Source organism: Agromyces mediolanus (assembly GCF_023715325.1).
Classification (GTDB): domain Bacteria; phylum Actinomycetota; class Actinomycetes; order Actinomycetales; family Microbacteriaceae; genus Agromyces; species Agromyces mediolanus_A.
This window is the reverse complement of record NZ_JAMBNX010000007.1, coordinates 171,704-228,711: the sequence shown is the minus strand read 5'-3', so window position 1 is coordinate 228,711 and position 57,008 is coordinate 171,704. Positions and strand designations below refer to the sequence as shown.

50 protein-coding genes (2 of these 50 running past the window's edge) are annotated in these 57,008 nt (G+C 71.4%); 23 read left to right on the top strand and 27 right to left on the bottom strand.

Annotated elements, in window-relative coordinates; all coding sequences use genetic code 11:
- From efeU to M3147_RS13840, 5 genes are all read right to left on the bottom strand, one after another.
- A protein-coding gene (gene efeU / locus M3147_RS13860) for an iron uptake transporter permease EfeU (RefSeq protein ID WP_251204053.1) crosses the window boundary here: on the bottom strand, positions 1-131 show its 5' portion. 721 nt of this gene lie to the left of the window's left edge; 131 of the gene's 852 nt are visible here — the first part of the coding sequence; its start codon is at positions 129-131; its stop codon lies off the left edge, out of view.
- A gap of 443 nt (positions 132-574) precedes the next feature.
- Positions 575-1,513 (bottom strand): phosphotriesterase family protein, encoded by a 939-nt coding sequence (locus M3147_RS13855; RefSeq protein WP_251204052.1) that lies wholly within the window; start codon positions 1,511-1,513, stop codon positions 575-577.
- Between the two features lie 27 nt (positions 1,514-1,540).
- The gene (locus tag M3147_RS13850; RefSeq protein WP_251204091.1) at positions 1,541-2,998 is read right to left on the bottom strand and encodes a short-chain fatty acid transporter; all 1,458 of its coding nucleotides are present in this window, start codon (positions 2,996-2,998) and stop codon (positions 1,541-1,543) included.
- Between the two features lie 2 nt (positions 2,999-3,000).
- The gene (locus M3147_RS13845) at positions 3,001-5,046 is read right to left on the bottom strand and encodes a metallophosphoesterase family protein (RefSeq protein WP_251204051.1); all 2,046 of its coding nucleotides are present in this window, start codon (positions 5,044-5,046) and stop codon (positions 3,001-3,003) included.
- Between the two features lie 108 nt (positions 5,047-5,154).
- Positions 5,155-6,081 carry a LysR family transcriptional regulator gene (locus M3147_RS13840; RefSeq protein ID WP_251204050.1) on the bottom strand — a complete coding sequence of 309 codons (927 nt, stop codon included), beginning with the start codon at positions 6,079-6,081 and terminating at the stop codon, positions 5,155-5,157.
- Between the two features lie 465 nt (positions 6,082-6,546).
- On the opposite strand from M3147_RS13840, the gene M3147_RS13835 reads away from it, so the two are divergent.
- Positions 6,547-8,700, top strand: a complete 2,154-nt coding sequence (locus tag M3147_RS13835) for a S9 family peptidase (RefSeq protein ID WP_251204049.1) — start codon at positions 6,547-6,549, stop codon at positions 8,698-8,700.
- 185 nt (positions 8,701-8,885) lie between these two features.
- Positions 8,886-10,199 (top strand): FAD-binding oxidoreductase, encoded by a 1,314-nt coding sequence (locus M3147_RS13830; RefSeq protein WP_251204048.1) that lies wholly within the window; start codon positions 8,886-8,888, stop codon positions 10,197-10,199.
- A 132-nt stretch (positions 10,200-10,331) separates the two neighbouring features.
- Here M3147_RS13830 and M3147_RS13825 read toward each other — a convergent pair whose 3' ends face one another.
- From M3147_RS13825 to M3147_RS13815, 3 genes are all read right to left on the bottom strand, one after another.
- Positions 10,332-10,934, bottom strand: a complete 603-nt coding sequence (locus M3147_RS13825) for a DUF1349 domain-containing protein (protein WP_251204047.1) — start codon at positions 10,932-10,934, stop codon at positions 10,332-10,334.
- Positions 10,935-10,938: 4 nt separating this feature from the next.
- Positions 10,939-11,583: a hypothetical protein gene (locus M3147_RS13820; RefSeq protein WP_251204046.1), complete on the bottom strand. Its 645-nt coding sequence runs from the start codon at positions 11,581-11,583 to the stop codon at positions 10,939-10,941.
- Positions 11,584-11,735: 152 nt separating this feature from the next.
- Complete coding sequence (locus M3147_RS13815; RefSeq protein ID WP_251204045.1) at positions 11,736-11,966, bottom strand: hypothetical protein; 231 nt, start codon at positions 11,964-11,966, stop codon at positions 11,736-11,738.
- 51 nt (positions 11,967-12,017) lie between these two features.
- Here M3147_RS13815 and M3147_RS13810 point away from each other — a divergent pair, with 51 nt between their 5' ends.
- Positions 12,018-12,518, top strand: a complete 501-nt coding sequence (locus tag M3147_RS13810) for a MarR family winged helix-turn-helix transcriptional regulator (protein ID WP_251204090.1) — start codon at positions 12,018-12,020, stop codon at positions 12,516-12,518.
- A gap of 20 nt (positions 12,519-12,538) precedes the next feature.
- Here the strand turns inward: M3147_RS13810 and M3147_RS13805 are convergent, their stop codons facing one another.
- Together M3147_RS13805 and M3147_RS13800 are read right to left on the bottom strand one after the other, a co-directional pair.
- Positions 12,539-13,456, bottom strand: coding sequence for an NAD(P)-dependent oxidoreductase (locus M3147_RS13805; protein WP_251204044.1), 918 nt, complete (start codon positions 13,454-13,456; stop codon positions 12,539-12,541).
- Between the two features lie 63 nt (positions 13,457-13,519).
- The gene (locus tag M3147_RS13800) at positions 13,520-14,431 is read right to left on the bottom strand and encodes a DNA/RNA non-specific endonuclease (RefSeq protein WP_251204043.1); all 912 of its coding nucleotides are present in this window, start codon (positions 14,429-14,431) and stop codon (positions 13,520-13,522) included.
- A 67-nt stretch (positions 14,432-14,498) separates the two neighbouring features.
- Here M3147_RS13800 and M3147_RS13795 point away from each other — a divergent pair, with 67 nt between their 5' ends.
- The 6 genes from M3147_RS13795 to M3147_RS13770 all read left to right on the top strand — a co-directional run bounded on the left by M3147_RS13795 (position 14,499) and on the right by M3147_RS13770 (position 23,691).
- Entirely contained in the window at positions 14,499-16,298 is a 1,800-nt protein-coding gene (locus tag M3147_RS13795; protein WP_251204042.1) for a cation:proton antiporter, read from the top strand.
- Positions 16,299-16,376: 78 nt separating this feature from the next.
- A complete protein-coding gene (locus M3147_RS13790) occupies positions 16,377-16,601 on the top strand; it encodes a hypothetical protein (protein ID WP_251204041.1) in 225 nt (74 codons plus the stop codon).
- 156 nt (positions 16,602-16,757) lie between these two features.
- The gene (locus M3147_RS13785) at positions 16,758-17,336 is read left to right on the top strand and encodes a helix-turn-helix domain-containing protein (protein ID WP_251204040.1); all 579 of its coding nucleotides are present in this window, start codon (positions 16,758-16,760) and stop codon (positions 17,334-17,336) included.
- Positions 17,337-17,597: 261 nt separating this feature from the next.
- Positions 17,598-19,004, top strand: coding sequence for a purine-cytosine permease family protein (locus M3147_RS13780; protein WP_251204039.1), 1,407 nt, complete (start codon positions 17,598-17,600; stop codon positions 19,002-19,004).
- A complete protein-coding gene (locus tag M3147_RS13775; RefSeq protein ID WP_251204038.1) occupies positions 19,001-19,654 on the top strand; it encodes a cyclase family protein in 654 nt (217 codons plus the stop codon). Before M3147_RS13780 ends, M3147_RS13775 begins: the two co-directional genes overlap by 4 nt.
- 311 nt (positions 19,655-19,965) lie before the next feature.
- Positions 19,966-23,691, top strand: coding sequence for an efflux RND transporter permease subunit (locus tag M3147_RS13770; protein ID WP_251204037.1), 3,726 nt, complete (start codon positions 19,966-19,968; stop codon positions 23,689-23,691).
- 103 nt (positions 23,692-23,794) lie between these two features.
- On the opposite strand, the gene M3147_RS13765 is transcribed toward M3147_RS13770, so the two are convergent.
- Positions 23,795-25,054 (bottom strand): LCP family protein, encoded by a 1,260-nt coding sequence (locus tag M3147_RS13765; RefSeq protein ID WP_251204036.1) that lies wholly within the window; start codon positions 25,052-25,054, stop codon positions 23,795-23,797.
- A 114-nt stretch (positions 25,055-25,168) separates the two neighbouring features.
- On the bottom strand, positions 25,169-26,230 hold the full coding sequence (locus M3147_RS13760; protein WP_251204035.1) for a YeiH family protein: 1,062 nt from the start codon (positions 26,228-26,230) through the stop codon (positions 25,169-25,171).
- A gap of 70 nt (positions 26,231-26,300) precedes the next feature.
- Here M3147_RS13760 and M3147_RS13755 point away from each other — a divergent pair, with 70 nt between their 5' ends.
- Positions 26,301-27,230 (top strand): LysR family transcriptional regulator, encoded by a 930-nt coding sequence (locus M3147_RS13755; RefSeq protein WP_251204034.1) that lies wholly within the window; start codon positions 26,301-26,303, stop codon positions 27,228-27,230.
- A 69-nt stretch (positions 27,231-27,299) separates the two neighbouring features.
- On the opposite strand, the gene M3147_RS13750 is transcribed toward M3147_RS13755, so the two are convergent.
- The 5 genes from M3147_RS13750 to M3147_RS13730 form a co-directional block, all read right to left on the bottom strand.
- Positions 27,300-27,884 (bottom strand): TetR/AcrR family transcriptional regulator, encoded by a 585-nt coding sequence (locus tag M3147_RS13750; protein ID WP_251204033.1) that lies wholly within the window; start codon positions 27,882-27,884, stop codon positions 27,300-27,302.
- Between the two features lie 47 nt (positions 27,885-27,931).
- Positions 27,932-30,019, bottom strand: a complete 2,088-nt coding sequence (locus tag M3147_RS13745; protein WP_251204032.1) for a YhgE/Pip domain-containing protein — start codon at positions 30,017-30,019, stop codon at positions 27,932-27,934.
- Complete coding sequence (locus M3147_RS13740) at positions 30,019-30,732, bottom strand: ATP-binding cassette domain-containing protein (protein ID WP_251204031.1); 714 nt, start codon at positions 30,730-30,732, stop codon at positions 30,019-30,021. The genes M3147_RS13745 and M3147_RS13740 overlap by 1 nt, the downstream gene beginning before the upstream one ends.
- Before the next feature lie 158 nt (positions 30,733-30,890).
- On the bottom strand, positions 30,891-31,226 hold the full coding sequence (locus M3147_RS13735; protein ID WP_251204030.1) for a DMT family transporter: 336 nt from the start codon (positions 31,224-31,226) through the stop codon (positions 30,891-30,893).
- A 24-nt stretch (positions 31,227-31,250) separates the two neighbouring features.
- Entirely contained in the window at positions 31,251-33,539 is a 2,289-nt protein-coding gene (locus tag M3147_RS13730; protein ID WP_251204029.1) for an LLM class flavin-dependent oxidoreductase, read from the bottom strand.
- A gap of 120 nt (positions 33,540-33,659) precedes the next feature.
- On the opposite strand from M3147_RS13730, the gene M3147_RS13725 reads away from it, so the two are divergent.
- Positions 33,660-34,061: a winged helix-turn-helix transcriptional regulator gene (locus M3147_RS13725; RefSeq protein WP_251204028.1), complete on the top strand. Its 402-nt coding sequence runs from the start codon at positions 33,660-33,662 to the stop codon at positions 34,059-34,061.
- Positions 34,062-34,102: 41 nt separating this feature from the next.
- Here M3147_RS13725 and M3147_RS13720 read toward each other — a convergent pair whose 3' ends face one another.
- Positions 34,103-35,020 carry a DNA-3-methyladenine glycosylase family protein gene (locus M3147_RS13720; protein WP_251204027.1) on the bottom strand — a complete coding sequence of 306 codons (918 nt, stop codon included), beginning with the start codon at positions 35,018-35,020 and terminating at the stop codon, positions 34,103-34,105.
- A gap of 147 nt (positions 35,021-35,167) precedes the next feature.
- Here M3147_RS13720 and M3147_RS13715 point away from each other — a divergent pair, with 147 nt between their 5' ends.
- From M3147_RS13715 to M3147_RS13695, 5 genes are all read left to right on the top strand, one after another.
- Positions 35,168-35,743 (top strand): hypothetical protein, encoded by a 576-nt coding sequence (locus tag M3147_RS13715; RefSeq protein ID WP_251204026.1) that lies wholly within the window; start codon positions 35,168-35,170, stop codon positions 35,741-35,743.
- Entirely contained in the window at positions 35,740-36,783 is a 1,044-nt protein-coding gene (locus tag M3147_RS13710; RefSeq protein WP_251204025.1) for a peptidoglycan-binding domain-containing protein, read from the top strand. The genes M3147_RS13715 and M3147_RS13710 overlap by 4 nt, the downstream gene beginning before the upstream one ends.
- Positions 36,777-37,388: an ABC transporter ATP-binding protein gene (locus tag M3147_RS13705; RefSeq protein ID WP_251204024.1), complete on the top strand. Its 612-nt coding sequence runs from the start codon at positions 36,777-36,779 to the stop codon at positions 37,386-37,388. The genes M3147_RS13710 and M3147_RS13705 overlap by 7 nt, the downstream gene beginning before the upstream one ends.
- A gap of 14 nt (positions 37,389-37,402) precedes the next feature.
- Positions 37,403-38,470 (top strand): hypothetical protein, encoded by a 1,068-nt coding sequence (locus M3147_RS13700; protein ID WP_251204023.1) that lies wholly within the window; start codon positions 37,403-37,405, stop codon positions 38,468-38,470.
- 255 nt (positions 38,471-38,725) lie between these two features.
- Positions 38,726-40,084: a pyridoxal phosphate-dependent decarboxylase family protein gene (locus tag M3147_RS13695; protein ID WP_251204089.1), complete on the top strand. Its 1,359-nt coding sequence runs from the start codon at positions 38,726-38,728 to the stop codon at positions 40,082-40,084.
- Between the two features lie 292 nt (positions 40,085-40,376).
- On the opposite strand, the gene M3147_RS13690 is transcribed toward M3147_RS13695, so the two are convergent.
- Positions 40,377-40,919 (bottom strand): GNAT family N-acetyltransferase, encoded by a 543-nt coding sequence (locus M3147_RS13690; RefSeq protein ID WP_251204022.1) that lies wholly within the window; start codon positions 40,917-40,919, stop codon positions 40,377-40,379.
- A gap of 148 nt (positions 40,920-41,067) precedes the next feature.
- Between M3147_RS13690 and M3147_RS13685 the strand changes: the two genes are divergently transcribed.
- Genes M3147_RS13685 through M3147_RS13675 form a run of 3 tightly spaced genes read left to right on the top strand, consistent with a single transcriptional unit; the run spans position 41,068 to position 44,510 of the window.
- A complete protein-coding gene (locus M3147_RS13685; protein WP_251204021.1) occupies positions 41,068-42,081 on the top strand; it encodes an NAD(P)H-dependent flavin oxidoreductase in 1,014 nt (337 codons plus the stop codon).
- A 59-nt stretch (positions 42,082-42,140) separates the two neighbouring features.
- Entirely contained in the window at positions 42,141-43,235 is a 1,095-nt protein-coding gene (gene mraY / locus M3147_RS13680) for a phospho-N-acetylmuramoyl-pentapeptide-transferase (protein WP_251204088.1), read from the top strand.
- Positions 43,236-43,280: 45 nt separating this feature from the next.
- Positions 43,281-44,510, top strand: a complete 1,230-nt coding sequence (locus M3147_RS13675) for a DNA polymerase domain-containing protein (protein ID WP_251204020.1) — start codon at positions 43,281-43,283, stop codon at positions 44,508-44,510.
- Here M3147_RS13675 and M3147_RS13670 read toward each other — a convergent pair.
- On the bottom strand, positions 44,467-45,702 hold the full coding sequence (locus tag M3147_RS13670) for a tetratricopeptide repeat protein (protein ID WP_251204019.1): 1,236 nt from the start codon (positions 45,700-45,702) through the stop codon (positions 44,467-44,469). The two genes, M3147_RS13675 and M3147_RS13670, sit on opposite strands and share 44 nt — an antisense overlap.
- Positions 45,703-45,899: 197 nt before the next feature.
- On the bottom strand, positions 45,900-47,288 hold the full coding sequence (locus tag M3147_RS13665; protein WP_251204018.1) for an NB-ARC domain-containing protein: 1,389 nt from the start codon (positions 47,286-47,288) through the stop codon (positions 45,900-45,902).
- 121 nt (positions 47,289-47,409) lie between these two features.
- Here M3147_RS13665 and M3147_RS13660 point away from each other — a divergent pair, with 121 nt between their 5' ends.
- The 3 genes from M3147_RS13660 (at position 47,410) to M3147_RS13650 (ending at position 49,049) form a co-directional block, all read left to right on the top strand.
- Positions 47,410-48,123, top strand: a complete 714-nt coding sequence (locus tag M3147_RS13660) for an SOS response-associated peptidase (RefSeq protein ID WP_251204017.1) — start codon at positions 47,410-47,412, stop codon at positions 48,121-48,123.
- Positions 48,124-48,279: 156 nt separating this feature from the next.
- A complete protein-coding gene (locus M3147_RS13655) occupies positions 48,280-48,903 on the top strand; it encodes a M15 family metallopeptidase (protein WP_251204016.1) in 624 nt (207 codons plus the stop codon).
- Positions 48,900-49,049, top strand: coding sequence for a hypothetical protein (locus tag M3147_RS13650; protein ID WP_251204015.1), 150 nt, complete (start codon positions 48,900-48,902; stop codon positions 49,047-49,049). The genes M3147_RS13655 and M3147_RS13650 overlap by 4 nt, the downstream gene beginning before the upstream one ends.
- A 42-nt stretch (positions 49,050-49,091) precedes the next feature.
- Here M3147_RS13650 and M3147_RS13645 read toward each other — a convergent pair whose 3' ends face one another.
- The 4 genes from M3147_RS13645 to M3147_RS13630 are packed head-to-tail and all read right to left on the bottom strand — an operon-like array spanning position 49,092 to position 53,690.
- Entirely contained in the window at positions 49,092-50,483 is a 1,392-nt protein-coding gene (locus M3147_RS13645) for an MFS transporter (RefSeq protein WP_251204014.1), read from the bottom strand.
- A complete protein-coding gene (locus M3147_RS13640; protein WP_251204013.1) occupies positions 50,480-51,298 on the bottom strand; it encodes an anti-sigma factor in 819 nt (272 codons plus the stop codon). Before M3147_RS13640 ends, M3147_RS13645 begins: the two co-directional genes overlap by 4 nt.
- Positions 51,295-51,879: an ECF RNA polymerase sigma factor SigK gene (sigK, locus tag M3147_RS13635; protein WP_251204012.1), complete on the bottom strand. Its 585-nt coding sequence runs from the start codon at positions 51,877-51,879 to the stop codon at positions 51,295-51,297. The genes M3147_RS13640 and sigK overlap by 4 nt, the downstream gene beginning before the upstream one ends.
- 56 nt (positions 51,880-51,935) lie before the next feature.
- Positions 51,936-53,690, bottom strand: coding sequence for a cytochrome c biogenesis protein CcdA (locus tag M3147_RS13630; RefSeq protein WP_251204011.1), 1,755 nt, complete (start codon positions 53,688-53,690; stop codon positions 51,936-51,938).
- Positions 53,691-53,891: 201 nt separating this feature from the next.
- Between M3147_RS13630 and M3147_RS13625 the strand changes: the two genes are divergently transcribed.
- Complete coding sequence (locus M3147_RS13625; RefSeq protein ID WP_251204010.1) at positions 53,892-54,551, top strand: fasciclin domain-containing protein; 660 nt, start codon at positions 53,892-53,894, stop codon at positions 54,549-54,551.
- A 98-nt stretch (positions 54,552-54,649) separates the two neighbouring features.
- Here the strand turns inward: M3147_RS13625 and M3147_RS13620 are convergent, their stop codons facing one another.
- Together M3147_RS13620 and M3147_RS13615 are read right to left on the bottom strand one after the other, a co-directional pair.
- Positions 54,650-56,470 carry an oleate hydratase gene (locus M3147_RS13620; RefSeq protein WP_251204009.1) on the bottom strand — a complete coding sequence of 607 codons (1,821 nt, stop codon included), beginning with the start codon at positions 56,468-56,470 and terminating at the stop codon, positions 54,650-54,652.
- A 343-nt stretch (positions 56,471-56,813) separates the two neighbouring features.
- On the bottom strand, positions 56,814-57,008 hold the 3' portion of the coding sequence (locus tag M3147_RS13615; protein ID WP_251204008.1) for a LacI family DNA-binding transcriptional regulator. The gene runs 867 nt beyond the window's last position; the window shows 195 of its 1,062 coding nt (coding positions 868-1,062); its start codon lies off the right edge, out of view — the gene reads right to left on this strand; it ends in the stop codon at positions 56,814-56,816.

Here is a 57,008-nt window from a genome sequence, read left to right as displayed (position 1 = left end):
ATGCCGATGCCGATCCACAGCCGGCCGAGCAGGTCGCGTCGGCCGGTCTTGCCGAGGTACGCCACCAGGATGCCGACGATGAGACCGGCCTCGAGGCCTTCGCGGAGGCCGATCAGGTAGTTGGCGAGCACGGGCGTCTCCCGGGTCTGGATGGAAGGGCGCTCTGGTGAGAGCAGCTAAGGCTAACCTAAGCCTGCCCGCGCGTCGAAACGGATTCGTGATCGTTGCTCGTGCGCGCGCTGATGGGAGGATGCCGCGGTATCCGACGGCCAGGTGAATCACAGGCGCGCCATCGCCTCACAGGCCACTGCGATCGGCCGGTCAGTTCGGTGAAGAATCCCCGAGCGACTCGTTGAGGAGCCATATCAGGGCGATGGAGAACAGCATCAGGTTGATGAGGATCAGCGCGAACCGTATCTGCGCGGGCCCCTAGTGCTGATGCTGAAGAATTGCGCGCCGATGAGCCGCCCACCAACCCAGAGCCCACTGAGGGGCCCCGCAGACGACAATTGGCCCGGCCCCTCCGAAGAGGCCGAGCCAATTGTGGTTTGTCTTGGTCGAGGTTCTGGCCGCGCTATTCCATACCGGTCAGTGCTCTTCGGGGGTTCTCGACGAGGATCGTGTCGATATCGGCGTCGCTGAGTCCTCGTTCGATCAGGCGGGGCACGAGCCCTGTGAAGATCAGCGTCAGGCCGTCTCCGCCGTTGCTTGTAAGGTCTGGTCGGAACGCAGCGTCGTGGGAGAGCAGGATCTGGTGGATTCGGCCGCTGTCGACCATGGCCATGATGTATTCGACTCGGCGCTGGAGGTCGGCGCCCCGGCGGATGTGGTCGAAGGCTACGTATGCGCCGCGCGCCGCGATCGCAGCGTGGTAATCGGTGATGTCCGCGACGCGTGTCCATTCCGGGGACCCGACGCTGTCGCAGTGGCCGATGATGACGCTCCGGGGGGCCACTCCGCAGGATTCAAGGAGATCGAGCTGGTCCAGCCCGACAGGCCAGTGTGCCGCGTGCGTGCTGATGGTGGTCCCGGTTTCCAGGTGCGCGAGAGCCGCGGCTCGAAAGACCCGCTCTTCTTGCGCTGTCATTTGTACCTCGGTGCCAATCTCGCCGATGATGCCGGCACGGACGCCGGTCTCGTCGATGCCGTCGGTGAGATCTCGCACGAAGAGGTCCGCCAGAGCCCTGGTGCTGGTGCGGTCGAGCTGATCGCGGTCGAAGTAGGCCTGCCGGTATAGGCCCGTGCCGAGGATGATGTTCACCCCGGACTGTTCGCTGAAGCGACGAAGCGCGAGAGGGTGCTGTCCGAGGCTGCGGTTCGTCAGGTCTACGACGGTCCGGCCGCCGTGCTCTCGGAAGCGCTTGAGCTCTGCGAGAGCCTGCACTCCGTCGTTGAGCAGTCCGGGTGCGCGGAGCTCGCGCATCATGTTGACAGCGAGGTGTTCATGGACGAGGGTCCGGCCGAGTTCGTCCGCGTTCAACGGACCACGCACTGTGGTGGCTTCAGCGGTCACTTTGACGCTCCTGTTCAGCGGGTCGGTTCACGGGATCACCGGCGGGATGTACTCGAGTGTGCCGGACAGCAACCACACCATGATCAGCACCACCGGCAGATGAACCAGGAATTGGAGGAAGGTGAAGCCGACGACGTGTCGCGCGCGCAGGCCGAGGAGGCCCAGGACGGGGAGCATCCAGAACGGGTTGATGAGGTTCGGGAGTGCTTCGGCGGCGTTGTAGACCTGGACCGCCCAGCCGAGGTGGAGGTGCGCGTCGTTGGCCGCTTGCATCACGTAGGGCGCCTCGATGATCCACTTGCCCCCGCCGGAGGGAAGGAAGATCCCGAGCACGACGGAGTAGATCGCCAGGACAGGGGCGAGAAGGCTGCCTGACGCGACCTGTGAGAACGCATGTCCGAGCGTTGACGAGAGGGTGGTCCCGTCGGGTGCGGCGGCCTGGGTGAGGATGGCGGCGACGCCTGCGTAGAAGGGGAACTGGATCAGCACTCCACCGACCGATGGGATCGCCGAGGCTGCAGCCTTCAAGAACTTCCGCGGAGTGCCATGAAGGGCGAGTCCGAGCATGATGAACAGGAAGTTGTACGTGTTGAGGTCGGACAGCGCGAGCCACCAGCCACGGTCGATGACGACCATGACGAGGTAGGCGGCACCTGCGGTGACGACGATCGCGGGGAGGATCCACGATGTGTCGAACCACTCACCGGGCCGACGCGGGGTTCGCGGCTCCTCCTTGCGGATTTCGTACTCGAGGTCGATGTGCATTGCCTGCGCCGTCAGAGCGCGGTTGGCGTTCGGGGCCGACATGTACGCGATCAGAACGGTGAGAACGATCAGCACACCGGTCAGCAGCAGCGACTGCGGGAGGAACACCGTCTGGGAGAACGGAAGGACCCCCGAGATCGGCAGCAGAGAGGGCGGCATGCTCGCTTCGTTCGCCATCATCTGCGCTGGGGCGGAGCTGAGTCCCATCGCCCAGACGCCGCCGAGCCCGAGGAAGGATGCGGCACCAGCGGCACGATAGTCCATGTCGGGGCGCCTGCGCGCAAGCTCCTTGGTGAGCAGGGCGCTGAAGATCAATGAGATGGCCCAGTTGATGAGGGAGAGGGATGTGGCGAGGAGAGCGACGAACGCGACCGCTTGACGCCCGTTCTTTGGGATGCGCGCGAGCCAGGTGATTGCTCGCTGTGCAGGCGGCGAGGTTGCGACGATATGACCACTGATCGCAACGACGGACACCTGGAGGGTGAAGGTGATGAGATCCCAGAAGCCGCCACCGAATGCGGTGACGATGGCCTTTGGGGAGGCGCCGATCGCGGCAGCACCAATGCCTGTGATGACGACGGCGATCAGGGCGAAGACGAAGGTGTCGGGGAACCATCGTTCCATCCAGGCGGCAAGACGAAGCGCGATCCGTTGGACGAACCCGTCCGACGGATCCTTGGTCTGCGCTGGTGTCGCCGTGCGTGCTCTTCTGCCGATCACGGTCAAGCTCCGTTCTGAAGCGGGCGGCCGACGAGCAGCGGGCTGCTGGGCGGGGCGTCATTGCTGGCCCACCCGGGGATGCCGTCGTCGAGGTTGAGGATGGTCGTGGTCGGGTCGGTGAGCATCTCAGCGACCCGGGAATCCGCACCGACGGGAGACGGGCTCGGGACGATGGCGACGTTGTCACCCGCCCGCGTCCAAGGTCGCCCATCGATTTCGCCGGTCGTCAGTGCGGCACCGGTCGGCACGATCGCCGGCAGCGCTGCCGCGAGGCGCTTCAGGGCTCGGCCCGCCGGTCGGAGGTTGTACCGTCGGTCGGTGAGCCCATGGCGAGGGAAATAGCCTCGATCGACGTCGGCGAAGGTGTCCAAGGTGACGCTGATGCGAGGCAGGCAGTGCGCGGCAAGCGCGGTGTGGGCGACTCGGTCAGCGATGCGCAAATCGTCCTCGATGCTATCCCCCGGGTGATCTGCTGCGAGCCGGACCAGAGCGAGCGCGTTCAAGCCGAGTTGGCTGGAGATCGCGTCGATGCGCTGCAGCGCCGCGGCGGGGTGCTCGGTCCAATCGACGGTGAACGCGAAGCCACTGATGACGTTCCGGAGGTCGCTCGAATTGAGTTCCGACAATGCGGAGACGTCACGCGAGTTGAAACCGTGGCGGATGTAGTGCGCGTACCCGTCCCCACCATGGGAGCCTTCCGCGGAGGTGTGGACGACAGAGAGATAAACGTCGATGCCGGTCGCGTGACGCAAGGCTTCGAGGTCGCCGTGCTGTCCGACGTCGGCCAGCAACCGTGGGGGCTGGATGATCTCGAGCGCAGAGACGAGGTGTGCGTGTGCGCGCAGCGCGGCAGCACCGGCCGTGTCCGGAAGCCCATAGTTGAAGAGCTGGAATCGGTGTCCGGACGTGTGGAGCTCCGTCATGCGGGAACGCATGTCGGGATCGAGCAGGTCGTTCAGCGGAACACGAAGTCGTGAGACGTTGATGTCCCAGAGCGCCATGAGCGGGTAGTCCGACCGGATCGGTTTGCGGTTGAACTCGTCCACGACACCGCCATACGGGATCGCTGTTCGTTCGGTCCAGATCTGCCGAGCATCCAGACCGACCACGGACGCACGCGCCATTGGCTCCTCATGCAACGCCGGTGTCGTCGGCTCGCCGCGGTCGAGATAGTCACGGATGATTCGAGTGACGTGCCGATCCGGGTACACCTCGACGAGGAAGAAGCCGAGCTTTCCGACATCGTTTCGGCCGAATTCGTGTTCCTCTTCGGGGGCGATGCGGAACAGCTCACTGTAGTCCTGTCGGACGAACGCCACCGATGGCGCGACGTAGTGATGCCCGTCGTGGTGGCGGTTGTAGAAGAAGTTGTGCACGTGGCCGGCGAAGAGCCCCTCGACCCCGTGTTCGGAGAGCAAGCCGAGCAGCCACGACCGCGCGGGCTCGTCGATGTTGTCGTAGTGCCCGATCTCGGTGCGGTCGGCGATGAACGGCGGGTAATGCGTGAACACGAACTGACGCTTTCCGGCACTTGCACGGAGATCCTCGATGAGCCAGGCGCGCTGCTCCCCCTCGGCCGAAAGCCCGGAGTTCAGGAGCTGTGCATTGATGACGACGAAGTGACAGTCACGATGATCGAACGAGAAGTAATCGGGGCCGAAGGTCGCCCGGTAGCTTTCCAAGTACGAGGCGGTGATGCTCTGAGCAGGGAGCCACTCGCCGGGCTTATCCCCGACATCGTGGTTTCCCGGAACGAGGTGCAGCGGAGCGTCGAGGTCGGCGTAGATCTCCTGGAAGCGCTGTGCAGCGGCCATGAACGTGTCGAGCGCGGGGACTGGGTGAACGAGGTCACCCAGGTGAATCACGAATGCGGGCGCAAGCCGGTTGAGCTCCGCTACTGCGCGCCCGGAGCGTTCGTTCGCGAGCCGGTTGCTGTGCCAGGGCGAACTGGACTGATCGTCGCTCGGGTTGATGTGGGAATCAGCGATAACCGCGAAGGAGAAGAGCATCTCGTTCGGGTTGCGATCGCGAGGGTTGGGGCTGTGCATGTCCGTTGAACACCTTTGAACCGGAGTGGGAAATCTCTGGTGTCCAGCAGATCGCTACCGCCGTTGGCTGACAAGACGGATCATTCGATGGGGACCCATTGGCGGCTCTTATGCCCCTGAGTGCGCCTGATCAGATTGGGTTTCTGGGTGCTCGGCGAGCTGCCACATGGCGGCCGCAGCGGGCGAAAGCGGGTCGTCGGTCCGAATCATGACCACGGATCGCCACAAGGCTGGGGTGAGTTCTGCCACCCTCGCTCCCGCAGCTCCTGCGAGGTGGGCTGAGTATCGCGGCAGGATCGCCGCGCCCGCGCCGGAAACCACGAGAGGCAGGTACGCGTCTCTGTGGTCGATCCGCACGGCGACGTGCTTCCGCCACGCCCGCCGACCGAGAGTCCGGTCGAGGTAGGCTGCGGGGCGCGAAGACTCCCACCAAGGCCCGACGATCAAGCCGCACGCGAGCACCTCCTCCCAGCTGGCCTCCCCTTCCGTGTTCAGCTGTGCCGCTGCAGGTAGGGCGGCCACGTAGTCCTGCCGTCCGAGGGAAAGGGTGGTGAAGCCTTTCATCTCGGGCAGATCAGGCTCGCCCTCAGTCACTCCAAGCTCGCACAAGCCGGTTCGAACCATCTCGGCGACCTCGGACACTCGGGTCTGCGCAGGCGACTGGATGCTGACCGTGACCTTCGGATGGAGCCGCCTGAACCGAGCAACCAGCTCGCTCACGGGCGACTGCGCCATCGTCGGAAGCGATGCGATGTCGAGCGTCCCACCTGCCAAACCCGTGACCGCCAGAGCGGCAGACTGCACCGCGCTCAGACCCCGCAGCGCCTGGCGCGCCGGCTCCACAGCCGCCTTCCCCGCAGGAGTCAATACCGCACCGCGCGGGGTCCGCTTGAACAACGGGACACCGAGTTCCCGCTCAAGCTGAGCAATGCCCTGCGACAACGCCGGCTGGGTCACATGCATCTCAACCGCGGCACGACTGAACCCACCGTGATCCACTACAGCGAGGAAGTACTCGATCTGCCGACGTTCCATGCTTCGTCATTATGCGACAGCGACGCCAGCTCATGGTCCGACTGTTGACGGATCGGTATCACGAGCGAGCCTCCCGAGCTCTCTGCGTCCGCTGGGAGAGCGTGCAGAGCACGAGCGCTGCGAGCCAGATCGCGAAGCCAGAGCGAACGGTTCGAAGGCGCGGTCGGGTTGGGTGACGAGGGTGAAGGGCCGGGTGGCGTCTTGGTCCGTTCTCGGCATCAACAGGGGCGGGATGATGACCCAGGCGACTGATGGCACCCATCCGGCCTGCGAGCAAGCAGCGGGAGGGCTGGAGCAGATCGATCCTGAAGGTCATGAGGCAGCTTCTGGGTGATCGTGCGTTCGTGGTTGCATGAGTGCAGCGAAGATCGCGGACCCTGCCTCCGCAGCTAACGACTCCCCTGCTGGGGCATCCAGCTGATTCCGCCTGCTCGGGGTTGCGCAGCTCGGGGGTAGCGTGGGGACGTGCTCACTCCGCCCGTGACCCCCAAGCGACCGACCCAGCGAGAGCACCACGGCGACGTGGTGGTCGACGACTACGAGTGGCTGCGCGAGAAGGACGACCCCGCCGTCATCGCGCACCTCCACGCCGAGAACGCGTACACCAAGGCGAAGACGGATCACCTCTCGCTCCTCACCGAGCAGGTCTTCGAAGAGATCCGCGCGCGCACGAAGGAGACCGACCTCTCGGTGCCGACGCGCGAGGGCGACTGGTGGTACTTCACCCGCACCCGCGAGGGCGCCGAGTACGGCATCCACTGCCGGATGCCCGCGGCCGGTCCCGACGACTGGGAGCCGCCCGTGCTGCCCGAGTCCGGCGGCGAGGCGCTGCCCGGCGAGCAGCTGCTGTTCGACGAGAACGCCGAGGCCGAGGGGCACGAGTTCTTCGCCCTCGGCAGCTTCGACGTCTCCGCCGACGGCACGCTGCTGCTCAGCGGCGTCGACGTCGAGGGCGACGAGCGCTACGAGCTGCGCATCCGCGCGATCGACGGCTCCGGCCGCACCTTCGACGACGTCATCCCCGGCACCTCCGGCGGCGCCCTGTTCGACCCCAGCGGGCGCTACGTCTTCTACGCGACCGTCGACGAGTCCTGGCGGCCCGACACGATCTGGCGGCACGAGGTCGGCACCGAGGCATCCGTCGACGTGCAGGTCTTCACCGAACCGGACGAGCGCTACTGGCTCGGCGTCGGGATGACCCGGAGCCGCCGCTTCCTCGTCATCGAGGCGGGCTCGAACATCACGAGCGAGACGCGCCTGCTCGACGCCGACGACCCGACCGGGGAGTTCCGCGTGGTGTGGCCGCGTCGCGAGGGCGTCGAGTACGACGTGGAGCACCTCGTCGCGGGCGGCCGCGACCGGCTGCTCATCACGCACAACGACGGGGCGCCGAACTTCGAGCTCGTCTCAGTCGCCGCCGACGACCCGGAGGGGCCGCGGCGCATGCTGCTGCCGCACGACCCGGCGGTGCGCCTCGAGGGCGTGGATGCCTTCCGCGACTTCGTCGCCGTCGAGTACCGCCGTGGCGGGCTGCCCCGGGTGGCGATCGCGAAGGTTCCCGCTGCCGGCATCCCCGAGGGGGCCACCGCCGACGACACCCTGCACGAGCTCGCCTTCGACGAGGAGCTCTTCGCCGTCGGCGTGCGCGGCAACCCCGACTGGGCGCAGCCGCAGCTGCGCATCGGCTACACCAGCTTCGTCACCCCCTCCACCGTGTTCGACGTCGTGGTCGCGACCGGCGAGCGGCGCCTCCGCAAGCGCCAGCCCGTGCTCGGCGACTACGACCCGAGCCGCTACGTGCAGCGCCGCGAGTGGGCGACCGCCGAGGACGGCACGCGGGTGCCGATCTCGCTCGTCTACCGGCACGACCTCGTGACGCCCGGCACGCCCGCGCCGACCCTGCTCTACGGCTACGGCTCGTACGAGCACTCGATCGACCCGGGCTTCGGCATCGCCCGGCTGTCGCTCCTCGACCGCGGCATGATCTTCGCCGTCGCGCACGTGCGCGGCGGCGGCGAGCTCGGCCGGCACTGGTACGAGGACGGCAAGAAGCTCCGCAAGAAGCACACCTTCAGCGACTTCGTCGCGGTCGCGCAGCACCTGAGCGACGAGGGCTGGACGGCGCCCGACCGACTCGTGGCCCAGGGCGGCTCCGCGGGCGGCCTGCTGATGGGGGCCGTCGCGAACCTCGCGCCCGGCGCGTTCAGCGGCATCCTCGCCGAAGTGCCCTTCGTCGACCCGCTGACCTCGATCCTCGACCCCTCGCTGCCGCTCACCGTCATCGAGTGGGACGAGTGGGGCGACCCGCTGCACGACCCCGAGGTGTACGCGTACATGAAGTCGTACGCGCCCTACGAGAACGTGCGCGACGGCGAGCACGGCGGGCGGCACTACCCGCCGATCCTCGCCGTGACCTCGCTGAACGACACCCGGGTGCTCTACGTCGAGCCCGCGAAGTGGGTGGCCCGGCTGCGCGAGGCCGGCGCCGAGCCGCTGCTGCGGATCGAGATGGCGGCCGGGCACGGCGGCGTCTCCGGGCGCTACGCGTCCTGGCGGGAGCGCGCGTTCGCCTACGCCTGGGTGATCGACCGGGCGAAGGCGCACCCGAGCGGCGAGTAGCCCTGGTTCGCTGAGCTCGTCGAAGCGCCTGGCCCGCTGGGCGCTGGTTCGCTGAGCTCGTCGAAGCGTTTGGTCCGCTGAGCTCGTCGAAGCGCTTCGACAGGCTCAGCGAACCACCCGACGCTTCGACGAGCTCAGCGAACCACCACGTGCGGACGTCGGCGGCCGGTGGCACACTGGCGCCCATGGCGATCCTCGCAGCGTTGCAGCAGGTCCTTCCCGGCCGCGCCTTCGGGCCCGGCGACCCCGAGTACGACGCAGGCCGTGCGGTCTTCGCCGGCGTCGGCTCCCCCGAGGCGGTCGTGCGCCCGGCGAGCGCCGACGACGTCGCGGCGGCGGTGCGCGTCGCCGCCGAAGCCGGGGCCCCGATCGCCGTGCGCTCCGGCGGCCACGGCTCCGAGCCGATCGACGGCGGGCTCGTCGTCGACCTCGCCGACCTCACCGACGTCGCCCTCGGCGAGCACCGCCTCGTCACGGTCGGCGGCGGCGCGCGCTGGGGCGACGTGGCCGCCGCGCTCGAACCCGCCGGGCTCGGCGTGAGCTCGGGCGACACCCGCGACGTCGGCGTCGGCGGGCTCACGCTCGGCGGCGGCATCGGCTGGCTCGTACGACAGCAGGGCCTCACCGTCGACGCCTTGCGTTCGGCGGAGCTCGTCACGGCGGCCGGTGAGGTGCTGCGGGTCGACGCCGGGCACCACCCCGAGCTGTTCTGGGCGATCCGCGGCGGCGGTGGAAACTTCGGCGTGGTCACGTCGTTCACGTTCGAGGCGGTGCCGGCCGACGGGCTCGCGGGCGGGCACCTGCGGTTCGAGCAGGCGGATGCCCCGGCCGTGCTCCGTGCCTGGCGCGAGGTCGTTCGCGCCGACGAGGCGCTGAACTCGACGCTGCTGATCTTCCCGCCCTTCGCCCCCGAGGTGCCGGCCGGCCCGATGGTCGCGGTCGCCCGGCGCGGCAGCGAGGACGAGCTTCGCGCCGCACTCGCCCCGCTGCTCGCGCTCGACTCCCTGGAAGAGACGGTGCTCGGGCCGGTGGCCTACTCCGAGCTGCTCGAAGACGCACCCCCGGGCAAGCCGCCGTTCCGCTTCGTCGGCGGCAATGGCTTCACCCCCGAACTCGACGACGCGCTGCTCGAGTCGTGCCTCGCCGCCCTCGCCGGCCCTGCACCCACCATGCTGTTGCTGCGCACGCTGGGCGGCGCATTCGGGCGGGTGCCAGCCGACGCGACTCCGATCGCCTTCCGCGACGCCGAAGCCTTCGTCGTCGTGAACGCCGTGCTCCCGCACGACGCGCCCGAGCAGCAGGTGGCGGAGCTCCGCACGCTGCACGAGGGCGTGCTCGGCCGGCTCAGCGGCGTCTACGGCAACTTCTCCGAGGATCGGGGCGAGCACGTCCTCCGAGCCATGTACCCGCCCGAGACCCTCGCCCGGTTGCGCCGGATCAAGGCGGAGGTCGATCCGCAGCACCTCTTCCGGCACGGGCACGCGATCGCTCCGGCGTAGCCGGGTGTTCTGGTTCGCTGAGCTCGTCGAAGCGCTTCGACGGGCTCAGCGAACCACCCGACGCTTCGACGGGCTCAGCGAACCACCCGGCGCTTCGACAGGGTCAGCGAACCATCCGGCGCTTCGACGGGCTCAGCGAACCGCGTGAGGTGTCGGCGGCTCGGCGTGCAGCTCCGTGTCGGCGGCGAGCAGACGCCAGGCGGTGAACGTCACCTCGAGGCCACCGCGCGAGGGCGCGCAGACCATCGGGCCGGCGGTGGCTTCGGCCGGGAACGGCGTCACCCGGAACGTCCGCCAGGGCCCCTCGTCGGCGCGGGCGCGCAGCACCACCGCGTCCCCGATGCGGCTCGCCCGGATGGTGACGACTCGGCCCGCCCACTCCGGCACCGGTGCCATCGACCAGTCCGAGGCGCCGTCGGTGACGACCGCGCCGAGCTGGGGCACCCCGTCGCTCAACTCCACCCCGGCCTTCACCCAGCGCCGAGGCCCGGCGACGAGCATGAGCCCGGCCTGGTCATAGAGCTCGGTGAGCGCGCCGCTGTCGAAGGACACCTCGATCGCGGCATCCGCCGGCCACTCCCCGAGCAGCGCGTGACCGTCGTCGTGGACGAAGCCGTACAGGGTCTCGCGCCAGTAGTCGCTGCCCTCCGCGGCGCGCACCGCGAGCGCGTCGCCGTGCGCCTCGGTCGATTCGGGTTCGCGCGTCCACCGGCCGGCACTCCACGGGATACGCACAGGCTCAGCCGACGTATCCGTGGAACGGGTCTTCACGCTCGGCCCGCTTCAGCTCGGCGGTCTCGACGGCGCGCTCGAGATCTTCGAAGAGCTCGCGCATGCGCTGCGGGCGGGCGAGCTCGTACTCGGCATCCACCTCGATCTGCGGCCACTCGCGGTCGAGCCGCGCCTCGATCGCACCGGCCACGTCGTTCCAGGCCTCGTCCCGCGCGCGGGTCGCGAACTCGCGCAGGTACTCCGGGTCTTCGCGAAGCTCCCAGAGGCGCTTCGCGACCGAGGTGTAGACCTTCTCCCGGCGGCGGAGGTTGCCCGTGTCGGCGCGCCGGTAGTCGTGCTGGTGCTTCGCCTTGCCCTCGCGCTTGGCCGCGGTCTCGCGGTCCTCGGCCGAGAGCTCGGCGGTCGCGTCGGCCTGCTGCACCAGCTCGTAGAGCACCTCGCGCGCGGCGGCCGCAGCACGGTCGTCGTCGTAGCGCTCCTCGCCGCGGAGTGCCTCGACGACGAATCGGTTGCGGAGCGTCATGCGCCCGGCCGACTCGGCGAGCATCACCCCTTCGTCGATCATCTCCTCGACGCTGGGCGGCTGGACCTCGGGCAGCGCGGCGCGGTCGAACGGCTTGAACCTCTGTCGCCTCCGACGGAACCAGCGCATCCCCGCTCCCTTCCGCCTCCGATGCCCGCCTTTGAGCCTAGCGGCGCGAGGCTGGGCGATGGGAGGGGAGGTGGGCGATGGGAGGGTCAGGACGGGCAGTGCAGCTGGGTGCGCTCGCCCGAGCGGTCAGCGCCGACGAACTCCGCGTGTGGTCAGGACGGGCAGTGCAGCTGGGTGCGCTCGCCCGAGCGGTCGATGTCGTGTTCCGACATCGGCTTGCCGCAGAGGGGGCAGGCCGGCGGCCGCTCGGCGACCGGCTCCTCGTCGTACGGGCCGAGGGGCGGGGGCCCGATGTACGGCAGGAGCTTCGCGTTGAGCTTGTCGATGAGGCCCGCGTACCCCCGTCGGGGCGATTCGCCTGCGGGGTGTTCTCTTCGTGTCACAATCATTAGTGTACTAATTATTAGCTCATGCGCAATACTGGAGGGGTGACCATGCAGGAACAGCGCGTGAGCGACGACCGCACGGATGCCTCGGTCGTCGAGGTCGACGGCGAGCCGATCGACCTCTTGGCCCTCGAGAACCAGGTGTGCTTCGCCCTCGCCGTCGCCGCCCGGGGCGTCATCGGCGTCTACCGACCGATCCTCGAGCCGCTCGGCCTCACCCACCCCCAGTACCTCGTCATGCTCGCGCTCTGGCAGCGCAGCCCGCGCACCGTCCGCGACCTCGGCGCCGCCCTCCAGCTCGAGCCGGCCACGCTCTCACCGCTCCTGAAGCGCCTCGAGGCGCAGGGCTACCTGACCCGGCAGCGCAGCACGAAGGACGAACGAGCCCTCGACGTCGAGCTCACGCCCACCGGTCGGGCACTGCGCGATCAGGCGCTCGACATCCCGCCGCAGGTCGTCGACCGGCTCGGCATGACGCTCGAAGAGCTCGGCTCCCTGCGCGACCGGCTCGGGGAGGTCATCGACGCGGTGCAGCACGGCGAACGGTGAACCGCACCGGTCGCGCCGCGTCACCCCTGCGGGTCGAATCCCGCGATCCGTCCGTCGGGTGAGGCGAACTTCGCGATGAGGCTGCAGTCCTTCGCGCCGTAGCCCTCCCCGATCAGCCGTTCGAACTGGTCGAGCGCGATCCGCGCCGCCGGCGTGCGCACTCCCGCGGCCCCCGCCGCCTCGACGGCGAACAAGAGGTCCTTCTCGGCGAGCGCCGCCGTGAACGTGGCGTCGAAGTTGCGGTTCGCCGGACTCGTCGGCACCACGCCGGGCGCCGGGTACCAGGTGCGCAACGGCCACGACTCCCCCGACGAGACGGCCGCCACCTCGAAGAAGCGCTCCGGGTCGAGCCCGAGCGACGCGGCGAGCGCGGCCCCCTCGGCGACCCCGAGCAGGGAGACGAAGAGCATGAGGTTGTTCGCGAGCTTGGCGGCGATGCCGCTCGTGGGGCCGCCGAGTTCGAAGACGTGGCCCGCGAACGGCTCGACGAAAGGTCGGGCGGCGGCCGTGGCGGCGGCGTCGCCGCCGAGCATGACGGTGAGCGTGCCGGCGGCGGCCCCGGCGATGCCGCCGGACACGGGCGCGTCGACGAAGCGGATGCCTCGGCCCGCCGAGCGGTCGTGGCACCAGCGCGAGGTCTCGACGTCGACCGTCGAGGTGTCGAGCAGCAGGGCCGGCGACGGCGCGGTCTCCCACACGCCGCCCGGCCCCTCGTAGACGTCGCGGACGTGCTCGCTGCGCGGCAGCGAGGTGAAGACCGCCTCCGCTCCGCCGACGGCCTCGGCGATGGACGCCGTGACGCGCACGCCCCTGGCCGAGGCATCCGCCGCCGCCTCAGTGGAGACATCGAAGCCGCGCACCTCATGGCCCGCCGCGACAAGGTTCCCCGCCATCGGCGCACCCATGTGCCCCAGCCCGATCCAGGCGATGACCGACATGACGACCTCCCGACCCCGGTGTCGATGTGCTCACCTCCACGGTACGCCCGACCGCCCCGAGGACTACAGCAGCAGCCCGCCCGGGTCGACCAGCTCGCGCCACCCCGACGCCGCGATCGCCCGAGGCATCCGGTCGGCGACGACGAGTTGCGGCATCGCGAGCCGGGTGAGCTCGGCGATCTCGGCGATCGGCACCTGGAAGGTGCGGAAGCCGCCGAGCTCGGGCAGCCCACCCCCGACGGCGCCGGGCGGCGCCGACTCCGGCTCGACGAGCGCCTCGATGAGCGTCGACTGGTCGAGCACGAAGCCCGCGGCGGCGAGCCGGTCGCTGCGCAGCCACGCGACGACCTTGAAGAAGCGGCGCGGCAGCCGGATGCCCCGGTACGGCGGGTCGTCCAGAGCGAGCACCGGGCCGGTGAAGACGCTGAGCCGCAGCCCTTCGGTCTCGCCGAAGGCGAGCACATGGTCTTCGAGGCCGAGCCAGAGCTCCTTCGACTGGTTGAACCCCGCGACCTGCGGGGCGGCGTTCGGGTAGTGGAACGTGTCGGACTCCGCTCGGGCGGCCATCGCGGGATCTCCCCAGACCGGATCCCGTCGACGCACGAGATGGCCCCGGTCGAGCGGGTTGTCGGCGTAGACCTCGGGGCCGGCCTGCCAGTCTGCGGGGACGCGCGGGTCGAGCCGCCAGCGATCGCCCGTGCGTTCGACCTCGACGAGGTTCGCCCCGTCGAGGTTGACGCCCGTGACCCGGGCCAGCCGCCGCCGCTGATCGAGCCGCACCGAGAAGTGCACGTAGTCCAGAAGCGCCGTGTCAAGAAGCGCCGTGTCGAGCTGCGCCGTGTCAAGAAGCGCCGTGTCGAGCTGCGCCGTGTCCAGAAGCGCCGTGTCGAGCTGCGCCGACGGGTCGGCACCGCCCCGCTCGCGCGGCGCAGGCATGGGCAACTCGCCGCCGAGGAAATCCGTCTCGTACCCCATGCCCCCAGCCCAGCACATCCCGCCGACGCCCGCGCGCCCGGCGCGTGCGGCGCGGCAGAATGTCCCCATGGATCTGCTGCTGGCCGCCGTGCTCGCGCTGCTCGCCATCGCCGCGGCGACGGCGTTCGCGCCGAAGCTCGGCGTCGCCGCACCGCTGCTGCTCGTGCTCGCGGGGCTCGCCGTCGGCCTGCTGCCGGTCGTGCCCGCGTTCGAGGTCGATCCCGAGTGGATCCTCGCGGGCGTGCTGCCGCCGCTGCTCTACTCGGCGGCGGTGTCGATGCCGGCGATGGAGTTCCGGCGGGACTTCGGCGCGATCAGCGGACTCTCGGTCGTGCTCGTCGTCGTCACCTCGGTGCTGCTCGGCCTGCTCTTCGCCTGGCTGATCCCCGATCTCGGCATCCCGGCCGGTATCGCGCTCGGCGCGATCGTGAGTCCGACCGACGCGGTCGCGACGTCGATCGTGAAGCGACTCGGCGTCTCGCCGCGGGTCGTCGCGATGCTCGACGGCGAGAGCCTGCTGAACGACGCGAGCGCGCTCGTGCTGCTGCGCTCCGCGATCGCGGGCATGGCGGCGACGGTGTCGCTCTGGAGCGTCGCGGGGTCGTTCGTGTACTCCGTGGTGCTCGCCGCCGTGATCGGTATCGTCATCGGCTGGGTGAACCTGCGGGTGCGCGCCCGCGTGATGAATCCGACCGTGAACACCGTCATCTCGTTCACGATGCCGTTCCTCGCCTCGATCCCCGCCGAGCACTTCGGCGCTTCGGGACTCGTCGCCGCGGTGGTCGCCGGCCTCGTCACGGGGCGCGGGGCGGCGAAGTTCCTGAGTCCGCAGCATCGTCTGTCGGACGCGCAGAACTGGCGCACCGTCGAGCTCGTGCTCGAGGGCGCGGTCTTCCTCGTGATGGGTCTCGAGCTCACCGCGATCGTCGACGACGTCGAGACGGCCCACTCGGGCGCCTGGCACGCGGCCGGGCTCGCGGCGATCGCCCTGGCCGCGACGATCCTGATCCGGGCCGCGTACGTCGCGCCGCTGTTCGCCGGACTCGCGCGACGAGCCAGGCGTGCCGAAACCATCCGCGACTTCATCCGCACGAAGCAGGAGTCCCACCCGGGCGCCGGGATCCCGGTGCCCCCGAAGGCCTCCCCCGCGCAGGCCGACCGCATGCGCTCAATGTTCCGCCGTCGGGTCGCGGACATCGACTACTACCTCGACGAACGCCTCGGCTGGCGCGAGGGCACCATCGTCGTCTGGGCAGGCATGCGGGGTGTGGTCACGCTCGCGGCGGCGCAGACCCTCCCCTCGGACACGCCGAGCCGTTCGCTGCTCGTCTTCATCGCCTTCCTCGTCGCGATCGGCTCGCTGCTGATCCAGGGCGGCACGCTGCCGTGGCTGGTGCGCTGGGTGATGCCCGCGCGCGACCCGGAGGACGGCGCTGCCGAGCGCCGCGAACTCCGCCGCGTCCTGCAGGGGGCGGCGATGGCTGAGCTCTCCGGTTCGGAGGACCCGGCGATCCGCGCCATGGCCGAGCGCATGCGGGCCGCCTGGCAGCTCTCCAATCAGGAGGGCGTCGGCGACGACGCGGACGACGAGCTCGCCGAGGTCGAGGGCGCGGATGCCACGGCGGAGCACGGCGCGGCCTCCGCGGCCGGGGCGGCGGCGCCGGGCGCCGACTCCGCCGATGCCGCGCAGCGCCGACTCGTCGATCCCGAGCGGGTGCGCCGGCTGCGGCTGCGGATGATCCGCGCCCAGCGCGACGCACTGCTCGACGCCCGCGACGAGGGCCGGTTCAGTGCGGCGGCGTTGAGCGCCGCCCTCGAAGACCTCGACGCCGAGCAGATCAGCATCGAGCTCAAGGCTTTCGAATAGTCCGTGGCGCGATCCGCGTCATGATCGCGCCGGATCCGCATCCCTCCAGTAGGCGCATCGCGAACGGAGGGAGACCGGATGGCCCGCCACCTCGAGTTCGTCTTCGGCCCCCTCGGCGAGGAGACCCGGCTGCCCTGCGCCTGCGCGCGCGAGGGGAACCACCTGCGGCCCACCTCGGTCGACCGCGCCGGCGCCCTCGACCCCGAGGCGCTCGCCCGCGCCGAACGGCTCCGCGCCCGTCGCCGAAGCCACCGTCGCCGCTTCGGCTTCCAGCCCGCCGAACAGCCGCGGCACGCCGCCTGATCCGCCCGCGGCGCTGCTGCAGGCCGTCGCTCTGCCGGGCCGCTGCACTGTGGGGCGCTGCGCTGTGGGGCGCCGGATTCGTCGCATTCGTCGCTCGCGCGCACGTCCGCTCGCCGGACGACGGCCACGGCCGGCGCGGCAAGGTACCGTGGCGATATGCGTCCAATGCCGCTCGAACCGTCGGGTCGATCGCTGTCCATCGGGCCGCGCGTGCGCGAGGCGAGGATCGAACGAGGGCTGACGATCGAGGAGGTCGCCCGCGTCGCCGGGCTCACCAAGGGGTTCCTCTCGCGAATCGAGCGCGACATCGTCTCACCGAGCGTGAGCACCCTCGTCACACTGTGCGAAGTGCTCTCGATCTCGGTCGGCTCGCTGTTCACCGAACCGGAGGTCAAGTTCGTGGCGGCGGGCACCGGGCCGCGCGTCAATCTCGGCGGCATCGAGACCGAGGAGCGTCTGGTGACCCCTCGTGAAGAGGCGCGCGTGCAGGTGCTGCGGTCCGTCATCTCGACGGAGGGCCGGGGCGCGACGGATTTGTATGCGGTGGCTGCCGACGTCGATGTGCTGCACGTGCTCCGGGGTCGGGTGCGGGTGGAGTTCACCTCCGAGCAGGCCTGGGAGCTCGGTCCGGGCGACACCCTGACCTTCAACGGGCACGAGCCGCACAACTGGAGCGTCATCGGCGACGAGGCCGAAGTCATCTGGGTGCTCGTGCCCGCCATCTGGAGCAGCTGACCCGCGAACGGCCGCCCCGTGGCCACGCCGCGCCCGGTGGAGCGGCGCGCCTTGCGTGACTCCGCGTGACTCGACGTGACTCGACGTGACTCGGCGCGCCGAGATTCGATCTTGACAGCCGGGAACGCGAGGGATTACCGTCATCGCAAGTTGCAGTATGAAAAACATCTGTTGCCCTCCAAGCACCTGATACGAGGTGTGCCCACCCAGCGCTGCACTCCAGCCCGCTCCCATCAGCCACACCTCACCCCCGGAGGAGCAATGTCGCTCTTTACCCGTCTCAACTCGAAGTTGGAGACGCAATCAGACCAGGCCGGCCCGGTGCGCGGCACCCTGTCGCTCGCGCGGATCGGACTCATCTGGCTCGCCGCGAACTTCGTCGTGACGACCCTGCTCACCGGCACGTCCTTCATCCCCGCCATCGACTTCGCCTCGGCGACGACGCTCATCGTCGTCGGCACGATCGTCGGCGCCGTGGTCCTCGTGCTCGTGGGATACATCGGCACGCGGACCGGTCTTCCGACGATGGCACTCACTCGTGGTGCGTTCGGGATCCGCGGAAGCCTGCTCCCCTCGATCGCGAACGTCTTCTCCCTGATGGGCTGGGTCTGGGTGCAGGCGATGCTCGCCGGCATCACGGTCGACTACATCGTGGCGACCTACACGGGGTACTCGAACCCGGTGCTCTTCTCCGCGCTCAGCCAGACGCTCGTCGTGATCCTCGCGATCTTCGGGCACGAGGGCATCGCCCGGATCGAACCGTGGCTCGCCGCCGTCATGCTCGGGTTCGCGGCATGGATCTTCACCACCGCGTTCACCGAGTTCGCTCCTGCGGACTACCAGGCGATCCCCGTCGACCTCGACCTCGGCTTCACCCCGGCGATCGTCCTCGACATCGTCATCGCCACGGCGATCGCGTGGACCGTGCTCGCGGCCGACATCAACCGGCACGCACGGAACGGCCGTGCGAGCGTCATCGGCTCCGGTGTCGGGTACACCATCTCCACCATCATCGCGATGATGCTCGGCACGACGGCGACCGGGTACCTGCTGCTCACCGGCGCGGACGCCATCCCGTTCGACCCCGCGCCGATCGTGGCCGCGTTCGGCATCCCGCTCGCCGTGGTCATCTTCGTCTCGGTCATGGCGACCAATGTGGTCGCGCTCTACGGGATCACGACCTCGGCGATCAATGCCGGCCCCCGTGGACGGATCCGGTTCCTGCCCGCCGTCCTCGTGCTCGGCGCGGTCTCCATCGCCGGCTCGACCTGGCTCGGGCTGCTGGGGCAGTTCACCACGTTCCTGACCATGATCGGCGCCTTCTTCGTGCCGGTCTTCGCGATCATGATCGTCGACTACTTCATCATCAAGCGACGCAACTACACGACGGACATGCTCCGAGCCGAAGGCGGCCGCTACTGGTACACCGGGGGCGTCAACTGGATCGCCATCGTGATCTGGGCGATCGGCGCGGCGGCGTCGTACCTGCTCGCGTACGTCTGGCACAGCCCCACCGGCGCCACGATCCCGGCGTTCGTGCTCACCTTCTTCCTGTACCTCGTCGCGATGCTGCCCGAACGTCGACGCACGGCGACCGAACCGTACGAGCACCTCGCCGACGCGACGCCCGAGCGCGACGCGACCCCGGTGGCGGAGGTGGGACGATGACCGGCATGCGAGAGCTCAGCCACGTCATCCGACCGGGGATGCCGGTCTACCCCGGCGACCCCTCGGTCGAATTCGCCACGACGGCGCGCATCGAGACCGAGGGGGTCGAGGTGACCTCGCTCCTGCTCAGCACCCACTCGGGTACCCACCTCGACGCCCCCTCGCACAGCATCCGCGGCGGACGGACCGTCGCACAGATCCCACTCGACGAGCTGCGCGGCCCGGCGCTGCTCGTCCGCATGCCCGGGCTCGCACCGCGTGCCGAGATCACGGTCGCCGTCATCGAGCAGGCCCTCGGAACCGCACTGCCCGCCGAGCTCCCGGCCATCGTCGTCATCGACACCGGCTGGGCTCAGCACTACGGCACCGACGCGGCATTCGAGCACCCGGGCCTCACCCCCGACGCTGCGAGCGCACTCCTCGCGCGGGGCATGCGGGCGCTCTGCGTCGACACCTTCAGCCCGGACCTGACGGAGGACGGCGGAACGCACTTCCCCGTCCACGACCTCGTCCTCGGCGCCGACGGCATGATCGTCGAGAACCTCTGCAACCTCGAAGGCCTCCCACGACACCTCGAGGTCGAGATCGTTCCACTCCCGATCGACGCCGACGGAGCACCCGCCCGCATCATCGCCCGCGAAGCCGGCTGACGAAGGCTCGGGCCGTCGTGCGCGGCCGGGGTTTCCCGCAGCGCGGTACCGGTGCCGAACTCTCACGCCGGAGCGCCGCAAGCCGCGCCGCCTGCTTCTCGACGATGAAGCCACGCGGTCGGCCTCGACCCCGGTCGACCGCGTCATCCTGCCAGTGTGGTCCCGCGGTACCACGCATCTCCCTCGGCCGGCTGATGCCCGGCACCCGCCTCGCCGAGTGAACTGGACGTATCGCCCGGCGCGGCCTCTGCCCGGAGCGCTCGTGCACCGATGCTCGCTCCATCCGGCCGTGCCCCCGACCGGAGATCGCCATGACCTTCCTGACCCGAGCCAGCCTCGCCAACCGCGCCATCGTCGGCCTCATCACCATCGCCATCGCCCTGCTCGGGCTCGTGGCGATGGGCTCGCTCCGCCAGGAGCTGATGCCGCCGGTGAAGTACCCAGGCGCCTTCATCTCCGTGCAGGCCGCCGGTCTCGCGCCCGAGCAGATGGCCGAGGTCGCGACCGAGCCCGTCGAACAGTCGCTGCGGTCCGTCGCCGGCATCACCGAGGTGAGCTCGGTCTCCAGCACGGGCTCCGCCCAGATCACGGTGACGTGGCCGTTCGAGCTCGACGCCGAAGAGACCGAGCGGGCCATCCGTTCGGCCGTCGACGGCGCGAAGGCCGCACTGCCGCAGGGCGCGCGGGTCGACGTGATGTCGGGCTCGAGCAGCGACATGCCGGCGATGATGTTCACCGCCGGTTCCTCGGGCGACCCGGTCGCCTTCGCCGACTCGCTCGAGCAGACGGTGCTGCCCGCCCTGCGCTCGGTCGACGGGGTGCGGGAGGCGACCCTGTCCGGGCGCGAGGAGCAGCGCGTCGAAGTCGCGATCCGCCCCGCCGACCTCGACCGGCTCAAGGTCGAGGCGGCCTCGGTGCTGCAGGCGCTCCAGGCGAACGCCGCGGTGCAGCCGGCCGGCCAGGTCGAGGGCGCCGAGGGCGCCGTGTCGGTGACCGTGGGCCCCGGACTCGAGAGCATCGAGGCGATCCAGGCGCTGCCCGTGCAGGTGCAGGAAGGCTCCGTGCGCGTCGGCGACGTCGCCGACGTCTCGCTGCAGTCCGTCGCCGCGACGAGCATCTCCCGCGTGAACGGCAAGCCCGCCCTCACGATCCAGATCACCCCGGGCTCTGGAGCGAACGTCGTCGACATCTCGCACGGTGTGCAAGCGCAGCTCGACGGCTTCACCGAGTCGCTCGGCGCCGAGTTCGTCACCCTCTTCGACCAGGCGCCGTACATCGAGCAGTCCATCCACGATCTCTCGGTCGAGGGCGCGCTCGGTCTGCTCTTCGCGGTCATCGTGATCTTCGCGTTCCTGCGCTCGTGGCGTTCGACCGTGATCGCGGCGGTGTCGATCCCGCTATCGCTGCTGATCACGATGATCGGCCTCTGGTGGAGCGACAACACGCTGAACATCCTCACGCTCGGCGCCCTGACGATCGCGATCGGCCGCGTCGTCGACGACTCGATCGTCGTCATCGAGAACATCTCGAGACACGCGGAACGTCGCGCCCCGACCCCGGCCGACATCGTCGCCTCGGTGAAGCAGGTCGCGGGCGCCATCACCGCCTCGACCCTGACGACGGTCGCGGTGTTCCTGCCGATCGCCTTCGTCTCGGGCCTCACCGGCCAGCTGTTCCGGCCGTTCGCCATCACGGTGACGATCGCGCTGCTCGCCTCGCTCGTCGTGGCGCTCACGATCGTGCCGGTGCTCGCGTACTGGTTCCTGAAGAACCGTGCGGCGAAGCGGGACGCGGTAGCGGATGCCTCGGCGGAGTCCGTAGCTGCCGGCACGGCCACGACCGGGGCCGCGGCCGGGGCCGGGGCCGGGCACGACGCGCCCCTCGACGCGGCGGCGGTAACCCAGGCCGAGATGCGGAGCCCGGAGGACCGCCTCCAGCGCAGCATCATGCCCGCGCTCGGCGCGACCCGCCGGCATCCCTTCATCACGCTCGGCGCCTCGCTCGTCGTCCTCGTCGCGACGCTCGCCCTGAGCGTCGTCATCCCGACCGACTTCCTCGGCGAGTCCGGACAGCAGAGCCTCTCGCTCCAGCAGACCCCGAAGGACGCCGTCGACCTCGAGTCCCGGGCGAAGGCCGCGGAGCCCGTCGAGCGAGCGCTCGCCAAGGTCGCCGGCGTGCGCGACGTCGTGGCCGCGATCCCGGCCCAGTCGAGCACGGCGGGCGAGCCGGCCAAGATCACCTACGACATCCTCCTCGAGGAGGGGGCGAAAGCCGACGTCGTCCGCGGCGAGGTCGAGCGCGCGCTCGAGCCCGTCGGCGACCCGGAGCAGTTCGAGCTCACCGCGGTGGACACCAGCGGATTCGGCGGCGGCGGCATCGAGCTGCGCGTCCTCGGCAACGACCCCGTCGCACTCCGCGAGGCGAGCGACGCGCTCGTGAAGGCGCTCGAGGGCGAGCCCGGCGTCGAGAAGGCGGCGAGCAGCCTGTCCGGTGAGCAGCCGGTCGTGCGCGTCGTCGTCGACCCCACCAAGGCCGCCGCGCTCGGTTTCGACCAGCAGCAGGTCGCCCAGGCGATCGACGCCGCGCTGAGCGGCACCCCGGCGGGCACCCTCATGCTCGAGGGACGCGAGCGCGACATCGTCGTTCGCACGAGCACCGTCACCGGTGGTGCCGCAGGCGTCGCCGAGCTGCTGCTTCCCGTGACGCCGAAGCAGACCGCCGCGGCGCAGAAGGCCGCGTTCGACAAGCTGAAGGCCGAGCAGGAACAGCAGGCGGAGAGCGCCCAAGCGGATGCCGCGAACGCGCTCGACCGGCAGATCGCCGACGCCCAGTCCGCCCGGAGCGAGCTGCGCGGTCAGCTCGGCTCACTGCGCGAGCAGCTCGCCGCGCTGCAGGGTGCGCCCATCGAGCCCGCCGTGCCCGGTTCGCCCGAGGAGCAGGCGATCGCCGCCGCCATCCGCGATCGCCAGGAGCAGCTCGCCACGCTCGAGTCCGCGATCGCCCAGACCGAGCAGGGCATCACGGCGAGCGACGAACAGGTCGACCAGCTCCGCAAGGCGCAGCGCGAGGCCGACGAGCAGCGGGCCGAGGCCGAGCGCATGGAGCAGGAGCAGACCGCCGCCGGCGAGCTCCGCGGCACCGCCGTGCGCGTCGGCGACGTCGCCAGCGTCACCGAGGAGCTCACCGCGCCGTCGGTCACCAGGATCGGCGGCGAGCGCGAGGTCGCGATCTCGGTCACCCCGGAGAGCGGGGCGCTCGACGCCGCGAACGCGGCCGTCGCGGCCGCGATGGCCGAGGTGAGCCTGCCGAGCGGCGTGCACTACGAGGTCACCGGCGTCTCCGCCGAGCAGGACGAGGCGTTCGCCCAGCTCGGCCTGGCGATGCTCGCCGCGATCGTGCTCGTGCTGTTCGTGATGATCGGCACGTTCCGGAACCTCCGGCAGCCGATGATCCTCCTCGTCTCGGTGCCCTTCGCGGCGACCGGCGCCCTGCTCGGGCTGTTCCTCACCGGGACGCCGCTCGGCCTGCCCGCCCTCATCGGGCTGCTGATGCTCATCGGCATCGTCGTCACGAACGCGATCGTGCTGATCGACCTCGTGAACAAGCTGCGCGAGGGCGGGGCGAACCTGGAGGACGCGGTGCGGCACGGCACTCGACTGCGCCTCCGGCCGATCCTGATGACCGCGGCGGCGACGATCTTCGCGCTCCTGCCGATGGCCTTCGGGCTGACCGGCGGCGGCGTGTTCATCTCCCGCCCGCTCGCGATCGTCGTCATCGGCGGGCTGATCTCCTCCACGCTGCTGACGCTCGTGCTGGTGCCGATCCTGTACCTGCTGTTCGAGCGCGGCCGCGACCGGCGGATGGCCCGGCGCGCCGAGCGCCGCGAGCGCCGCGCTGCTCGCCGCGGCGACGGATCGGGCGGCAACGGTTCCGTCGGCGGCGGAACCACGGACGGCGGCTCGACGGACGACGGACCCGGTTCCGGGGCGGGCACGGGGGTTCCCGCCCCGGGGCTGCCGTCGCCGACGGCCGGCTGAGGCGTGCGTGCCGGGCAGCATTGGGGGCTGCCCGGCACGGCGCCCCGCGCACGCACCGGATGCGGCTGCACGCCATCCGGTGCGTGCGTGTTTTCTGCGGGAACTAGGGAGCGCCGGCGCAGCTCTTCGTCGCGGCGTCCTGCCCCTTCGCGCCGGGCGGCAACGTCGCTTTCGGCTTCGGCGCGACCGACGCGCCGGGCGCGGGGACGGCGGTGTCGGCGGATGCGTCGGCGGGCGCATCGTCGGCGGGAGCCTCGTCGCCGGGCTCAGCACCGGCGTCGTCCGTCGCGAAGGTCACCGCCTCGTCGGCGGCGAGCGCGGCGAAGAGGGCCTCCGCCTGATCGGCGATCGGTTCGACTCGGTTGGGGTCGGCCCAATAGTCCTGCACCGGCAGCTGCACGAGCGCGATGTTCGCCAGGTCGATGTTCGCGAGCGTGCCGGCGAGGCCGACGAGCGCGTCGGGGCCCGCGAGGCCGTCGTCGACGGTGACCGACCGGCTCGCGGCATCCGCCAGCCCGAAGAGCGCCACCGGGTTCGTGAGCGTCCCGGCATCCTTCACCTTGCGCGCGAGCGCCGAGAGGTAGGTCTGCTGGGTCGCGATGCGGCCCAGGTCGCTGCCGTCGCCGATGCCGTGCCGGGTGCGCAGGAAGGCGAGCGCCTCCGCACCCTGGATGGTGTGCTCGCCCGCGGCGAGCGTGAGGCCCGAATCGGGATCGTCCACGTCCTCGGCGAGGCAGATCTCGACGCCGCCGATCGCGTCGGTCACGCCGATGACGCCGTCGAAGTCGACGACGACGAAGTGGTCGACGTCGAGCCCCGTGAAGTCGCGGATCGTGTCGAGCGAGCAGTACGGCCCGTCATCCAGGACCGCGTTGATCTGCACGGCCTCGCGGGCGTCGATGGTCTCACCGTCGGGCGTCGTGCATTCGGGCGTCGGCAGCATCGTGTCGCGCGGGATGCTGACGAGCGTCGCGTTGCTGTGGTCGCTCGAGACGTGCAGCAGCATCATCGCGTCGGAGCGTGCCCCGCCCTCGTCGCCGTAGTCGGCGGAGGTCTGCCCCTCGCGCACGTCGGAACCCATGATGAGGAGGTTCACGGCGCCGTTCCAGTCCGGGATCTCCGGGCCGTCGGTGTCGCCCGGGCGCGCGACCGAGTTGCCGGCGATGTTGCCCGCCACCCGGGCCGCCATGACGCCGGCGAAGGCGATCCCGACCACGAGCAGCCCCGCGGCGGCGCCCGCCACGGCGAACAGCACCTTCCGGCGGCGCGAGCGGCGGCGGCCGTGCGCCGGCGACCGGCGGTCGCGACGTGAGGGACGGGCGCTCGAGGCGGAACCCGTCGGGGGCGAGCTGGGGCGGGGCATCCGGTCTCCTCCGGTCGGCCGGCGAAATCGTCACGGTATCGACGCATTCAGGGAGGATGCCGAGAGCGCGGCAGCGCGTCGCGGATCGACGGCCCGGGATGCGCCGGCCGGGGCTCAGCCCGCCACGAGCACGCCGCCGAGCGCGACGCCCGCGACGACCAGCGTCGACGCGCCGGCGAGCGCGACGGGACGGAAGCCCACCCGGCGGAACATCGAGAACCGCACCCCCGTGCCGAGGGCGAACATCGCCATCGCGAGCAGCACCGTCTGCACGACCCCGGCACCGGCGAGCACCCCGGCGGGCAGAACGCCGGTCCACCGCACGAGCACCATGGCGAGGAAGCCGACGACGAAGAGCGGCACGATCGGCGGGCGCTTGCCCGCGGCGACGCCGCCACCGGGCTGCTCGCGGCGCATGGCGCGACGGCGCTGCACCGAGATCACGGCGAGCACGGGTGCGAGCAGCAGCACGCGGGCGAGCTTCACGACGACGGCCGCGGCGAGCCCCGCCCCGCCGATCGCCGACCCAGCGGCCACCACCTGGGCGACCTCGTGGATCGAGCCGCCCGCCCACAGCCCGGTGCGCAGCTCGCCGAGTCCGAGCGCCGAGCCGAGCAGGGGGATCAGCGGGATCATCAGCGTGCCGAACAGCACGACGAGCGCGAGGGCGGTGACGACCTCCTCTTCCTCCTCCGTCTCGATCACGCCGTCGACGGCGGCGACCGCGGCGGCCCCGCAGATCGAGAAACCGCAGGCGATGAGGAGGCGCTGCGTCGGCGACACGCCCAGCGCACGACCGATGGCGAGGGTCGCCAGGATGCCGACGGCGACGATCGCGACGACGACCGCGATCATCCCCGGTCCGAGCGCGAGGATGTCGCCGAGCACGAGCTGCAGGCCGAGCAGCACGATGCCGATCCGCAGCAGGCGCTTCGCCGCGAGCGCCAGGCCCGGATCGAGCGACGCCGGGAGCGGCAGGAGGTTCCGGCAGGCGACCCCGAGCACGATCGCGACGAGGAGCGCGCTCAGCGTCGGCAGCACGAGCGTGAGCGCGAGCGAGACCCCCGCCGCCGCGAGGGCCAGCGCCAGCCCGGGAGCGAGGGCGCGCAGGCGCAGCGAGCGGGCGCCCGGGTGTGCGGCTGGGCTGGGGTTGCTGGGAGTGCTGGGACTGCTCACCAGTCCACTCTGGGCGGGGTGCGGCGATCGCAGTAGCCGTCGATCGGGCATCGAGTCATATCATCGTGATATGTCTTCGACGACTGCGCAGCGCTGGCCGGACCTCGCCGTGCTCGAACTCCTGGTCGCCGTGGCCGAGCACGGCGGCCTCGGCGCTGCGGCGCGAGCGGTGGGGATGGCCCAGCCGAACGCGAGCCGCGCCATCACCCGGCTCGAGGCGGACCTCGGGCTCGACCTGGTGGCGAGGCATCCGCGCGGTTCCCGGCTCACCCCCGAGGGAACCGCCGTCGCCGACTGGGCCCGCCGCGTGCTCGACGATGCCCGCGAGCTGATGACCGCGAGCGCCGCGCTCCGCGCCGACCGGGCGGCGCACCTCGACGTCGCCGCGAGCCTCACCGTCGCGGAGTACCTCGCGCCCGCCTGGCTCGCCCGGCTCCGTCGAGCCCGCCCCGAGCTCGAGGTGCAGCTGCGCGTCGCGAACTCGGCCGAGGTCTTCGCGCTCGTCGCCTCGGGGGCGTGCGAGCTCGGCTTCGTCGAGACGCCGCGTGTCCCGGCGGGGCTCCGCAGTGTCACCGTCGCCGACGATCGGCTCGTCGTCGTCGTGGCCCCCGACCATCCGTGGGCGCGGCGACGCCGGCTGACGCCCGCCGAGCTCGCCGCGACCCCGCTCGTCGTGCGCGAAGGCGGCTCGGGCACCCGGGCGACGCTGGCCGCCGCCCTCGATCGGCTCGGGATTCCGGAGCACGAGCTCGCCGCGCCGAGCCTCGAACTGGGCAGCAATGCCGCCGTGCGGGTGAGTGCCGCCGCGGGTGCCGGGCCGGCGGTGCTCAGCGAGCTCGCCGTCGCCGGCTGGATCACCCGCGGCGACCTCGTCGAGGTGCCGGTGGACGGCCTCGAGCTCCGCCGGCGGCTGCGCGCCGTGCGCCGGGCGACCGCCCGCCCGGGAGAGGCCGCCGCGGAGCTCGTCGCGATCGCCCGCCGTTCCTCCCGCCCGGTCTAGGCGGGGCGGCGCCGCTCTCCGACCCGCTCCCGCCCTCCCGGGTCCTCCGCTCACGTCCTCCCGGGTCGGTCAGGCGGGGCGGAGGGTGGCGAGGATCGCGGCGGCGACCTCGGCGCGGTCGCGATCCGGCTCGAAGACGAGCCACTCGAGCCCCGCCATCAGCACCGCGCCGAACACGGCGGACGCTCGCAGGCCCGCCGCGGCCGCGGCCGAGGCATCCGTGCGCCCCGCACCAGCGGGACCGGAGGCCTCGGCGATCGCCTCGGCGAACACGGCCAACGCCTCGTGCCGGAGCGCGAACAGCGTCTCCTGCCAGGCCCGGTCGGTGCGGAAGATCTCCGCCGCCATCAGCTTCGCGAGCGCCGAGTTCGCCGCGATCACGTCGAGCAGCTCCGCGACCAGGGCCTCGATGGCCTCCTGCCCGCGACGCTCGCCTTTCGCGCGCCGCAGCGACTCGGCGAGGGCACCGACCCGCTCCTTCAGCAGGGCCTCGAAGAGCAGGTCCTTCGAGCTGAAGTTGTAGTACAGGCTGCCTTTGGCGACGCCGGCGCGCTCGGCGACCTCGTCCATGGTCGTGCCGGTGATGCCTTTCGTCGCCGCCAGCTCGAGCGCGGCGTCGAGGATCTGGCGCTTCGTCGTGCTGGTGCGGGCCACGGGGGTCCTCTCCTGTTCGGGCGGTCGGGCGGTCCGGGCTGGTCGGCTCAGATCACGAGCTCGGGGTGCAGCCGGCCGATGCTCCAGACCCGCTGCCTGCCGGCGCTCCAGGCGCTGATCGCGAGCGATCCGACGAGGATGCCGGCCATGACGAGCACCGAGAGCCACAGTCTAGAGTCGACGCCTCCGGTGATCAGTTCGCGGAGGCCGTTCACGACGTAGGTGGCCGGCATGAACGGATGCAGCGCCTGGAAGAAGGCGGGCGTCGTCTCCACCGGATACGTGCCGCCGGAACTGCTGAGCTGCAGCATGAGCAGCACGAGGCTCACCACGCGCCCCGCCGCGCTGCCGAGCACGACGATGAACATCTGCTGCAGCGCGAGGAACGCGAGCGTCACGAGATAGATGAACGCCGCGGTGCCGAGCCAGTACTGCGGTTCGAGCCCGATGCCGTAGACGAGCACCAGCACCATGATCACGACCTGGCCGAGGCCGATCGCCATGGCGGGCAGGAATCCGGTCATCACGGCGCGGAGCCCGGTGGCGCCCGCGGCGAGGGCGCGGCTCGGCAGTGCCCGCAGGATGAGCCACGTGATGAGGCCGCCGACGAACGTCGCGAGGGCGATGAAGAACGGGGCGAAGCCCTCGCCGAAGCTCTTTGACTCGTGCTGCCAGCGCTCGTCGAGCGCGACGGGGGCCGACATCACCTCGGACTTCGACTCGAGGTCGGCGCGGCTCAGCTGTGGGGCCTCTGCGGCTCCGGCACCGAGCTCGTCGGCGAGGGTGCGGCTGCCGTCGGCGAGTTGTCCGGCGCCGGTGGCGAGCTTCGTGCCGCCTGCGGCGAGCTCCCCCGTGCCGTTCACGAGCGAGTCGGTGCCGCCAGCGAGGGTCGCCGCACCGTCGGCGAGGGTCCGGGCCCCGGATGCCGCGTCGCCCGACTTCGCCGCGAGCGCGGCCGTGCCGTCGCGGAGCTGGGCGGCTCCGGCGGCGAGCTCCTGCGCCCCGGGCTGTCCCGCGGCGAGCGCGGCGGCGAGCTCGTCGGTCTTGCCGGCGAAGCCGGCGCTCTTCGCGGCGTACTCCTGCGCGCCGGGAATCGCGGCCTGCGCCTGTCCGTTCAGCTCCCCGGCGCCGTCGGCGAGCTGCTGCACGCTGTCGAGGTAGGCGGCCGCGGGCACCTCCGGGTGCGCCTGCATCGCGGCGAGGAGCTCGTCGAGGCCGCCGGCCAGCGTGCCGGTTCCGCCCGCGAGCGCGGCGGTGCCGCCGCTGAGGGCGCCGGCGCCGTCGGCGAGCGCGTGCGCGCCGGCGGCGAGGGCCTGGGATCCGGATGCCGCGTCGCCGACCTTGCCGGCGAGCACCGCCGAGCCGTCGGCGAGCCGGGCGGCACCGCCGGACAGCTCACCGGCGCCGTCGCGCAGCTGGGCGAGGCCGTCGGCGAGCGTGCCCGAGCCGTCAGCCAGGCGGATCGCGCCCGCGTCGAGCTGTCCCGCCCCGTCGGCGAGCTCCCCGATGCCGACGACGAGGGCGCCGGCCCCCGTGTTGGCGGTGGCGACCCCGTCGGCGAGCTGCCCGGCACCGTCGGCGGCCCGGCGGATGCCGTCGCCCGCGTCGTTGATCCCGACGAGCAGGGTGTCGGCGGTGCGCTTCGAGACCTGCTCGGCGACGGCGTCCTTCAGCTGCACCATGGCCTGCTTGCCGAGGGTGGAGGCGAGGAAGTTGTTGGCGTCGTTGTAGTCGACCTCGACGTTCGCCGGGCGGGGCTCGTCCGTGCCGACCGAGACCGCCCGCTCGGAGAAGTCCCGCGGGATGGTGACCGCGAAGTAGTAGTCGCCGGAGGCGACGCCGCTCGAGGCATCCGCCGCGTCCGTGACCTGCCAGTCGAGCTGGCCGCCGTCGGTCAGCTCGGTCACGAGATCGTCGCCCGCGGTGACGCGGTCGCCGTCGAGGCGGGCGCCGGCGTCCTCGTTCACGAGGGCGACGGGCAGGTTCTTCAGCTCGTCGGTGGGCGCCCAGAACGCCCAGAGGTAGAGCGCGCCGTAGATGAGCGGGATGAACAGCAGCACTGCGATGGCGATCTTCGGCAGGGTTCCCTTGCGGAAGCGGCGCAGCTCGGTGCCGGGTGAGAGGAAGGCGAACATCAGGCGTGCTCCAGGAGGAGGTCGAGGCCGTCGGCGTCGTCGGCGGCCGGAAGGATGGAGTGGCTGGCCGGCGCGATACCGAGCTCGGTCCAGCGTCGAGGCTCGGGGGCGGCGGCCGAGACGACGACGGCGGCGCCCGATCGGGCGATCGCGTCGAGGCCGAGCCAGACGGCGTCGCGAGCGGCCGGCGAGGCCAGCGCGTCGAGGCCGTCGAAGCAGAGCATCCGGGGGTCGCTCATCATCGCGAGCGCGATCCGGAAGAGCGCGGTCTGCGCCTCGTCCAGCTCCCAGATGACGGTGTCGGGTGCAGGCAGGGGCACCTCGCCGAAGACGGGACCGAGGATGCCGCGCAGCGTCTCCTCGTCGGGGCGGCGCACGAAGGTCCACCACGGCGAGATCCAGGCGGCGCGCTCGCGGACCGCCGCCGCGACGGTCACGGATTCCTCGAGCGCGTCGATGCCCTCGAAGCCGGCGATGGCGGACTCCCGCTGCACACGACGGGCGCTGCGGGGCAGCTCGCGGCCGAGGGTCTCGAGCTCGCCGCCGGTCGGCTTCATCCGGCCGGCGAGGGTGAGCAGAAGACTGGTGCGACCGCTGCCGGAGGGGCCGTGCAGAACGGTGAGTCCCCCGTCGATACGGAGGTCGAGCGGCCCGTAGACGGGGCCGCGCTTGGATTCGAGGGCGAGGGCGGTCGCCCTGGCGATGGTCGGCACGTGCGTTCCTTCGATTCGTGCAGTGGATGGGTGCGCACGTCTTTGTACTGACCAGTCAGTTTAATCACGAGAGGCGGATGCCGCAAGCGCCGCGGGCCACCGGCACCCCTCGCCCGCACCCCCCTTCCCCGCGAGCGGCAGGCGCGGCGCGCGCTCGCTCAGGCGTGCGCGGCGGAGTGCCCCGCGAAGACGTTCAGCACGATCACACCGGCGATGATCAGCCCGATGCCGATGAGCTTCGGGACGGTCAGGCTCTCACCGAGGAACAGCACCCCGATCGCGACGATCGCCGCCGTGCCGACGCCCGACCAGATCGCGTAGACGATGCCGATCTCGAGCTCCCGCACCGCCTGCGCGAGCATCAGGAAGGAAACGCCGTACCCGGCGAGCACGCCGACCGTCCACCAGAGCTTCGTGAAGCCCTCGGTCTTACCGATGAAGCTCGTCGCGGCGACCTCGAAGGCGATCGCCAGCGAGAGGAAGAGCCAGGCCATGGCGGACCCCTTCCGGACCCGGGCTCAGTCCGCGGGGGTCACATTGGCATTGTCGCGGAAGAGGTTGTCCGGGTCGACCTCCGCCTTGATGCGGCGCAGCCGCTCGAGGGTCGCGGGCGGGAACGCGGCGGCGAGGCGCTCGGGCCCGACCTCCGACTCGAAGCTGAGGTAGGCGCCCGTCATGTGCGGCTCGAGCAGCTCGTCCCAGCGCTCGCTCGTGCGCCGGCTCGACGTGCCGAACGCGACGACCGAGAACTCCGCGTCGCGGTGCGCGTACGCGGTGGCGTCGGCGGGCACGTCGTGCACGGCACCGCCCGCGGCGCGCACCTGGAAGAAGTAGCTCGCCCCGCTTTCGAGGAACCTCGTCGCGTCCCGGGCGAACTCCGGCGTGAATCGGCCGATGAGCCCGGTGCGCGCGAGCGGCTCCCCCTCAGCGCTGTGGCTCGCGTCGCTCGCGTTCGACACGATGCCGCGGTAGGTGGTGAATCGCACGTCCTGCGCGACGAGCTGTGCGGCGTCGGCGAGCGGGTTCAGCCGCTCGAGCACCGTGTCGGCGTCGTCCGAGTCGACCACGACGAGCACGTGCGCGAGCGGCGGCCGACTCGCGCTGCCGGGCTGCACGATGAGGAAGCTCGTGAGGTCGCGTGGGGCATCGACCACCCAGTCGCTCCAGGCGAGCAGGAACGCGGCCGTGTCGCTCGCGTCGAAGGTGAGCTGCCCGAAGGCGAGCACGCCCACCTCGTCGGCCTCGAACTCGAAGGCGGTGACGATGCCGACGTTCGCGCCCGCACCCCGGACCGCCCAGAACAGCTCCGGGTGCTCCTCGGCGCTCACCCGCACGGTGCGGCCGTCGGCGAGCACGAGCTCGGCCGCGCGGAGGTGGTCGATCGTGAGGCCGTGCTCGCGCACCAGCCAGCCGATGCCGCCCGCCGTCGCGAGCCCGCCGACGCCGACGCCCCCGGAGTCGCCGGAGCTCAGCGCCCAGCCGTGCGGCTCGAGGGCGGCCGCGACATCGGCCCAGCGGGCGCCCGGTTCGATGCGCACGAGCCGGGATGCCTCGTCCAGCACCTCGATGCGACGCATCCGGGAGAGGTCGATGACGATCCCTCCGTCGTTCGTCGAGCGCCCACTGATGCCGTGCCCGGCGCTGCGGACGCCGAGCGGCACACCGGGGTGGGCGCGCGCGACGCCGACTGCGGCGACGACCTCCTCGCGCGTCGTCGGCTGCAGTACGAGGCCCGGGTCGCCGCCGCGCAGGTACGTCGACCGCACCCGGGAGAACTTCGCGTCGCCGGGCTCGATCGCCGTCGCGGCGAGCGAGGCAGGCAGCCCGTCGTAGTCGATGCCGGGTCGACGCTTCGCGAGCGCCGCGGTGCTGCGGATCGCGCCGGCCGAGGCATCCGTCCCGAGTTCCTGCTCGACCGCCTCCCGCAGCGCGGGGGCCACCTCCTCGATGAAGCGCTGCATGCTCGCCGGGTCGTCGCCGGCGAGGATGAAGGTGTCGGCGCCGTCCTCGACGACGTAGGGCAGCAGCTGCTCGACCCAGTCGGCGGGGGCGCCCTCGACCATGCCGCCGCGGGAGCGGACGTCGCCACCGCGCCCGGCGGTGAAGCGGCCGGCGACGTTCAGGAGCCGCCGGATCTCGGCGGGGTTGCGCCCCGCCTTCGTCGCGGCCTCGTCGATGCGCGCGGCCGAGTCGGCGTAGTCGCCCGGCTGCAGGTAGGCGAGCGAGGGCAGCCAGCCGTCGCCGGCGCGGCCGATGAGGCGGAGCATCCGGGGCTTCAGCGCGCCGATCCAGATCGGGATGTCGTGGGCGGGCGCGGGCCCCCGCTTCGCGCCGTCGACCCGGTAGTAGTCCCCCTCGACGGCGAAGCGGCCCCGCTCCGACACATCCCAGGTGCCGCGGATGATGCGGATCGCCTCGTCGAGCGCGTCGACCGCCTGGCCCGGGGTGAGCCGGCGTCCGCCGATCGCCTCGATCGCGTCCCAGAAGCCGCCCGCGCCGAGGGCGAGCTCGAAGCGCCCGTCGCTCAGGAGATCGAGGCTCGCGCTGGCTCGCGCGAGCACCGCGGGTTCGCGCTGCAGCGGCAGGTTGAGCACGTTGCCGGCGAGGTGGATGCGGCTCGTGCGGGCCGCCGCCCAGCTGAGCAGTGTCCACGTGTCGTGGAACGCCGGCTGGGACGGGTGGTCCTGGAAGGTCACGAGGTCGTAGCCGAGCTGCTCGCTGAGCTCCGTGAGCTGCACCGCGCGCTGCGGCGGGTCGTTCACGGGCGTGACGAAGGTGCCGAACTGCAGTGGGCGTCCGTAGTGCATTCCATGCTCCGTTCCGGGCGGTCGCGTCCATCATGCTCGGATGCCGCGGGCCGCGCATGCAGCGGGTAAGCTGCTTACTCAAAGGAAGTACCTTCACCCGGATGGAACGGAGCGCAGCCCATGGCGTATTCCCCCGAATCGCAGGGCGACGAGCTCGACGCCCGCCGCTCCGCCAGGCTGCACGAGCTCGGCCACATCGACGACGAGGCCTGCCGCCGCTTCACGAGCGCGATCGAGTTCGCCGGCCGCAAGTGGAACGCCGCCATCCTGCTCGCCGGGGTGCGCGGCGCCCGCCGCTTCTCGGAGTACCGCGACACCGTCGCCGGCATCTCCGACCGCGTGCTCGCGGCCCGGCTTCGCGAGCTCGAGGCCGACGGACTGCTCGAACGGCACGTTCGGGCGACGACCCCGGTCTCGATCCGATACACCCCGAGTGCGCGGGCGCTGCAGCTGATGGAGCTGCTGCAGCCGCTCGTCGAGTGGCAGGCCGACGAGGAGCGCGCAGCCGGGCACGCTGGCTGAGCCGGCGACCAGCGACCGGCGACGGTCAGCGGGAGCGGTGGTCAGCGGGAGCGGTGGTCGACGAAGGACATGCGCGGCCCTCGTCGCGGACGGCCGCGATGCCCGGTAAGCCCGAGGAGGCGGATGACCCGATAGCGCTGCCCGGCCCACGGCGCGAGTGCGACGAGCATCTCCTCGTCGCTCATGTCGCGGCCCTCGAGCGCGTGCCCGACGAAGTTCGCGAGGTGGTAGTCGCCGACCGAGACCGCGTCCGCGTCGCCGAGCGCGCGCTGGGCGACCTCGGCCGCCGTCCACGAGCCGACCCCGGGGAGCAGCGTGAGCCTGGCCCGCGCCTCCGCCGGAGTCATCCCGGCCGCCTCCTCGACGCGCTCGGCGAGCGCCGCGACCCGAACGATGGTGCGCGAGCGCTGCGGATCGACGCCCGCGCGATGCCACTCCCAGCTCGGGATCATGCGCCATCCCTCAGCGCTCGGCGGCACCCGCATCGGCCGCGGCACCGGACCCGGGGCCGGCTCGCCGAATCGGCGCAGCAGCACCCGCCAGGAGTCGTGCGCCTGCAGCGTGATGACCTTCTGCTCGAGGATCGCGGGCACGAGGGCTTCGAACACCCGCCCGCTGCGCGGGACCCGGAGGCCCGGATTGCGCCGATGCGCCTCGGCGAGCGCGGGCAGCCTCGGTTCGAAGCCCGCCGCACCGTCGCGCGCCCCGAGCAGCTCGGGCGCGGAGGCGACCGCGGCGGCCGCCCCCGGCCCCCACGCTTCGCACCGGAACTCGTCGGGACCGCGCTGCGAGAGCCGCATCGTCGCCGGCCCCTCGGCCATGCGGGTCGCGCGCCAGATCGTACGGTCGGGTGCGGTCAGGTACGCGGGGTCGCCGGGACCGCGGCGGAGCGAGCCCACCGTCTGCGGCAGCTCGCACGAGTGGGGCGCCCGCCAGTCGAGTCGCGCGTCCGGGGTCACCCCTCCAGTGTGCGCCATCCCGCCGACGGCGCACGGCTTCACGCGTTGGCATGCCAGCGGTTCTCTCCAGAAGAAAGTGATGCACTGCGGCAGCTCGGCATGAGTGGCCTGGTGGGATACCATGCAGTGCGGCTCGAAGGAGGAACCATGACGCGCACGGCGCATCGCACGATCGGGTCGATCACGACGGGCGCCGCACTCGTCGCACTCCTCACGGGATGCGCCGTCGTCTCCGGGCAGGGGACGACGAACGGCCCCGACAAGCCGGGATGGGACGCGGTGCTCAGCGAGCTCCAGGACGATGCCACAACTGATCTCGAGCGCGCGATCCTCGAGGACGGACGCATCACGGACGAGGAGCGAGCCGCCGCGGAAGACGCCTTCGGTTCGTGTGCGGCGGCAGTCGGGTTCGAGGTCAGCGGGTTCGAAGCTGGCGGCGGGTATACGATCGACGGCCCCTTCACCGACGACGGTCCCCCGGCGCTACGCGCATGCGAGGCATCCTTCAACCGCACCTCGGGGCAGTACTGGCTCATGCAGCGCAACCCCGACGGGCGCGACGAGGCCGAGCTGATGCTCAGCTGCCTCGTACGAGCGGGCGTACTCGACGAGGGCGTGACGCGCGCGGAGTACGCCGACGGGCTCGGCGAGCCCCCGTTGACACCCGGCGGCGCGGAGTTCGCGCGCTGCAACGGCGACCCGACGGGGGCGTACACCGAGTGAAAGCCCCGATCGCCTGGCCCGCGATGGGGGTGCTCGCCATCACGGCCGCAGTCGCCGGGGCGGGGATCGCCGCCATCACGCTGCCGGCCGGCACCCCCAGCACACTGGCGGAGGCCGCACCGCTCGGGGAGTCGATCGTCACGACTCGCCCGTTCCTCGACGAGCGGACGGTCACGGTGCAGGTCGACCACGGGCCCGAGCAAGCGGTGCTCAGCCCGGTCGCTGGCCTCGTGACGCGGGTCGAGTGCACCAGAGGTGCGCTCCTCGAGTCCGGAACGGTTCCCGTCGCCATCGACGGGGTCCCGCTGCTCGCCATCGCCACCGCCGTGCCACTGTGGCGCGACCTCGAGATCGGCGCGCGCGGCGCGGACGTGCTCGCCCTGCAGGAGGAGCTGGTCCGCCTCGGGCACCCGGTGGTCGCCGACGGCGAACTCGGTCCCGCGTCCCTCGCGGCGGTCGCGTCGATGCGCGCGGCGGGCTCCGAGGGCCGGTCAGCCGAGTTCGGATCCGATGGCGGGGCGATCCGCATCGCCGAACTCCTCTGGCTGCCCGGGGCTGCGGCGCCGATCGCCGCGTGCGAGATCACCCTCGGCTCCTCGGTCGAGGCGCGAACACCCCTCATCCGGCTTCCCGCGGACGGCAGCTCGGCCTCGATCCTCGACACGCCCGACGATCTCGTCGCCGGCGATCGGGTGCTGGTCATCGGCGAGACGACCGTCCCGGTCGCCGGCCCGCGCATCGAGGACCCGGCCGCGATCGAAGCGCTCATCGCGCTCGATCGCGGCCGCACGGAGCGCGCGGAGGGCGAGCCGGGCCGGGTGCCCGCGACGCTCGCCCTCTCCGAAGCCGTCACAGTCGGGGTCATCCCGCCCGGCGCGCTCTACCACCGGGGCGCCGACCGCGCCTGCGTCGTGTCGGCCGGACAGCCGGAACGAGTCCGCCCCGTGGCATCGCAGCTCGGAGAGACATTCATCGTCGCGACGGACGGACCGCTACCCGCCTCCGTCGAGCTCGCCCCCGACCGAAGCGAAGCATGCTGATCTCGCTCGAGCAGGTGTCGCACGAGTTCCTCGAGGGCCGGGCGCTGTTCCAACCGCTCTCAGCTTCATTCGATCGAGGCGAGCTCATCGCGATCACCGGGCCGTCCGGCGCCGGCAAGAGCACGCTCCTCGCCATCCTCGCCGGGCTGATGCCTCCGACGCACGGCCGGATCCGGCGGCCTGGATCGCCGCGGGCCTGCTGGGTCACCCAGCATCCGCACGGCGTCGCCCGCCGGACCGCGCTCGACCACGTCTGCCTGCCGTACCTCGCCACCGGGATGCGCCGGCGCGATGCCGAGCCGCTCGCCAGGGCCCTACTCGACCGATTCGGGCTGAGCGCGGTCGGCGACCAGCAGTTCGCCACGCTCTCCGGGGGGCAGGCTCAGCGTCTCATGATCGCGCGGTCGATCGCCGCCGCACCCGATCTCCTCCTGCTCGATGAACCGACCGCACAACTCGACCAACGCACCGCCGGCGAGGTCGATGCCGCGCTCGGCGCGATCGCGTCGACGGATCTGCTCGTGTTCGTCGCCACACATAGCGCCGGCACGCGCGCGATGTGCTCGCGGGTCGTGGAGCTCGAGGCTCCGCTCGGGTGCGGGTGAACACGGTGGGACGGATGCGCCTCGCCGCCATCCTGAGCGAGGCGTGGCGGAACTCCCGCTCCGGGGCCAGCCACGGCGTGCTGCTCTGGCTCGTGCTGTCGTTCCTCACGATCGGCTTGACGACCGCCGACGCGCTGGCCACCCGCGCCGCGGTCGAGGAGGCGCTCGACTACCGGGCGGCCGGGGCGGCGATCGCCACGATCGAAGCGGTGGGTGCCATCGACGGAACGAGTTGCGACGCGATCGCCTCGGTCGACGGCGTCGCCGCGGCCGGCGCCCTCCGACCAGCCGCCGGCCCCCTGCTCCCGAGCGCGACGCCCGGGTCGAGCCTCCCGGCGTACGAGGCCACTCCCGCATTCACTCGGCTGCTCGGCAGCTCGGGAGCCCACGGCGCCGTCCTGTCCCGGGTCGCGGCCGATCGGCTCGGCCTCAGAACGGGCGACGTGCTGACGCTCAGCTCGGGCGCGGCCCTCACCATTGCCGGAGTGTACGAGTGGCCGGAGGATGGCCGGCGACCAGGGCTCGGGTATGCGGCGGTCGTCCCCGCCCTCGCGAACGGCGCGTTCGACGAGTGCTGGGCGACGACGTGGCCGCAGAGCGCTCAGCTGGTCACGCTCCTCCGCTCGACCGCGATGCCGAGCAGCGCCGAATCCGCCTCCGCGCCCGTGCTCAGCACGGTCAACAGCACGTTCGGGGCCGAGTTCCACGGCGGCGACCGCCACCTGTCCCGGCCGACACGGTTCGCGCCGCTCGCCGCCCTGGTCGCTGCGGCGTTCAGCGTGGCGATCGCGGTGAGGTCGCGGCGCCTTGCGCTCTCGAGCGCAAGGCACCATGGCGTCCGCCGGGCCGATGTCATGGCCGTGGTCGGCGCCGAAACCGCCTGGGTGATGGTGCCGGTCGCCATCGCGGCGGTCGCTGCGGCGACCCTCGTCGGTGCGTCCGCGCCGGCCGACGGCGGCGCCGTGTTCGAGGCCGGACTCCGGGTGCTCGCGGGCACGAGCACCGGCGCATTCCTCGGTGCCGCGGTCGCCGCCGCCTCGATCCGGGCGAACGGGTTACTGTCGGCATTCACGGAGCGATGACCGCGCGAACTCGACCACCGGGTTCGGCGGCGAATCGCACAGATGCGCAACGAATCCCCCAATCGCATCGAGTTGGCGAGGATCTCATGCGCCGCAGATCAGGATCATGCGCGGAAGTTGCGCCAGGCTGCCTGACGGTTCAGACTGGCCGGTGCCATCGAGAGGACAGACATGGGCACCGCAGCCGACTCCCCCACCAGCGCCACCGCCGACGCTGGGACCACGCCCTCGACCGACGCCGTCGACCCGACGCGGATGCACGCCGTCACCGCCGAGACCCAGGCGATCGTCGATCTCGTGCTCGACTACTCGCGCCGCCGGCTGCTCGCGACCGACACGCCGCTCGACAAGCCGGCGACCGAGACCGAGCTCAGCCGCCTCGCGGGCCGCACGATCGATGAACGGGGCATCGGTGCGACCCGTGCCCTCGCGGTCTTCGAGCACGTGCTCGCGCCCGCCTGCATCACGATCGACCATCCCCAGTACCTGTCGTTCATCCCCGCCGCGCCCACGAAGGCCGCGATGGCGTTCGACCTCGTCGTCTCGGCGTCGAGCCTCTACGGCGGCAGCTGGATGGAGGGTTCCGGCGCAGTGCACGCCGAGAACGAGGTCCTCACCTGGCTCGCCGGGGAGTTCGGCCTGCCGCTCGGCGCCGGCGGCGTCTTCGTGCAGGGCGGCACCATCGGCAACCTCTCGGCGCTCGTCGCCGCCCGCGAGGCGGCCCGCGAGCGCCGCACCGCCGCGGGGCTCCCGGCGCCGGCCAGGTGGAAGCTCGTGTGCAGCACCGAGGCGCACTCCTCGAACAAGTCCGCCGCGAAGGTCATGGACGTCGAGCTCGTGCTGGTGCCGGCTGGACCCGACGGGCGGCTGCGCGGCGACGCCGTGCGCGCCGCGCTCGAGGAGCACGGCGACGACGTCTTCGCGGTGATCGCCACGACCGGCTCGACGAACTTCGGCATCGTCGATGACGTCGCCTCCATCGCGGCACTCAAGGACGACTTCGAGTTCTGGTTGCACATCGACGGCGCCTATGGGCTGACCGGCATGCTCTCCCCGCTCGCCCGCGCACGGTACGCCGGGGTGGAGCGTGCCGACTCGGTCATCGTCGACCCGCACAAGTGGCTCTTCGCCCCGTTCGACGCCTGCGCCCTCATCTACCGCGACCCGGAGATCGGCCGCCGCGCCCACACCCAGCACGCCGAGTACCTCGACACCCTCACCGGCAAGCCCGAGTGGAGCCCGTCCGACTACGCCGTGCAGCTGACCCGGCGCCCGCGCGGACTCCCGTTCTGGTTCTCACTCGCGACGTACGGCGCGGCGGCGTACCGGGCGGCCATCACGAACTCGCTCGAACTCGCGCAGCGCATCGCGGAGGAGGTCCGCTCGCGCCCCGAGCTCCGGCTCGTGCGCGACCCCGAGCTCTCGATCGTCGTCTTCGAACGCGACGGCTGGACGATGGACGACTACGAACGCTGGTCGACGCGCCTGCTCGAGGAGCAGCGCGCGTTCGTCACTCCGAGCTCGCACGACGGCCGACCGAACACGCGTTTCGCGATCGTCAACCCGATGACGACCTTCGAGCAGCTGGTGGGAATCCTCGACTCCATGGAGTGAGCCGCCGCGGATGCCTCGCGCCGCGGCGGTGCGCCGGGGGCCGCCCGCCGCATCGTCGGGACCCGATCACCCGGCGGTGGCGGGGCCAGCCCGGCCGGCACCGTCATGCCGCGAGACGCGGCGCGCGCGGGCCGCGAGGAGGGAGTCGTCGCGGCCCGCGTCGCGCCGCCACCGCATCCGAACCGATGCGATCGTGCTCGTCGACACGTTCCAAGGCTGCGCGTCGACCCTATGACCGGGCTATGACCGGGGCTCGGATCCGCTGTGAACCCGGCACCCGGCGGCATCCCGCTCAGAGGCGACGCACGTAGCGCAGCTCGTGCAGCCCGTCGACGCTCCCGCCCTCACCGAACTTCTCCCCGCCGTCGGCGTGCCAGCCGTGCCGCTCGTAGAAGCGGATGGCGCGATCGTTGCCGTCGAGCACCCAGAGGTAGGCCTCGGTCCAGCCCGCTGCGCTGAGCTCCTGCTGCACCCGCTCCATCAGCGCGTGACCGACCCCGCGCGCCCAGCTCGTCGGATCGACGTACAGCCCCGCGAGCTCGGCGAACTGAACGCGGTCGTCGTCGCGTCCGCCGCCGAAGCTCGCCCAGCCGAGGATCTCGCCTGCGAGCTCGGCGACGAGGAGACGGTGCGCGACGCCGCCGTACGCGCTCGGCGCCTCTCCCACCAGGGAGCGCGCGATCCAGTTCTGCCACATGGCGGTGCGGGCATCGACCCTCTGCCCGTCGAGGACGGCCTGGTCGATCAATCCCGCGTAGGCGACCCGCCACGCGTTGACGTGCACCGCGGCGACGCCTGCCGCATCGTCGACCGTCGCCCATCGGATGTTCAGCATCCGACGACGCTACCGGAGCGATGCACGTCGTGACGCTCGGCGGGAGGACCCGCGCGCGATCGGCGTGGCCCGCGCTTCGAGCGATGCGGTGCGCGGCAGGCGTAGCGTGGAGCCATCCGCCTGGGCGGCCGAACAAGGAGGTGCAGCCATGACCGGTCTCGCCACACCGTGGTCGACGACGCTCGGGCTGGGCGTGCCGATCGTCGCCGCCCCGATGGGCGGGGTGGCCGGCGGCCGCTTCGCGCACGCCGTCTCCCGGGCCGGCGCGCTCGGCCTGATCGGCATGGGCAGCGCGGGCTCCGCGGCGAAGCTCTCGGCCCAGCTCGTCGAGTTCGAGTCGGCGAGCCGGACGGAGGCGGATGCCTCGGCCGAGGCATCCGCACTGCCCTTCGGCATCGGCCTCGTGCACTGGGGACTCGACCGCGATCCGGAACTGCTCGACACCGCGCTCGCGGCACACCCCCGGCTCGTCTCGATCGGCTTCGCGGAGGACTTCGCCTGGGTCGATCGGGTGCACGCCGTCGGCGCGCTCGCGGCGACGCAGGTCTACACCCCCGCGGAGGCGGTGCAGGCCGCCGATGCCAGCGTCGACGTCGTCGTCGCGCGCGGGAGCGAGGGCGGCGGCCACGGCGACCCGCGCATGGGCACGCTGAGCCTCCTCGACGCGGTGCTCGACGCGATCGGAGGGCGCGCGACGGTGCTCGCGGCCGGCGGCGTCTCCTCGGGCCGGAGCCTCGCCGCGGTGCTCGCGGCCGGCGCGGACGGCGCCTGGGTCGGCACCGCGCTGATGGCCAGCCCGGAGGCGCTGACGCCGGACTCGGCCCGGCCGGTGCTGCTCGCCGCGACGGGCGACGACACCGTGAACACGAGCGCCGCCGACGCGGCCCTCGGGCTGCCCTGGCCCGAGCGCTTCCCCGAGCGGGTCGTGCGCAACGCCTTCGTCGAGGAGTGGGCCGACCGTGTCGACGAGCTGCGCGGGTCGGGCGACGAGCTCGACGGCTTCCGCGCCGAGTTCACCGCGGCGAACTCGGCCGGCGACCACCGTCTCGTGCCGGTCGACGCCGGCGAGGGCGTCGGCCTGCTCCGCGCGGTGCGGCCGGTCGGCGAGATCCTCGACGAGTTCGCCCGGGATGCCTCGGCGCTGCTCGGCCGCTGGCGCTGACCGGTGGCTCAGGGCACGCCCGGTCGTCGTCCGGCCGATCGACTGGGAGGATGGTTCTCGTGAGAGCACTGCTGACCGCTGGAGCCCTATCGCTCGCCTTCACGCTCTTTCTGACCCCGCTGTTCATCCGGTTGTTCACGCGTTTGGGGTGGGGGCAGTTCATTCGGGATGACGGCCCGCAGTCGCATCATGTGAAGCGTGGGACGCCCACGATGGGTGGGATCATCTTCATCCTGGGGACGTTGTTCGGGTATTTCGGGGCGACGTTGATCAATGGTGAGGGTGCCACGGCGTCGGGGCTGTTGGTGTTGTTCATGATGGTCGGGCTCGGGGTGGTCGGGTTCATCGATGATTTCCTGAAGACGCGGAAGAAGCAGAGTCTGGGCCTCGGGGGCTGGGCGAAAGTCGCCGGGCAGGTCGTGGTCGCGGGCACGTTCGCGTTGCTGGCGTTGCAGTTCCCGAACGCGCAGGGCACGACGCCGGCGGATACGAAGATCTCCTTCATCCGGGATCTGCCGTTGGACTTCATGGTGTTCGGCACGATCGCCGGGACGATCCTGTACGTGATCTGGATCTGTTTGATCTCCACGGCCGCGTCGAACGGGGTGAACGTGACCGACGGGCTGGACGGGCTCGCGGGCGGGGCGTCGATCCTCGCGATCGGCTCGTTCGTCGTGATCGGGTTCTGGCAGTTCAACCAGGCCTGCTCGCGGCTCTCGCCCACCGACGACAACTTCGCCCGGTGCTACGAAGTGCGCGACCCCCTCGACCTCGCCATCGTCGCCACCGCCATCACCGGTGGCCTCATCGGGTTCCTGTGGTGGAACACGAACCCCGCGAAGATCATCATGGGCGACACGGGCTCGCTGGCGCTCGGTGGGGCGCTCGCGGCGCTGGCGATCGTGAGCCGCACCGAGCTGCTGCTGGTGCTGATCGGTGGGCTGTTCGTGATCGAGACGGGCTCGGTGATCGTGCAGCGGGCGTACTTCAAGCTCACCCACGGCAAGCGCATCTTCCTGATGAGCCCGATCCACCACCACTTCGAGTTGAAGGGGTGGGCCGAGGTCACGATCGTCGTCCGGTTCTGGATCATCGGCGGCCTCCTCGTCGCCGCCGGCGTCGGCAGCTTCTACCTCGAATGGCTGCAGAGCTGACGCGAGCGCCCCTCGCGCGCGACTGAAACCACCTAGAGTGGTGACATGGCGGCCCGCTCCGACGACGCCGTGGTCATCGAGGTCGACGGCCACGAGGTGCGGGTGAGCCATCCGGGCAAGGTCGTCTTCCCCGAAGTCGGCCTGACCAAGCGCGACCTCGTCGACTACTACCTCGCCGTCGCCGACGGCGCCCTCCGCGGCGCGGGCGGACGGCCGATGGTGCTGAAGCGCTTCGTGAAGGGCATCGACCGCGAGGCGTTCTTCCAGAAGCGAGTGCCCGAGCAGCACCCCGACTTCATCGACACCGCGACGCTCCACTACGCGCGGGGCACGGAGGCCGAGGAGACCGTCGTGCGCGAGCGCGCCGGACTCGCCTGGGTCGTGAACCTCGGCTGCATCGACCTCAACCCGCACCCGGTGCGCGCGGAGGACCTCGACCACCCCGACGAGCTGCGCGTCGACCTCGATCCGATGCCCGGCGTCGACTGGTCGCAGATCGTCGACACCGCGTTCATCGCGCGCGAGGTGCTCGAGGAGCACGGCCTCGTCGCCTGGCCGAAAACTTCCGGGTCACGGGGCATGCACGTGAACGTGCGGATCGAGCCCCGCTGGAGCTACCCCGAGGTGCGGCTCGCCGCCGAGGCGCTCGCCCGCGAGATCGCCGATCGCGCCCCGGGTCTCGCGACGGCCCGCTGGTGGAAGGAGGAGCGCGGCGAGACCGTGTTCGTCGACTTCAACCAGAACGCGAAGGACCGCACCGTCGCCTCGGCGTACTCGGTGCGACCCCTCGCCGACGCCCGGGTGTCGACCCCGCTGGACTGGAACGAGGTGCGCACCGCCCGGCCCGAGGACTTCACCGTCACGACGGTGCTGCGCCGCTTCGCGGAGCGCGGCGACCCGGCGGCCGGCATCGACGACGCGGCCGGCACCCTCGACGGGCTGCTCGCCCTCGCGGAACGGCTCGGGCCGGCGGAGAAGCCGCCGAGGGGCACGGATGCCTCGGGCCGACGCGCCTCGACGATGCCGCTCGTCGAGCTCGCCCGCACCGAGACGAAGCCCGAGGCACTGGCCGCCCTCGAGGAGTGGCGGACGAGGCATCCGGCCGCCGCCGCGGCCCTGCACCCGGCCGATGTGCTCGTCGACGGCATGCGCGGGGCGAGCTCGCTCTGGTACCGCGTGCGGGTGAATCTGCAGCACGTGCCGGAGGGCGACCGCCCGCCGCAGGAGCCGCTCATCGCCGACTACGACCCGTGGGCGGGGCGCCGGCCGAGCTGAGCGGGGGCGGGGCCGCAGCGGAATGACGCTCGAGTTCCGCACGCAGCGCGTCGCGGCGCGGAGACGCGACCTGGCCGTCGAGAAGGGATCCCGCGAGGTGCAGGAGCGGCGTCCTCATCGAGAGATCTTGAAGCGAGGCGATGATGGCGAGGCTTTCCGCGACATCGTCGAGCGCTGGTTGGGGCGGCGTCAGGCGGAGGCGGATCGAGCCACGGATCAACAGAGCTTCCGCACGCCATGCATCGGGCGCAGGTAGCTCATCGAGACACCGATCGATCTCATGGAGGAGAATGTGTCCGTCGACGTCTCGCTCCTCGAGCAGGTCGAGTCGAGACAAATAGAGGCGGGTCCGGGCGTGCTCTCGCGGGTCTTCGACCGCCTCCAGAACGGCGAGCTCCTCCTCGAATCGCGCCCGTGCCGCGGCGTACTCGCCGCGTCCCATCAAGCTCACGCCGAGGTCGAACAGCGCGTGGGACAGGTTTCGAAGATCGTCCGAGTTGCGGAGTTCGTTGACCGACTCAGTCAGCATCTTCTCCGCTCGTTCCGGATCGCCGAGTCGACGAAGCGTGAGCGCCAGCGTGTTCCGAGTGATCGCCGCTCCGTGGCGGTCTCCGGACGCGACCATGGCGTCGAGTTCTTCCAGCAGATACGGGAGCGCCTCACTGTCCCGACCAAGTCGATGGAGCGTGCGGCCCATGTTGTACCCAGCGAGCACCCGATTCGCTTCGTCGTTCCGTAACCCGGCGATCGCCGATGCGCGTCGATAGCTCAGGAGCGCGGACTCCCAGTCGCCGAGTTGTCCGAACGCGTGCCCCGTGATCACCCAGCCGTGGCTCTCCCACTCGTAGCCGGGGATCCGTTCAGCGGCTCCCTGGGCAGCCTGAGCGAATCGAAGCGCCCTCGCCCCGTCTTCGAGCCCGACGGCAGCCTCGGCCCGCCGCGAGAGCAGCACAGCCTGCGTGAGGTCGAGTTGTTCGGCGGTCAGGCTGGCATCGGGCAACTCGCGGAGCCGCCGAACGAACCCCTGGCCGAGCCGGCACAAGGCTTCGAGCTCGACCCACCGTTCTTGTCGGGTGAGATACACGGCGACGCCGTCGACACCGCCGAGTGCCGCAGCCGGACTCCGCAGGACCGTCCCGGCGAGTTCGATCGCGTCGAGCAGATTCGGCGTGTACCGCTGGAACCACGCCATCGCCATCTGGTTCCTCCGCTCGCCTCCGCCGCCCGGTCGAACCCACGCGCGCACCATCTCCTGACTCTCCGCCAGCAGCCAGTTGATGGAGCGACCCTGCAACGACATCGAGCCCTCGAGCTGCTCCGCCAGCTCACGGCTGAAGAGGCGGAGGAGGTCGTGCATGTCGAAGAAGCCGGAGACGCGGGTCGGGCTGATCAGCGCGGCCTCCTGCAGACCCCGCAGCGCCTTCGTCGCACCGGCGACGGACGTCTCACTCGCCGCCGCGAGGAGCTTGGCGTCGAAAGTCGGCCGGGCAGCATCGACACCGCGCAGAACGCACGCTGATGATCCGCAAGAAGAGCACGAAACGAGATCTCGAATGACGAGCGCACCGCCTGATCCCCGACTTCGAGCGCATCAAGCCTCGTCCGCTCGTCCTCCAGCTCTGCGACGAAGTCGGCCGACTCCCACTCCGGACGCAACGCGAGTTGAGTTGCAGCGATACGCAGCGCGAGCGGCACGCCATCGCAGAGATCGAACATCCGCGACAGGTGGTCGGACGGCACACGCATTTCTGGGGACAACGACGAGCGGAAGAGTTCGACTCCCTGGCCGAGCGTGAACGTGCCGACTTCGCGTCGCTCGACGTCGAGCAGGCCCGAGAGCCGGCTTCGCGCAGTGACGATGACCATGACGCCCTCGGGCACTTCACCGAGCTCCCGCACGGCGGACTCATCGAGGACGTCGTCGAGCAGGATGAGGATTCGCCGGCCACGTGCGGACTGAGCAAGATCCTCCCGCCAGCCGTCCGCGTGGCGTTCACCGTCGAGTGCCTCGGAGATCCGTTGCCGGAGGTCGGCGACTCGCCCCGCAGATTGCGCCGTTCGGGCGAACGCTTGGAAGAACTGCCCGTCGGGGAAGCTGGCGGCCAGCTCGTGTGCGAGCGATACTGCGGCCGTCGTCTTCCCCATTCCCGGGCCGCCCCAGAGAACGACCATCCGCACCGCCCCCGGTCCGCGACCGACCTCGGCGAGAACTCTGGCGACCTGCGGGCGAACGACGTAGCTCGGATGAAGGGCGGGCAGCTCCATCGCCCTCGTGTGCGCAACACCGCCCAGGAATCCGCGCACCCTGCGGGTCGCCCATTGATGCACCGTCGGGTGGGCCTCGAGCCAGGCGACGAGGTCATCGGCGTCGAGTGCGTGCACGCCGCCCCATCCGCTTCCCGCCTGCTCCTCCAGCCAGTCGAGCTTCCCCGGCCACGGATGGAGGCTCACGGCGACATAGCTCGCCTGCACGGCTCCGGGGATGTCTCCCGTCGGCCGTTTGAGGAAGTCACGAGTCGCCTTCTCCGAGATCCTCCCGTTCTGCGAGGTGAGTTCCCAATAGGCTCGGCCACGGGGAACGAATCGGGTTCCGCGCGCGTGAAAGGTCTTCCCGTCCCAGCCACGCCGCCGGAGTCCCTCACGGGGGGCGAACCCCTCGACCTCCGACCCGTCGGCCCGGAGAAGCTGACCGACCAGCTCGTGCACAAAGCTTGCGCCGGCGTCCGTCTCCGCATGCCGGCGCAGGTCATGGGCGCGAATCGGCTCGAGGTACTCCATGGATTGCACGATAGCGATCCGGGCTGCCACGGGCGGTGTCCCGATTCCGGCAGCTAGCGACGGCCGGAGGCTGCGGACGTCGGCGGTCGGTGGCAGGCTGGGAGCGATCCGGGGAGGCAGCATGTGCGGAAGGTTCGTGGTCTCGCAGAAGGCCGACGATCTCACCCAGGTGTTCGAGGCCGAAGACGACTTCCCCGAGTGGCAGCCGAACTACAGCCTGGCGCCCACCGACACCATCCCGATCGTGCGCGAGCGCGCAGACCGTGAGAGCGGGGCGTTCGTGCGGCGGCTCGAACCCGCGGTGTGGAACTTCCATCCCTCCTTCATGAAGGAGTCCAAGCGACCGCAGTTCAACTCCCGCATCGAGACCGTGGCGAGCAACGGGCTGTGGAAGGGCGCGTTCGCCCAGGGCCGGTGCATCGTGCCGATGCGCGGCTACTACGAGTGGACGGGCGAGCCGGGCAAGAAGCGCGCGCACTACCTGCACGGCGAGGGCGAGCTGCTCGCCGCCGCCGGCATCTCGACCGCCAGGCGGCTCGACGACGGCAGCTGGCAGGTGTCCGCTTCGATCATCACGCGCGAAGCGAGGGATGCCTCGGGCGAGATCCATGAGCGCATGCCGGTCTACCTCCCCCTCGACGAGGTCGAGCGCTACCTCGACCCGGCGAAGCTCGACGCGGGCGGCATGCAGGCGATGGTCGACTTCCTGCTGGAAGCATCCGACCGCGTCGCGCCGACCATCCGCGAGTACGAGGTCGACCCGCGCGTCAACTCCCACCGGGCGATCGACCCGCACGACCCGACGTTGATCGAGCCGCTTCCCGCCGAGGAATAGGCGCCGCGGCACACGCCGCTGCCGCACGCTCACCCGCTCACCCGCTCACCCGCCCGCCCGCCCGCTCACCCGCTCACCCGCCCGACACCCGGCGTATCGCGGGCGTATCCGGATTCGCAGACGCCCCGGCAACCGCCGCCGCGATGGGGTGGTCGTATGCGAACCCATCACGATTCCGTCATCCGCCGCCGACGCATCGCGGTGCTCACCGGCCTCGCCGCGGTGCTCGCCTCCGTGGCCATCGGCGCCGCCCTGCTCGGTGCGGCGGCGGCGACCCGCGGCGGCGTCCCCGGCACTGGCGCCGAGGGGCTCATCGCGCCGGACTCGTCCGCCGGCAACGGCGAGATCGACGTCGCCGACGGGTACATTCCCGAAGGGGAATGGATCTCGCTCGACGACGACGTGCCCGCCATCACCGGCCTGGACCAGGCGCTCCTCGACGCGACCCGCGCCGCCGCGGCGGACGCCGCAGCCGACGGCATCGAGTTCCGCGTCACGAGTGGCTGGCGCAGTGCCGAGTACCAGCAGCAGCTCCTCGACGACGCCGTGCTCGAGTACGGCAGCCTCGACGAGGCCCGCCGCTTCGTCAGCACCCCGGAGGGCTCGAACCACGTCACCGGCCGGGCCATCGACATCGGGCCCACCGATGCCGACAGCTGGCTCTCCCAACACGGCTCGGACTACGGACTCTGCCAGGTCTACGCGAACGAGATGTGGCATTTCGAGCTCACGATCGAACCCGGGGACGAGTGCCCGCAGATGCTGCCGGATGCCTCGTGAGCCGCCTGGAAGGCCTCGACACGCTCGGCTCCGCGCTGACCCTGCTGGTACTCGGTGTGCTCGCCGCCCCGCTCCTCGCCGTGTGGCTCATGCTGCCGCTCGTGCCGGTGGTCGCCATGCTCGCCCAGCTGTCGGGCATCCTCTGAACGGCCGAACGGGCGAACAGTTGAGCGGCTGAGCCGTGCCGCTCAGGCGGTCCGACGGTGCGCCCGGCTCGCCCAGAAGAGCACGGGGATGAGCACGAGCGAGAGCACGCCTCCGGCGAGCGCGAGCGTCGCATAGCTCGACGCCGCCATCACCACACCCGACATGACGCCGCCGCCGGCGCCCGCGAGCGCGATCAGCACGTCGATTCCGCCCTGGGTGCGTGCCCGATTCGCCGGAACCGTGGCGTCGACGACGAGGGCGGTGCCGGAGATGAGGCCGAAGTTCCAGCCGAGGCCGAGCAGCACGAGCGCGAGGATCAGCAGCCCGAGCGAGTCGGCCGGTGCGACGGCCGCCACGATTCCCGCCGCGAGCAGCGTCACCCCGGCGGCGATCGCCATCGGGGTGCGGCCGATCCGGTCGACGAGCACGCCCGTGACGAGCGACGGCAGGTACATCGCGGCGATGTGCAGACCGATGACGAGGCCGACCTCGGAGAGTCCGTGGTGGTGGGCGCGCATGTGCACGGGCGTCATCGTCATGATCGCGACCATCGCGATCTGCGTCAGCACCATCACGGTCGCGCCCGCGTAGGCGGCAGGTCCGGGGCGGGGAGCGGCCGGCGCGGGGAGGGATGCCTCGGCCGGCGCGGCGGCAGCTGCCTCGGCCGGGGCGGAGGCGGCTGCCTCAGCCGGGGCGGATGCCTCGACGAGCGGGGGCGCCTCGGGATCCGGGAGCCGGCGGGCGAGCAAGAACGGGTCCGGCCGCAGCAGCGCGAGCAGCACCGCGCCCGCGGCGACGTAGGCGGCCCCGCCGAGCAGGAACGGCCCGGCCAGCGCCGGGATGCCCCACGACTCGGCGAGCCGGCCGAGGGGTTCGACGAGGTTCGGACCGGCGACGGCACCGAGCGTCGTCGAGACCATCGCGATGCTGACCGCGGTGGCCCGCGTGCGCGGCGTCGCCAGGTCGGCTCCGGCGTACCTCGCCTGCAGGTTGGTCGCGGTGCCGGCGCCGTACACGAACAGTGAGAGGAACAGCAGCGGCACATTGCCGACGACGGCGGCGATGACGACCCCGGCGGCGCCGAGGCCGCCCGCGGCGAACCCGAGGCCGAGCCCGAGCCGGCGCCCGCGATGCTGCGTGATGCGGCCCACGAGGAACGCGGCGAGCGCCGAACCGAGCGTGAACAAGGCCGTCGGAATGCCGGCGAGCCCGTCGCTGCCGAGCACCTCCTGCGCGAGCAGGGCGCCCACGGTCACGCCTGCGGCGAGGCCCGCTCCGCCGAGCACCTGGCTCGCGACGACGACGGCGAGGGTGCGCCGCTGCAGCCGACGACGGAGCTCGTCGTCGGCCGCGACCTGCCGGGCGAGCTCGTCGAGCGCGGCGGAGCCGTGCGGGGCGCGCGGTTCGTCGGAGCGCCCGCCCGCGGGGCTCACGTCTGCACCGCGGCGATGGGCTCCGTGGTCGGCTGTTCGGAGCCGCCGGCCGGTTCGACCGTGAGGCCGACCACCATGCCGTCGACGAAGTCGCCCTCGAGCACGCGCCAGCTGTTCGCCCCGACGAGCCCGGCGGGCGCGGGCCCGGCCTCGTCGATGTACCAGAGCTCGTAGTCGTGCGACGCGCCCAACTCGGGCAGGCCGTCGGCCATGACCGCGCTGCGCCCGAGCTCGGCGGACCAGAGCACGGTCACCTCGCCGCCGCCGGACACCTCGACCGTCTGACGCTGCGCGTCCGGGGCGGCCTCGAGCGCGGCGAGCTCGCGCTGCGCACCCCAGCCGTTCGGGCCGGACCAGCCGATCCCGATCACGACGCCGATCGCGAGGATCGCGACCGATGCCGCGGCGGCCAACGTGGTCACGAGGCGACGCCGTCCGCGGCGGGCGGCGAGCTCGTCGCCGGGCGCCGACGCAGCAGGCTCGGCGGGCGTCCGGAGTCGCGCGGCAGGCTCGGTAGGCTCGGCCGCGCTCGGGGCCGCCTCGGCGGGCCCGGCGGCTGATTCGGCATCCGCCGGGGAAAGCTGCGGAGTCTCGTCGAGTCGGGCGAACAGCCCGGCCTTGAGCGAGGGCGGCGGCGCGAGCTCGGGCGTCTCGGCGCCGAGGCCCGCGGCGACGGCGCGGAAGCCGTCGACCTCGGCCCGGAGCTCGGGAGATCGGGCGAGTTCCGCCTCGAAGCGGCGCAGCTCCTCGCCCTCGAGCGCGTCGAGCGCGTAGGCCGCGGCGAGCGCGCGGAGCTCCTCGTCGGGTTCGGTCATGAGGTCACCCCCAGCAGGTGGCGCAGCCGGATCATGCCGTCGCGCATTCGGGTCTTCACCGTGCCGAGGGGTAGTTCGAGCGCGTCCGCGATCTCGGACTGGCTCTTCCCCTCGTAGTAGGCCATGGCGAGCGCGGTGCGCTGCGCCTCGCTGAGCTCTCCCAGTGCGGCGCTCACCCGCTCGTGCTCGACGCTGAGCTCCACGCGCTCCTCGACGTCCTCGGCCGGGGTCGCGAGCTCGCGGATGCCGGCGCGGAGGTCGCGCTCGGCGCTGGCCTGCGCCGAGCGCACGCGGTCGACCGCCCGGCGGTGCGCGATGGTCAGGAGCCACGCGACGGCCGCCCCGCGGCTCGCGTCGAAGCGCGCCGCCTGCTGCCACACCTCGAGGAACACGTCCTGGGTGACCTCCTCGGCCTGGGCGGCGTCGACGAGGATCCGTCGCACGAGGCCGAACACCCGCGGTGCGGTGCGGTCGTAGAGCTCGCCGAACGCGGCGCGATCGCCGGCGGCCGTGCGGGCGAAGAGCACGTCGATCGACGGCTCCCCGCTGCTGCCCTCGCCGTCGCTCACCCGACCAAGCATGTCAGACCCTCGGCCGAGCGTCGCCCGGCCGACCCGAGGTCGTTCCAGCAGCTGGCTCATCCGAAGGTGAAGGAATAGGCCTGCACGTTGCCCTCGACGGTGACGTCGAGGGTGCCGCGCTCGGGCGAATCGGACTGGTGCAGGGCGTAGGAGCGGGGCACGCCGGAGATCTCGATGCGTTGGGAGGTGCCGTCGGCGTCGCGCACCGTGATGGCACCCTCGCCGCCGAGCACCATGCGCACCTCGCGGGCGAGGTACGAGAGCCGCACGCTGGCCGGGCCGCCGTCCGCGGGCGCGATCGACTGGGTGTCGAGGGCCCACGGGCCGTCGAGGGCGAAGGTGTCGTCGGCGAGCTTCTCGGGGAAGGCGAACGACGTCGTGCTGCGCCGGTACGCCTCGTCGCCGCCGAAGTTCGCCTGCTTCGTGGTGCCGAGGAAGGTCTCGGCCGTGGTCGAGCCGACATCGGGCGTCTCGTCGGCCACCTCGGTCGCCGCGGGCAGGGCGACACCCGGGTCGGCATCCTGGAGGAGCTCGCGGATGAGCCGCTCGGTGTCGGCGTAGTGGCCCTCGCCGAACGAGACCTGCCGCACGGTGCCGTCGGCGTCGACGAGGTAGTGCGCGGGCCAGTAGCGGTTGCGGAAGTTCGTCCACGTCGCGAGGTCGTTGTCGAGTGCGACCGGGTACTCGATGCCGAAGTCGCGGATTCCGGCCGCGACGTTGCGCGGTTCCTTCTCGAAGGCGTACTCGGGCGAGTGCACCCCGACGACGCTGAGGCCGGCGTCGCGGTACGCCTCGTCCCACGCGACGACGTGCGGGATCGAGCGCTGGCAGTTGATGCACGAGTACGCCCAGAAGTCGATGAGCACGACCCGGCCGCGCAGCTCGTCGAGGTCGACGGCCGCGCCGTCGGGCGTGTTGAACCACTGCTGGATGCCGCGGATCGACGGCACGGGGCCGCAGGACTCGAGCTCGGCCGCCCCGTTCGTGCACTGGTCGAGCTGCCGGTTCTCGTCGGTGACGAGGCCGCCGAGGTCGAGGGCTTGGGTGACCTCTTCGGACTGGGCGAGCTGGCGCTGCAGGTCGCCGGTGTAGTCGGGCACGAGCCGCTGCAGCGCGCCGGGCAGGTCGAAGACGAGCCCCACCGCGAGGGCGATCATCACGACACCGCCGGTGATCCGTACCCCGCGCTGGTGCTTGCGGAACGCGGCGACGCGCTCCGCGACGCGGCGCCCGGCGAGCGCGAAGAGGAGCAGCGGTGCCGCGGCGCCGATCGCGAAGGTCACGGTCAGCACGACCGTCTCGACCCCGACGCGACCGGTCGAGCCGGCGACGGTGATCGCGGCGAGCACCGGCCCGGCGCAGGGTACGTAGACCGTGCCGAGCACCATTCCGAGCACGAAGCCGTTCCCTTCCGTGCCGACGCTGCGGCGCGGGATCCAGGCGAAGGGCTTCTCCAACAGCTCTTCGAAGCGGGGCACGATGAGGCCGACGCCGATGAGCACGAGCACGACGAGGCCGGCCCAGCGGAGCACGTCCTGCGGGAGGCCGAGGAGGCCTAGCAGGAGGGAGCCGGCGAGCGTGATGAGGCTGAAGCTCACGACGAGGCCCGCGATGACGAGGTACGGGCGCCACCGGCTGGGACCGGGCGGCGGGGCGGCCGGCGTGCTTGCGTCGCTCGTCCCCGAGGCCGTGGCGCTCCGCGCGCTCTGCGCGCCCCCGGAGAGCAGGATCACGGGCAGCACGGGCAGGATGCACGGCGAGATCCCGGTGATGAGACCGCCCGCCAGGCCGATCAGGGCGAGTGCGATCATGGGGTCCCTCGATTCACTGGGCGACGGGTGGGCTGCCAGGGATTCGGAGCGGCGGCGGGATCGGATGGCGCGAGGCATCCGATCCCGGTCCTCGATCATCCGCGCCGGCCGCGTCCCGAAATCCTCCAATCCGATCGGCGGATGCCTCCGAACCCCCGGTGTCGACCCGAACCGGGCCGGCGCATCCGAAGGAGGAAGTCCATGCGCACGATCCGCACTCGCACCGCATCCGCTCTCGTCGCCCTCGCGGCGATCACCTCGCTCGGCCTCGCCGGGTGCAGCATGGGCGGCTCGTCCGCTCCCAGCGAGGAGCCGACGCCGAAGACGGAGTCGACCCCCTCCGCCGAGTCCATGGAGACCGACCCGGCCGCCGACCTCGTGGGCTCCGGCTGCGCGGCCTACGCCGAGCAGGTGCCCGACGGTGCCGGCTCGATCGTCGGCATGTCGCAGGATCCCGTCGCCGTCGCGGCCTCGAACAACCCGCTGCTGACGACGCTCGTCGCGGCCGTCTCCGGGCAGCTGAACCCCGACGTGAACCTCGTCGACACGCTGAACGGGGACGAGTTCACCGTGTTCGCCCCCGTCGACGACGCCTTCGCGAAAATCGACCCGGCCACCATCGAGTCGCTGAAGACCGACTCGGCGACGCTCACCTCGATCCTCACGTACCACGTCGTGCCCGGCCAGCTCTCGCCCGACGAGGTCGTCGGCACCCAGACCACGGTGCAGGGCGGCGCGGTCGAGGTGACCGGCTCGGGCGACTCGCTCAAGGTCAACGACGCCAACGTGATCTGTGGCGGCGTGCACACCGCGAACGCGACGGTCTACCTCGTCGACAGCGTGCTGATGCCCCCGATGTGATCTCCGCGCGCGCCGGCAGCACGACGCACGCGCTCACCATCGAACCCCCGAGTTGCCCGACTTTCATGAAAGTCGGGCAACTCGGGGGTGTGGGCCGCTCACTCGATGGCGTCGTCGGAGCGGTCGCGCTTCGTCGTCGTCCCGCGCTCGGGGATGAGCGCGTAGTCGGTCAAGAGTTCGCCGACCTGGGTGCCGTCGAGCTTCGCGAACAGCCGCTCGCGGAGGAACTTCGGCCCGGGCAGCCCCACCTCGGCGCCGTCGCGCAGCCGGCTCGTCGCGTTCAGCAGCCAGCGCACGTCATACGTCGAGCCGAACACCTCCGGCACGCCGCGGTCGACGCCGAGCAGCTGGTACGCGGCCTCCATCCCGGTGCGCACCGAGTACTCCGTCGTGAAGATGCAGTCCCGAGTGGTCTCCGCGAACTGCCCGATGAAGGCGAAGTTCTGCGCGCCGGCCGGCACCACCGCGGGCCGGTCGCCCGCCTGCCGCGGCATGAAGAACGACGTCACGTAGGGCATCATCACGGGCACGCAGCTGGCAGCCTCCGCGGCGAGCGCGTCGATCTCCTCCACGGGCACGCCGAGGTGGTACAGCCACTCGCGGGTGATCTCCTCACCCGTCGACTCCTGGAGCGTCTTGCCCGTGTAGTCGCCCGGCACGTCGACGAACAGGCCGTACACCCAGACCACGATCTGGTCGGCGGGCTGCTGCTTGAAGTGCGGCTGCCGGTTCACGGTCCAGCTCATCAGCCAGGCCGAGTCGCGGGCGGTGACGATGCCGCCGGTCACGACGCGGCCGCTGAACGGGTCGCGCTTCGCGATACGGCGGATGTACTCGGGGATCCGCTCGTCGAGCGTCGTCACCGTCGCCGACTCCCACTTGGTCTTCGCGATGTCGCCGCAGAAGACCTCGGGCCTGCCGAAGGACGGATGCTTCGCCGCGATGCGCTGCCAGAGCGCCCAGCCCGCCGCCGGGGACTCGTCGAGCTTCGCGGGGGTGTGCTGATCGCCCTCGTCGGAGTTCTCGGTGAGACCGCCGATGGTGGCGAGCACGAGGTCGTCGTCACCCAGGTCGACGCCGCCCTCCGCGCCGTCCTGCACCCAGTGGATGCGGGTCGCGCGCTTCGAGGCATCCGGCTCGTCCCCGTCGATCGCGAAGTCGATGTCGGTGACCTGCGTGTCGAAGTGGAAGGTGACGCCCTGGTCGAGCAGCCAGCGGTACATCGGCAGCACGAGCGACTCGTACTGGTTGTACTTCGTGAACTTCAGCGCCGAGAGGTCGGGCAGCCCGCCGATGTGGTGCACGAAGCGGTGCAGGTAGAGCTTCATCTCGAGCGCGGAGTGCCACTCCTCGAAGGCGAACATCGTGCGCCAGTACAGCCAGAAGTTGCTCTCGAGGAAGTCTTTCGAGAACACCTCGTCGATGCGCTTGCGCTCCATCTCCTCGCGGGTGGCGAGGAAGATGCGCACGATGTCCTTCTGCGCGGTGTCGTTGAGCCCGAAGAGGTTGTTCGTGTGCGCGTCCTGGCCCTGCTGCTCGGTGACGCGGCAGAGCGAGAAGTTCGGGTCGTCCTTGTTGAGCCAGAAGAACTCGTCGAGCACGCTCGCGCCCTCGATCTCGAGGGAGGGCACCGTGCGGAAGGCGTCCCACAGGCACTCCATGTGGTCTTCCATCTCGCGGCCGCCGCGGATGACGAAGCCCTTCGACGGCTTCTTGATGCCGTCGAGCGCGCCGCCCGGCAACGGCAGCCGTTCGAGGATCGTGATGCGCTCCCCCGGCAGCTGTCCGTCGCGGATCATGAAGAGCGCGGAGGACATCGAGGCGAGCCCGGCCCCCACGAACCAGGCCGATGCCCGCTCGGATCGCTCCGGCTTGCGCGGCCTCGCGAATGCCTCGTAATTGCCCGTGCTGTAGTACATGCGTCTCCCCCCGGAACGTCGCGTCGCGACGATGCGCGGCGCATCTTGCTGACCACGCTAACCCGGATCGCGCGGATTGCACCCGCGGATTCCTGGTCCGCTGAGCCCGTCGAAGCGGGGGCTTCCGTCGTTCGCTGAGCCCGTCGAAGCGGGGGCTTCCGTGGTTCGCTGAGCCCGTCGAAGCGGGGCGGCATTCCCTTCGACAAGCTCAGGGAACCAGTCGTTCGCTGAGCCCGTCGAAGCGGAGCGGCATTCCCTTCGACGAGCTCAGGGAACCAGTCGTTCGCTGAGCCCGTCGAAGCGGGGGCGGGCTCCCTTCGACGAGCTCAGGGAACCAGGGAAGTCAGGGCGCGGAGGCGCGGGGCACGAGGCGGTACGGCGCTTGCTCCACGCGCGGCGGCGAGTCGGGGTCGTCGACGAGTCGCAGCACCGAGGCGACGGCCAGCCGGGCGAGCTCGCCGAGGTCCGGCGCGATGCTCGTGAGCGGCGGCACCGCGAAGGCCGACTCCGGGGCATCGTCCCAGCCGACCACGGCCAC

Coding starts and splice junctions, on each gene's coding strand:
- M3147_RS13845 (WP_251204051.1), bottom strand. CDS start 5,046: ATGCACAGCCCCAACCCTCGCGATCGCAACCCGAACGAGATGCTCTTC.
- M3147_RS13840 (WP_251204050.1), bottom strand. CDS start 6,081: ATGGAACGTCGGCAGATCGAGTACTTCCTCGCTGTAGTGGATCACGGT.
- M3147_RS13830 (WP_251204048.1), top strand. CDS start 8,886: ATGGCGATCCTCGCAGCGTTGCAGCAGGTCCTTCCCGGCCGCGCCTTC.
- M3147_RS13820 (WP_251204046.1), bottom strand. CDS start 11,583: ATGCGCTGGTTCCGTCGGAGGCGACAGAGGTTCAAGCCGTTCGACCGC.
- M3147_RS13810 (WP_251204090.1), top strand. CDS start 12,018: ATGCAGGAACAGCGCGTGAGCGACGACCGCACGGATGCCTCGGTCGTC.
- M3147_RS13805 (WP_251204044.1), bottom strand. CDS start 13,456: ATGTCGGTCATCGCCTGGATCGGGCTGGGGCACATGGGTGCGCCGATG.
- M3147_RS13800 (WP_251204043.1), bottom strand. CDS start 14,431: ATGGGGTACGAGACGGATTTCCTCGGCGGCGAGTTGCCCATGCCTGCG.
- M3147_RS13795 (WP_251204042.1), top strand. CDS start 14,499: ATGGATCTGCTGCTGGCCGCCGTGCTCGCGCTGCTCGCCATCGCCGCG.
- M3147_RS13790 (WP_251204041.1), top strand. CDS start 16,377: ATGGCCCGCCACCTCGAGTTCGTCTTCGGCCCCCTCGGCGAGGAGACC.
- M3147_RS13785 (WP_251204040.1), top strand. CDS start 16,758: ATGCGTCCAATGCCGCTCGAACCGTCGGGTCGATCGCTGTCCATCGGG.
- M3147_RS13780 (WP_251204039.1), top strand. CDS start 17,598: ATGTCGCTCTTTACCCGTCTCAACTCGAAGTTGGAGACGCAATCAGAC.
- M3147_RS13775 (WP_251204038.1), top strand. CDS start 19,001: ATGACCGGCATGCGAGAGCTCAGCCACGTCATCCGACCGGGGATGCCG.
- M3147_RS13770 (WP_251204037.1), top strand. CDS start 19,966: ATGACCTTCCTGACCCGAGCCAGCCTCGCCAACCGCGCCATCGTCGGC.
- M3147_RS13765 (WP_251204036.1), bottom strand. CDS start 25,054: ATGCCCCGCCCCAGCTCGCCCCCGACGGGTTCCGCCTCGAGCGCCCGT.
- M3147_RS13755 (WP_251204034.1), top strand. CDS start 26,301: ATGTCTTCGACGACTGCGCAGCGCTGGCCGGACCTCGCCGTGCTCGAA.
- M3147_RS13745 (WP_251204032.1), bottom strand. CDS start 30,019: ATGTTCGCCTTCCTCTCACCCGGCACCGAGCTGCGCCGCTTCCGCAAG.
- M3147_RS13735 (WP_251204030.1), bottom strand. CDS start 31,226: ATGGCCTGGCTCTTCCTCTCGCTGGCGATCGCCTTCGAGGTCGCCGCG.
- M3147_RS13730 (WP_251204029.1), bottom strand. CDS start 33,539: ATGCACTACGGACGCCCACTGCAGTTCGGCACCTTCGTCACGCCCGTG.
- M3147_RS13725 (WP_251204028.1), top strand. CDS start 33,660: ATGGCGTATTCCCCCGAATCGCAGGGCGACGAGCTCGACGCCCGCCGC.
- M3147_RS13715 (WP_251204026.1), top strand. CDS start 35,168: ATGACGCGCACGGCGCATCGCACGATCGGGTCGATCACGACGGGCGCC.
- M3147_RS13705 (WP_251204024.1), top strand. CDS start 36,777: ATGCTGATCTCGCTCGAGCAGGTGTCGCACGAGTTCCTCGAGGGCCGG.
- M3147_RS13700 (WP_251204023.1), top strand. CDS start 37,403: ATGCGCCTCGCCGCCATCCTGAGCGAGGCGTGGCGGAACTCCCGCTCC.
- M3147_RS13695 (WP_251204089.1), top strand. CDS start 38,726: ATGCACGCCGTCACCGCCGAGACCCAGGCGATCGTCGATCTCGTGCTC.
- M3147_RS13690 (WP_251204022.1), bottom strand. CDS start 40,919: ATGCTGAACATCCGATGGGCGACGGTCGACGATGCGGCAGGCGTCGCC.
- M3147_RS13685 (WP_251204021.1), top strand. CDS start 41,068: ATGACCGGTCTCGCCACACCGTGGTCGACGACGCTCGGGCTGGGCGTG.
- M3147_RS13675 (WP_251204020.1), top strand. CDS start 43,281: ATGGCGGCCCGCTCCGACGACGCCGTGGTCATCGAGGTCGACGGCCAC.
- M3147_RS13670 (WP_251204019.1), bottom strand. CDS start 45,702: ATGGCGTGGTTCCAGCGGTACACGCCGAATCTGCTCGACGCGATCGAA.
- M3147_RS13665 (WP_251204018.1), bottom strand. CDS start 47,288: ATGGAGTACCTCGAGCCGATTCGCGCCCATGACCTGCGCCGGCATGCG.
- M3147_RS13660 (WP_251204017.1), top strand. CDS start 47,410: ATGTGCGGAAGGTTCGTGGTCTCGCAGAAGGCCGACGATCTCACCCAG.
- M3147_RS13655 (WP_251204016.1), top strand. CDS start 48,280: ATGCGAACCCATCACGATTCCGTCATCCGCCGCCGACGCATCGCGGTG.
- M3147_RS13640 (WP_251204013.1), bottom strand. CDS start 51,298: ATGACCGAACCCGACGAGGAGCTCCGCGCGCTCGCCGCGGCCTACGCG.
- sigK (WP_251204012.1), bottom strand. CDS start 51,879: ATGCTTGGTCGGGTGAGCGACGGCGAGGGCAGCAGCGGGGAGCCGTCG.
- M3147_RS13630 (WP_251204011.1), bottom strand. CDS start 53,690: ATGATCGCACTCGCCCTGATCGGCCTGGCGGGCGGTCTCATCACCGGG.
- M3147_RS13625 (WP_251204010.1), top strand. CDS start 53,892: ATGCGCACGATCCGCACTCGCACCGCATCCGCTCTCGTCGCCCTCGCG.
- M3147_RS13620 (WP_251204009.1), bottom strand. CDS start 56,470: ATGTACTACAGCACGGGCAATTACGAGGCATTCGCGAGGCCGCGCAAG.